56 protein-coding genes (1 of these 56 running past the window's edge) are annotated in these 55,163 nt (G+C 67.2%); 27 read left to right on the top strand and 29 right to left on the bottom strand.

The window, feature by feature from the left end; translation table 11 throughout:
- Positions 1-248, top strand: the 3' portion of a protein-coding gene (locus CAL25_RS05455; RefSeq protein WP_094798947.1) for a hypothetical protein. It extends 2,188 nt beyond the left edge of the window; 248 of the gene's 2,436 nt are visible here — the last part of the coding sequence; its start codon lies beyond the left edge, outside the window; it ends in the stop codon at positions 246-248.
- Positions 249-273: 25 nt separating this feature from the next.
- On the opposite strand, the gene CAL25_RS05450 is transcribed toward CAL25_RS05455, so the two are convergent.
- Both CAL25_RS05450 and CAL25_RS05445 read right to left on the bottom strand, forming a co-directional pair.
- Complete coding sequence (locus tag CAL25_RS05450; protein WP_094798946.1) at positions 274-1,242, bottom strand: Bug family tripartite tricarboxylate transporter substrate binding protein; 969 nt, start codon at positions 1,240-1,242, stop codon at positions 274-276.
- 16 nt (positions 1,243-1,258) lie between these two features.
- The gene (locus CAL25_RS05445) at positions 1,259-2,038 is read right to left on the bottom strand and encodes an alpha/beta fold hydrolase (RefSeq protein ID WP_170948393.1); all 780 of its coding nucleotides are present in this window, start codon (positions 2,036-2,038) and stop codon (positions 1,259-1,261) included.
- Positions 2,039-2,268: 230 nt separating this feature from the next.
- On the opposite strand from CAL25_RS05445, the gene CAL25_RS05440 reads away from it, so the two are divergent.
- The 5 genes from CAL25_RS05440 (at position 2,269) to CAL25_RS05420 (ending at position 8,055) form a co-directional block, all read left to right on the top strand.
- Complete coding sequence (locus CAL25_RS05440) at positions 2,269-3,672, top strand: PLP-dependent aminotransferase family protein (RefSeq protein WP_094798944.1); 1,404 nt, start codon at positions 2,269-2,271, stop codon at positions 3,670-3,672.
- A gap of 159 nt (positions 3,673-3,831) precedes the next feature.
- The gene (locus tag CAL25_RS05435; RefSeq protein ID WP_094798943.1) at positions 3,832-4,863 is read left to right on the top strand and encodes a 2-keto-3-deoxygluconate permease; all 1,032 of its coding nucleotides are present in this window, start codon (positions 3,832-3,834) and stop codon (positions 4,861-4,863) included.
- The gene (dtnK, locus tag CAL25_RS05430; RefSeq protein WP_094798942.1) at positions 4,860-6,074 is read left to right on the top strand and encodes a D-threonate kinase; all 1,215 of its coding nucleotides are present in this window, start codon (positions 4,860-4,862) and stop codon (positions 6,072-6,074) included. The genes CAL25_RS05435 and dtnK overlap by 4 nt, the downstream gene beginning before the upstream one ends.
- On the top strand, positions 6,071-7,123 hold the full coding sequence (pdxA, locus tag CAL25_RS05425; RefSeq protein WP_094798941.1) for a 4-hydroxythreonine-4-phosphate dehydrogenase PdxA: 1,053 nt from the start codon (positions 6,071-6,073) through the stop codon (positions 7,121-7,123). Before dtnK ends, pdxA begins: the two co-directional genes overlap by 4 nt.
- A 5-nt stretch (positions 7,124-7,128) precedes the next feature.
- Entirely contained in the window at positions 7,129-8,055 is a 927-nt protein-coding gene (locus CAL25_RS05420; RefSeq protein ID WP_094798940.1) for a GntR family transcriptional regulator, read from the top strand.
- 44 nt (positions 8,056-8,099) lie between these two features.
- On the opposite strand, the gene CAL25_RS05415 is transcribed toward CAL25_RS05420, so the two are convergent.
- The 3 genes from CAL25_RS05415 to CAL25_RS05405 all read right to left on the bottom strand — a co-directional run bounded on the left by CAL25_RS05415 (position 8,100) and on the right by CAL25_RS05405 (position 12,277).
- A complete protein-coding gene (locus CAL25_RS05415) occupies positions 8,100-10,610 on the bottom strand; it encodes a TonB-dependent siderophore receptor (RefSeq protein ID WP_094798939.1) in 2,511 nt (836 codons plus the stop codon).
- 132 nt (positions 10,611-10,742) lie between these two features.
- A complete protein-coding gene (locus CAL25_RS05410) occupies positions 10,743-11,762 on the bottom strand; it encodes a FecR domain-containing protein (RefSeq protein ID WP_094798938.1) in 1,020 nt (339 codons plus the stop codon).
- Positions 11,759-12,277, bottom strand: coding sequence for a sigma-70 family RNA polymerase sigma factor (locus CAL25_RS05405; protein WP_094798937.1), 519 nt, complete (start codon positions 12,275-12,277; stop codon positions 11,759-11,761). The genes CAL25_RS05410 and CAL25_RS05405 overlap by 4 nt, the downstream gene beginning before the upstream one ends.
- A gap of 189 nt (positions 12,278-12,466) precedes the next feature.
- On the opposite strand from CAL25_RS05405, the gene CAL25_RS05400 reads away from it, so the two are divergent.
- From CAL25_RS05400 to CAL25_RS05390, 3 genes are read left to right on the top strand one after another with little or no spacing between them, the layout of a single operon-like run.
- On the top strand, positions 12,467-12,985 hold the full coding sequence (locus CAL25_RS05400) for a sigma-70 family RNA polymerase sigma factor (protein ID WP_094798936.1): 519 nt from the start codon (positions 12,467-12,469) through the stop codon (positions 12,983-12,985).
- On the top strand, positions 12,982-13,932 hold the full coding sequence (locus tag CAL25_RS05395) for a FecR domain-containing protein (protein ID WP_094798935.1): 951 nt from the start codon (positions 12,982-12,984) through the stop codon (positions 13,930-13,932). The genes CAL25_RS05400 and CAL25_RS05395 overlap by 4 nt, the downstream gene beginning before the upstream one ends.
- 59 nt (positions 13,933-13,991) lie before the next feature.
- Positions 13,992-16,361 carry a TonB-dependent siderophore receptor gene (locus tag CAL25_RS05390; RefSeq protein WP_094798934.1) on the top strand — a complete coding sequence of 790 codons (2,370 nt, stop codon included), beginning with the start codon at positions 13,992-13,994 and terminating at the stop codon, positions 16,359-16,361.
- 33 nt (positions 16,362-16,394) lie between these two features.
- On the opposite strand, the gene CAL25_RS05385 is transcribed toward CAL25_RS05390, so the two are convergent.
- Positions 16,395-16,844 (bottom strand): DUF6389 family protein, encoded by a 450-nt coding sequence (locus tag CAL25_RS05385; RefSeq protein WP_094798933.1) that lies wholly within the window; start codon positions 16,842-16,844, stop codon positions 16,395-16,397.
- Positions 16,845-17,048: 204 nt separating this feature from the next.
- Here CAL25_RS05385 and CAL25_RS05380 point away from each other — a divergent pair, with 204 nt between their 5' ends.
- Positions 17,049-17,921, top strand: coding sequence for a hypothetical protein (locus CAL25_RS05380; RefSeq protein WP_249278962.1), 873 nt, complete (start codon positions 17,049-17,051; stop codon positions 17,919-17,921).
- A 69-nt stretch (positions 17,922-17,990) separates the two neighbouring features.
- Here CAL25_RS05380 and CAL25_RS05375 read toward each other — a convergent pair whose 3' ends face one another.
- Both CAL25_RS05375 and CAL25_RS05370 read right to left on the bottom strand, forming a co-directional pair.
- Positions 17,991-18,554, bottom strand: a complete 564-nt coding sequence (locus tag CAL25_RS05375) for a DUF3304 domain-containing protein (RefSeq protein ID WP_094798931.1) — start codon at positions 18,552-18,554, stop codon at positions 17,991-17,993.
- Between the two features lie 25 nt (positions 18,555-18,579).
- Positions 18,580-19,134 carry a hypothetical protein gene (locus CAL25_RS05370; RefSeq protein WP_094798930.1) on the bottom strand — a complete coding sequence of 185 codons (555 nt, stop codon included), beginning with the start codon at positions 19,132-19,134 and terminating at the stop codon, positions 18,580-18,582.
- 387 nt (positions 19,135-19,521) lie between these two features.
- On the opposite strand from CAL25_RS05370, the gene CAL25_RS05365 reads away from it, so the two are divergent.
- Positions 19,522-20,355 (top strand): DUF4189 domain-containing protein, encoded by an 834-nt coding sequence (locus CAL25_RS05365; RefSeq protein ID WP_249278961.1) that lies wholly within the window; start codon positions 19,522-19,524, stop codon positions 20,353-20,355.
- 82 nt (positions 20,356-20,437) lie between these two features.
- On the opposite strand, the gene CAL25_RS05360 is transcribed toward CAL25_RS05365, so the two are convergent.
- Positions 20,438-21,511 (bottom strand): LLM class flavin-dependent oxidoreductase, encoded by a 1,074-nt coding sequence (locus CAL25_RS05360; protein WP_094798928.1) that lies wholly within the window; start codon positions 21,509-21,511, stop codon positions 20,438-20,440.
- Between the two features lie 268 nt (positions 21,512-21,779).
- On the opposite strand from CAL25_RS05360, the gene CAL25_RS05355 reads away from it, so the two are divergent.
- Entirely contained in the window at positions 21,780-22,226 is a 447-nt protein-coding gene (locus CAL25_RS05355) for an SRPBCC family protein (RefSeq protein ID WP_094798927.1), read from the top strand.
- Positions 22,227-22,334: 108 nt separating this feature from the next.
- On the opposite strand, the gene CAL25_RS05350 is transcribed toward CAL25_RS05355, so the two are convergent.
- On the bottom strand, positions 22,335-23,543 hold the full coding sequence (locus tag CAL25_RS05350; RefSeq protein WP_094798926.1) for an MFS transporter: 1,209 nt from the start codon (positions 23,541-23,543) through the stop codon (positions 22,335-22,337).
- A gap of 231 nt (positions 23,544-23,774) precedes the next feature.
- Positions 23,775-24,662 (bottom strand): LysR family transcriptional regulator, encoded by an 888-nt coding sequence (locus CAL25_RS05345; protein ID WP_094798925.1) that lies wholly within the window; start codon positions 24,660-24,662, stop codon positions 23,775-23,777.
- Between the two features lie 101 nt (positions 24,663-24,763).
- Between CAL25_RS05345 and CAL25_RS05340 the strand changes: the two genes are divergently transcribed.
- A complete protein-coding gene (locus tag CAL25_RS05340; protein ID WP_094798924.1) occupies positions 24,764-25,189 on the top strand; it encodes a PACE efflux transporter in 426 nt (141 codons plus the stop codon).
- A gap of 89 nt (positions 25,190-25,278) precedes the next feature.
- Here CAL25_RS05340 and CAL25_RS05335 read toward each other — a convergent pair whose 3' ends face one another.
- Positions 25,279-26,043 (bottom strand): MipA/OmpV family protein, encoded by a 765-nt coding sequence (locus tag CAL25_RS05335; RefSeq protein WP_094798923.1) that lies wholly within the window; start codon positions 26,041-26,043, stop codon positions 25,279-25,281.
- 279 nt (positions 26,044-26,322) lie between these two features.
- Here CAL25_RS05335 and CAL25_RS05330 point away from each other — a divergent pair, with 279 nt between their 5' ends.
- Both CAL25_RS05330 and CAL25_RS05325 read left to right on the top strand, forming a co-directional pair.
- The gene (locus CAL25_RS05330; RefSeq protein ID WP_094798922.1) at positions 26,323-26,988 is read left to right on the top strand and encodes a response regulator transcription factor; all 666 of its coding nucleotides are present in this window, start codon (positions 26,323-26,325) and stop codon (positions 26,986-26,988) included.
- The gene (locus CAL25_RS05325; RefSeq protein WP_094798921.1) at positions 26,985-28,391 is read left to right on the top strand and encodes an ATP-binding protein; all 1,407 of its coding nucleotides are present in this window, start codon (positions 26,985-26,987) and stop codon (positions 28,389-28,391) included. Before CAL25_RS05330 ends, CAL25_RS05325 begins: the two co-directional genes overlap by 4 nt.
- On the opposite strand, the gene CAL25_RS05320 is transcribed toward CAL25_RS05325, so the two are convergent.
- Positions 28,363-29,355 (bottom strand): LacI family DNA-binding transcriptional regulator, encoded by a 993-nt coding sequence (locus CAL25_RS05320; RefSeq protein WP_094798920.1) that lies wholly within the window; start codon positions 29,353-29,355, stop codon positions 28,363-28,365. The two genes, CAL25_RS05325 and CAL25_RS05320, sit on opposite strands and share 29 nt — an antisense overlap.
- Before the next feature lie 422 nt (positions 29,356-29,777).
- Here CAL25_RS05320 and CAL25_RS05315 point away from each other — a divergent pair, with 422 nt between their 5' ends.
- The 3 genes from CAL25_RS05315 to CAL25_RS05305 all read left to right on the top strand — a co-directional run bounded on the left by CAL25_RS05315 (position 29,778) and on the right by CAL25_RS05305 (position 33,339).
- The gene (locus CAL25_RS05315; RefSeq protein WP_094798919.1) at positions 29,778-30,920 is read left to right on the top strand and encodes an L-talarate/galactarate dehydratase; all 1,143 of its coding nucleotides are present in this window, start codon (positions 29,778-29,780) and stop codon (positions 30,918-30,920) included.
- A 123-nt stretch (positions 30,921-31,043) separates the two neighbouring features.
- Positions 31,044-32,012 carry a Bug family tripartite tricarboxylate transporter substrate binding protein gene (locus CAL25_RS05310; protein ID WP_094798918.1) on the top strand — a complete coding sequence of 323 codons (969 nt, stop codon included), beginning with the start codon at positions 31,044-31,046 and terminating at the stop codon, positions 32,010-32,012.
- A gap of 301 nt (positions 32,013-32,313) precedes the next feature.
- Entirely contained in the window at positions 32,314-33,339 is a 1,026-nt protein-coding gene (locus CAL25_RS05305) for an alpha/beta fold hydrolase (protein WP_094798917.1), read from the top strand.
- A gap of 115 nt (positions 33,340-33,454) precedes the next feature.
- Here CAL25_RS05305 and CAL25_RS05300 read toward each other — a convergent pair whose 3' ends face one another.
- The 6 genes from CAL25_RS05300 to CAL25_RS05275 form a co-directional block, all read right to left on the bottom strand.
- Positions 33,455-33,994, bottom strand: coding sequence for an amidohydrolase family protein (locus CAL25_RS05300; RefSeq protein WP_094798916.1), 540 nt, complete (start codon positions 33,992-33,994; stop codon positions 33,455-33,457).
- 40 nt (positions 33,995-34,034) lie between these two features.
- On the bottom strand, positions 34,035-34,859 hold the full coding sequence (locus CAL25_RS05295) for an amidohydrolase family protein (protein WP_094798915.1): 825 nt from the start codon (positions 34,857-34,859) through the stop codon (positions 34,035-34,037).
- Between the two features lie 205 nt (positions 34,860-35,064).
- The gene (locus CAL25_RS05290; protein WP_094798914.1) at positions 35,065-36,048 is read right to left on the bottom strand and encodes a Bug family tripartite tricarboxylate transporter substrate binding protein; all 984 of its coding nucleotides are present in this window, start codon (positions 36,046-36,048) and stop codon (positions 35,065-35,067) included.
- A gap of 37 nt (positions 36,049-36,085) precedes the next feature.
- Positions 36,086-37,108, bottom strand: a complete 1,023-nt coding sequence (locus CAL25_RS05285) for a phosphoglycerate dehydrogenase (RefSeq protein WP_094798913.1) — start codon at positions 37,106-37,108, stop codon at positions 36,086-36,088.
- Between the two features lie 56 nt (positions 37,109-37,164).
- Positions 37,165-38,007, bottom strand: coding sequence for an HpcH/HpaI aldolase/citrate lyase family protein (locus tag CAL25_RS05280; protein WP_094798912.1), 843 nt, complete (start codon positions 38,005-38,007; stop codon positions 37,165-37,167).
- A complete protein-coding gene (locus CAL25_RS05275; RefSeq protein WP_094798911.1) occupies positions 37,998-39,221 on the bottom strand; it encodes a CaiB/BaiF CoA transferase family protein in 1,224 nt (407 codons plus the stop codon). Before CAL25_RS05275 ends, CAL25_RS05280 begins: the two co-directional genes overlap by 10 nt.
- Before the next feature lie 297 nt (positions 39,222-39,518).
- On the opposite strand from CAL25_RS05275, the gene CAL25_RS05270 reads away from it, so the two are divergent.
- Positions 39,519-40,058: a MarR family winged helix-turn-helix transcriptional regulator gene (locus CAL25_RS05270; protein ID WP_094798910.1), complete on the top strand. Its 540-nt coding sequence runs from the start codon at positions 39,519-39,521 to the stop codon at positions 40,056-40,058.
- Between the two features lie 268 nt (positions 40,059-40,326).
- Here the strand turns inward: CAL25_RS05270 and CAL25_RS05265 are convergent, their stop codons facing one another.
- The 3 genes from CAL25_RS05265 to CAL25_RS05255 all read right to left on the bottom strand — a co-directional run bounded on the left by CAL25_RS05265 (position 40,327) and on the right by CAL25_RS05255 (position 41,994).
- Positions 40,327-40,761: a hypothetical protein gene (locus CAL25_RS05265; protein ID WP_094798909.1), complete on the bottom strand. Its 435-nt coding sequence runs from the start codon at positions 40,759-40,761 to the stop codon at positions 40,327-40,329.
- A gap of 6 nt (positions 40,762-40,767) precedes the next feature.
- Complete coding sequence (locus CAL25_RS05260; protein ID WP_094798908.1) at positions 40,768-41,247, bottom strand: hypothetical protein; 480 nt, start codon at positions 41,245-41,247, stop codon at positions 40,768-40,770.
- Between the two features lie 189 nt (positions 41,248-41,436).
- On the bottom strand, positions 41,437-41,994 hold the full coding sequence (locus tag CAL25_RS05255; RefSeq protein WP_094798907.1) for an isochorismatase family protein: 558 nt from the start codon (positions 41,992-41,994) through the stop codon (positions 41,437-41,439).
- Positions 41,995-42,180: 186 nt separating this feature from the next.
- Here CAL25_RS05255 and CAL25_RS05250 point away from each other — a divergent pair, with 186 nt between their 5' ends.
- Positions 42,181-42,567, top strand: coding sequence for a VOC family protein (locus CAL25_RS05250; protein WP_094798906.1), 387 nt, complete (start codon positions 42,181-42,183; stop codon positions 42,565-42,567).
- A 146-nt stretch (positions 42,568-42,713) separates the two neighbouring features.
- Here the strand turns inward: CAL25_RS05250 and CAL25_RS05245 are convergent, their stop codons facing one another.
- On the bottom strand, positions 42,714-43,004 hold the full coding sequence (locus CAL25_RS05245; protein ID WP_094798905.1) for a hypothetical protein: 291 nt from the start codon (positions 43,002-43,004) through the stop codon (positions 42,714-42,716).
- A gap of 105 nt (positions 43,005-43,109) precedes the next feature.
- Positions 43,110-44,096, bottom strand: a complete 987-nt coding sequence (gene ftrA / locus CAL25_RS05240; protein ID WP_094798904.1) for a transcriptional regulator FtrA — start codon at positions 44,094-44,096, stop codon at positions 43,110-43,112.
- Between the two features lie 123 nt (positions 44,097-44,219).
- Here ftrA and CAL25_RS05235 point away from each other — a divergent pair, with 123 nt between their 5' ends.
- The 4 genes from CAL25_RS05235 to CAL25_RS24345 all read left to right on the top strand — a co-directional run bounded on the left by CAL25_RS05235 (position 44,220) and on the right by CAL25_RS24345 (position 47,972).
- A complete protein-coding gene (locus CAL25_RS05235; protein WP_094798903.1) occupies positions 44,220-44,663 on the top strand; it encodes a rhodanese-like domain-containing protein in 444 nt (147 codons plus the stop codon).
- Positions 44,664-44,950: 287 nt separating this feature from the next.
- A complete protein-coding gene (locus tag CAL25_RS05230; protein ID WP_094798902.1) occupies positions 44,951-45,376 on the top strand; it encodes an N-acetyltransferase in 426 nt (141 codons plus the stop codon).
- A 419-nt stretch (positions 45,377-45,795) separates the two neighbouring features.
- Entirely contained in the window at positions 45,796-46,386 is a 591-nt protein-coding gene (locus CAL25_RS23985) for a hypothetical protein (RefSeq protein WP_141217890.1), read from the top strand.
- Positions 46,387-46,688: 302 nt separating this feature from the next.
- A complete protein-coding gene (locus CAL25_RS24345; RefSeq protein WP_249278960.1) occupies positions 46,689-47,972 on the top strand; it encodes a hypothetical protein in 1,284 nt (427 codons plus the stop codon).
- Between the two features lie 73 nt (positions 47,973-48,045).
- Here the strand turns inward: CAL25_RS24345 and CAL25_RS05215 are convergent, their stop codons facing one another.
- Together CAL25_RS05215 and CAL25_RS05210 are read right to left on the bottom strand one after the other, a co-directional pair.
- Positions 48,046-48,735, bottom strand: a complete 690-nt coding sequence (locus CAL25_RS05215; RefSeq protein ID WP_094798901.1) for an endonuclease NucS domain-containing protein — start codon at positions 48,733-48,735, stop codon at positions 48,046-48,048.
- 193 nt (positions 48,736-48,928) lie between these two features.
- Positions 48,929-49,813, bottom strand: coding sequence for a LysR family transcriptional regulator (locus tag CAL25_RS05210; protein ID WP_249278959.1), 885 nt, complete (start codon positions 49,811-49,813; stop codon positions 48,929-48,931).
- 163 nt (positions 49,814-49,976) lie between these two features.
- Between CAL25_RS05210 and CAL25_RS05205 the strand changes: the two genes are divergently transcribed.
- Positions 49,977-50,627, top strand: a complete 651-nt coding sequence (locus CAL25_RS05205; protein ID WP_094798899.1) for a hydrolase — start codon at positions 49,977-49,979, stop codon at positions 50,625-50,627.
- 332 nt (positions 50,628-50,959) lie between these two features.
- Positions 50,960-51,604, top strand: a complete 645-nt coding sequence (locus tag CAL25_RS05200) for a hypothetical protein (protein ID WP_094798898.1) — start codon at positions 50,960-50,962, stop codon at positions 51,602-51,604.
- A gap of 26 nt (positions 51,605-51,630) precedes the next feature.
- Here the strand turns inward: CAL25_RS05200 and CAL25_RS05195 are convergent, their stop codons facing one another.
- Together CAL25_RS05195 and CAL25_RS05190 are read right to left on the bottom strand one after the other, a co-directional pair.
- Positions 51,631-52,209 (bottom strand): peroxiredoxin family protein, encoded by a 579-nt coding sequence (locus tag CAL25_RS05195; protein WP_094798897.1) that lies wholly within the window; start codon positions 52,207-52,209, stop codon positions 51,631-51,633.
- A 69-nt stretch (positions 52,210-52,278) separates the two neighbouring features.
- On the bottom strand, positions 52,279-52,824 hold the full coding sequence (locus CAL25_RS05190) for a carboxymuconolactone decarboxylase family protein (protein ID WP_094798896.1): 546 nt from the start codon (positions 52,822-52,824) through the stop codon (positions 52,279-52,281).
- Positions 52,825-53,004: 180 nt separating this feature from the next.
- Between CAL25_RS05190 and CAL25_RS05185 the strand changes: the two genes are divergently transcribed.
- A complete protein-coding gene (locus CAL25_RS05185; RefSeq protein WP_094798895.1) occupies positions 53,005-53,883 on the top strand; it encodes an AraC family transcriptional regulator in 879 nt (292 codons plus the stop codon).
- 196 nt (positions 53,884-54,079) lie between these two features.
- On the opposite strand, the gene CAL25_RS05180 is transcribed toward CAL25_RS05185, so the two are convergent.
- Positions 54,080-55,163: autotransporter outer membrane beta-barrel domain-containing protein (locus CAL25_RS05180; protein WP_141217889.1), on the bottom strand; the 1,084-nt coding region annotated here is incomplete at its 5' end.

The following is a 55,163-nucleotide window of genomic DNA, read 5'->3' as shown; positions in this document are numbered from 1 at the left end:
GCGCGCGTGCCATCTACCAGCGCTACATCGACCATGGCGCCTACGTGCCGTTCGGCGCGACCTTCGGACGGGACTGCCCGCCGCCGGACTTCGACGCGGCCGCCACCTTCGTGTACCGCCAGGCCTGGGCTCGCGCGCAGGGCATCATGGCGCGGCATCCGTGGTTGCCGATGGGCGCGCTGGCGCTGGTGCTCGGTGTCGGCGCGGCCGCTGTCTGGCTGACACGGCGGGCGCGCCAGACGCGTTGACCGCCGCAGCGCGGAGCGCCTGACCTCAGGCGTGCTCCAGCGCTTTGAGGAAGGCCGGCATCGTGCTCACGTCCGAGCGCAGCTGGCGTTGGAACGCGGCCTGGCTGCTATCGGTGAGCTCGAAACCCAGCGCGGTGAGCCTGGCCTGGAAATCCGGCCGCGCCGCGACTGCCTGCAACCCGGTCGTGAGCCGGGCCACCACATCGGCCGGCGTACCGGCGGGCGCCAGCAGGCCGAACCATGACGGGCTGAACGGGATCTCGGTGCCGGCTTCGACCAGGCTGGGGACCTCCGGCGCAACGGCGCTGCGGCGCGCCTGCACGACCGCCAGCGCACGCAGCTTGCCGCTCGCGAGATGCGACATCACACCCGGCAGCGCCACGATGGCCGCGTCGGTTTCGCCGGCCAGCGCGCCCACCGTCGCGGGCGCCGCGCCCTTGTACGGGATCGAGCGCCATTGCCCGCCTTGCGCCCGGCCGATCTTGAGCAGCGCGAGGTGCGGCTCATTGCCGAAACCCGGCGTGCCCACGTTCACGCCATCCCCGCGTGCCTGCGCCACCAGATCGGCCAGCGTGCGTACGGGCGACTCGCCACGCACCACGATCACCAGCGGGCTCGTCGCGACCAGGCCGATCGGCGTGAAGCTCTCGATCGGATCGTAGTTGCCCATGCCGGGCATGAGCGTCATGTTCGCCACCAGCGCGCTGCCGCTCAAAAGCAGCGTGGCGCCATCGGCCGGCGCGCCCGCCACGTAGCCGTAGGCGATGTTGCCACCGGCGCCGGGCCGGTTCTCCACCACCAGCGAGGTCTGCCAGACCGGCGCCAGGACCTCGCCCAGGTAGCGGCCCAGGAGATCCATCGCCCCACCCGGCGCCAGCGGCACCACCAGGCGCGTGGCGCTGGCCGCGTGAACGAGCCGGCCCGAAAGCAAGGGCGCCGCGATGCCCGCGGCAAGGGTACGGACGAGAAAGCGGCGGCGGGAATACGTAGACATGACGGTGATACCAGGTTCAGAGGGCGTGGGCGGCCGCGCCGGCAGGCTGCCGGCTGTGGGCCGCGAAAAACTCGGTCAGGAGCGAGGCGTACGTGCCTGCGTTGGCGGGGCCATCCCACTCGGTGACCAGTGTCGCGTTGCGCGCGAGCGCATGGATCTCCTGCGAGATGGCGGCCGGGTGCGCAGCGTCGTGCCCCTGCAGGATCAGCAGCGGCGTGCTCACGCGCGCCACCTGTTCCCGCGTCACCGAGAAAATGAAGTCGCCCCCGAACATGCCCATCTGTTGCGCGCGCAACGTGTCGCGGCGCACGTCCGGGCGCCGCGCCAGCACGGCTTCGCCCCAGTTCCAGAACGAGGTGTCGAAGACCTTGCGGTTATGTGCGTCCAGGCCCGACGTGGCTTGCACCACGAACGACCGCACCCGCTGCGGTGCGCGCTCGATCAGCTTGAAGCCGAACGGGCCGCCGATGCAGGCCCCCAGCAGATGAAAGTCGGTCACGCCCAGACGGTCGAGGAGCCCGAGGTGATCATCGGCGTAGTCGTCCCAGGTGGCCGGCCGGTCGAGCGGCGCGACCGACCCGCCGGCATTGCGTTGATCGAACGCGATCACGCGGAAGTCGCGTGCAAGGATCGGCCGCGGATCCGGAAACGACCTCGCCTCGCCGCTGACCCGCACGCGCCAGAAACGCGCCTGGGACTCCAGCCCGCCCGGCGCCAGGGTGAGAATCACCGGCGCGTCTGTCGGCCCGTGCTCCTCGTAATGAATGATGCTGTGTTCCAGATGTACGACCGGCATATGCCCCTCGCCGTTGCGGCGTTCCTGCGCGGCCCGCGCCGGCCGGGCCCGCACGGCCCACCACGCATGCCGCTGATGACAAGGTCCATGGTGCGAGCCGTTGGGGGCGGGCGACAAATAGTCATTCCGGATAAGCATCTGCGGCGAACGCATAGGACTGCGCGCCGATCCATACATACAGGGGTTTGCATGGTAATTTTGCGTGGATTTATCGCGAAGCGCCCCTGGCCATGGACAAACCGACACCCTCCCGCAAGCTCAAGAAGCCCAACCGCACCTGGATTCGCGCCTTCCAGCCGGGCGCCGGCGCGCGGTATCTGCAGATCGCGCGCCAGATCACGGACGCGGTCAGCGACGGCGTGCTGCGGCCCGGCGACCGCCTGCCGCCGCAGCGGGAGCTCGCGCAGACGCTGGGAGTGGACCTCACCACCGTGACCCGCGCCTATACCGAGGTGCGGCAAGCCGGCCTGCTGGATGCCCACGGCGCGGGCGGCTCGTACATCGCCGCCGCCGCCGCGCCCGGCACCACGGTCGATCTCAGCATGAACATTCCGCCGCTGCTGGGCAGCGACCCGACCGCGCGGCTGTTTCAGGCCGGCATGGCACGGGTCCAGGCCGACCTCGCGGGCGGCGAGCTCTTGAGCTACCACGTGGGCGCGGGCGCGCGCGCCGACCGCGACGCCGCCGCGCGCTGGCTGCAACCGGCGCTGGGCCGCATCGATCCCGCCCACATCGTGATCTGCCCCGGCGCGCAGGCGGCCATCGCGGCGGTGCTGCTGGCACGCACCCAGCCCGGCGACCGCATCGTCACCGATGCCCTCACCTATCCGGGCACCCTGGCCGCCGCGCGCGTGCTGCAACGGGCCGTGGTGCCGGTCGAGTGCGATGACGACGGCATGCGGCCCGATCTGCTCGAGGCGGTCTGCCGCGAGCACACGCCCGCGCTCATCTACCTGACGCCCACGATCCAGAATCCCACCACGATCACGCAGCCCGCGGCGCGCCGCGAAGCCCTGCTGGCCGTGGCCGCGCGCCATCAAGTGCCGGTGCTCGAAGACGATCCGTATTGGCTGCTGGCCGGCGATGCCCCGCCGCCGCTGGCCGCGCACGGCCAGGGCCCGGTCTACTACGTGTCCACGCTCTCCAAGTGCCTCGCTCCCGGGCTGCGCACCGCGTATCTGGTCGTGCCGCCCGGCGAAGCCATCGAACCCGTGCTCGACGCGCTGCGTTCGATCTCGCTGATGGCGCCACAGTGCCTCGTCTCCATCGCCACGCACGCGATTCAGAGCGGACAGGCGCAGGACCTGCTCGCACGCATCCGCGCCGAACTTGGCCAGCGCCAGCAGCATGCCGCCCGCATCCTGCCCGGCCGCCCGCGCGCGCATCCGCACGGCCTGCATCTCTGGCTCGGTCTGCCGGCGCACCTGACGCCCTACCGGCTGATCCAGACCGCGCAGGAACACGGACTGGGCGTGACCGGCTCCGAGGTATTCAGCCTGCACGAGGCGCCCAGCGACGCGATCCGCATTTCGCTGGGCGGCGCGGCCGACCAGGCCAGCCTCGTCCGGGCGCTCGAAACGCTGGCGGGCATTCTCGACATGGCGCCCACGCCGCGGTTTTCGGCAGTCGTCTGACCCGCTGGCAGGGGCTGCGCGGCGTTCAGGCCACAGTCGCGGCATACCTGTACGTACCGCCAGTACGTACAGGTTGTACACTATCGTCTCAACCCATCCTGCGACGGGCGACGGAGATCGTCCGCACTTACCCACCAGTCCGCTACGGAGACTCCGATTGTGACGACCGCTTCCTCCCCCTCGCCCTTCCTGGGCACCATGCAGAAAATCCCCGGTGGCCTGATGCTCGTGCCGCTGGTGCTGGGCTCGCTGATCGGCACCTTCGCGCCCGACGCGCTCGCCATCGGCGGCTTCACGACCGCCCTGTTCAAGAACAGCGCGCTGCCGCTGATCGCCCTGTTGATCTTCGCGACCGGCACCCAGGTCAACACGCGCACCGGCGGTCCGATCCTGGCCACGGCCGGCACCATCCTGCTGACCAAGACCCTGATCCCGGCCACGCTCATCATCATTCTGGGCGCGTATGTGGGGCTGGACGGCGTGCTCGGGGTCTCGATTCTCGCCATGCTGGCCGCCTTCGACAACAGCAACGGCGGCCTCTGGCTCGCCTACACCGGCCAATACGGCGATGCGCGTGACCGCGGCGCCTACGTGGCCAGTGCCGTGAACGACGGCCCCTTCTTCAGCCTGCTGTTCCTCGGCGCCTCGGGCCTGGCCGACATTCCGCTGATCGCGCTCGTCGCCGCGCTGGTGCCCTTCCTGCTGGGTGTGCTGGTCGGCAATCTGGACCACAAGTGGCGCGACACGCTCAAGCCCGTGCCCAACATCGTGATCCCGTTCTTCGCCTTCGCGCTCGGCACCGGCATCAACCTCGGCGCCGTGGTGAGCGGCGGCATCAGCGGCCTGATCCTGGGCCTGCTCATCAGCCCGATCACCGGCGGCCTGGTCTACCTCGGCTATCGCCTCATCCTGCGTCGTGGCGGCAAGAGCGGCCTGGGCTTCGCGGCCGGCACCACCGCCGGTAACGCCATCGCCACGCCGGCCGTGGTCGCCGCCGCCGATCCCAACTTCCAGCAATACGTGGCGACCGCCACCGCGCAGGTCGCGGCCTGCGTGCTGATCAGCTCGATCCTGGCTCCGATCCTCGCCTCGTATTTCCTGAAGCGTGCCGGTGAACTCAAGCCCGCCGCCGACGTCGAAGACACCACGGCGACGCCGCCGCTGTCCAACGCACGCGGAGAGGCCCTGTGAGTCCCAAGATCGCCATCGTCGCCGATGACCTGACCGGCTCGGGCGACACCGCCGTGCAATTCGTGCGCGCCGGCTGGTCCACGCACCTGTCCATCGGCGACGCTGACGAGGCGCTGGGCAACGAAGCCGACTGCGCCGCCGAAGTGCTCGCCGTCACCACGCACAGCCGCGCGATGTCGGCCACCGACGCGGCCGCCGCCGTGCGCGCCAACGTGGCGCGCCTGCGCGAGGCCGGTGTCACCCGGCTGTACAAGAAGGTCGATTCCACGTTGCGCGGCGCGTTCAAGGCCGAGGTCGTGGCCGCGCGCGAAGCCTGGGTCGACGACGCCATCGCCATCGTGTGCCCCGCGTTCCCGGCCACCGGCCGCACCGTCAAGGACGGCGTGCTGTACGTGGGCGACAAACGCGTGACCGAGACCTCGGCCGCCACCGACCCGGTCACGCCGGTCACCGAAAGCCACATTCCCACCCTGCTCGGCTGCGCGCATGTGGCGCAGTCGGCCGGCGATACGGCGGCATCGCTCGCCGAGCGCATCGCCGCCGCGGGCGAGATCGTGGTGGTCGACGCGGCCGACGACGCCGAACTGGAGCGCCTGGCACACGCCTGCGGTCTGCTCGGCCAGCGCGCGCTGCCGATCGGCGCCGGTGGCCTGGCCACGCCGCTGGCCCGTGTCTGGGCCGGCGCCGACCAGACCACGCCCGTGGTCGTGGTGGTCACCTCGCAACACAGTGCGGCCCGTGCGCAAGCCACCGCGCTGGCCGGCGCGGGCGCCGCCTGCTGGCTGCCCACGCTCGAGCAACTGCGTGACGAGTCCGCGTGGCAGGCCTGGAGCGAGGCGCGTCTCGCCGAGGCCGCGCAGGCGGAACCCAACGGCACCCTCATGCTGCTGGCACCGCAAGGCCAGGCCGAAGGCCTGGACGCCGATACCGTGGCGCGCCGCCTGGGCGAACTCGCCGCGGCCATCGTGCTGAAGGCCGGCGCGTGCGGCGTGGTCGCCACCGGTGGCGACGGGGCGCGTGAAGTGCTGCGTGCGCTCGGCGCCGGCGGCATCGACCTCGCCGATGAAGTCATGGGCGGCGTGCCCCTCGGCACGCTGACCGGGGGCTCGGCCATCGGCCTGCCCATCGTGACCAAGGCCGGTGGCTTTGGCACGGAAGATGTATTGGTTCGCGCCGCGCGCGCGATCCGTGAACGGAGATTCAAGCGATGACACAAACCCCTACGACCCCCGTCCCCCTGCTGGCCGTTACCCTCGGCGACGTGGCCGGCATCGGCCCGGAAATCACGGCCAAGATGCTGATGGGTCACGACGCGCTGCGCCAGAAGGCGCGCCTGGTCGTGATCGGCGACGTGGCCGTGATGCAGAACGCCGTGCGCAGCCTGGGCGGCGACCCCGCCATCGTGCGTGAAGTGGCGCGTCCGGCCGACGCGACGAACACCCCCGGCACGATCGAAGTGCTGCAGGCCGGCCCTTCGCTGGCCCACGTCAAGCTGGGCGAGATCAGCGCCGATGCCGGCGACGGCTCGGTGCGTTTCGTGACCACGGCGTGTGCGCTGGCGCGTGCCGGCGAAGTCGACGGCATCGTGACCGCGCCGCTGAACAAGGCCGCCATGCACGCCGCCGGCCACAAATGGCCCGGCCACACCGAACTGCTGGCCCATGAGTTCGGCGTGAAGACCTTCTCGCTGGTGCTGTCGGCCGGCGATCTGTATGTGTTCCACGCCACCACCCACGTGTCGCTGCGTCAGGCCATCGAAGACGTGAACCCCACGCGCATGCGCGCGGTGCTGCGCCTCGCGGGCGCCTTCGCCAAGGCCCTGGGCCGCGGCGACAAGCCCGTGGCCGTGGCCGGCCTGAACCCGCACGCGGGCGAGAACGGCATCTTCGGCAGCGAAGACGCCGACATCCTGGCGCCGGCCGTGGCCGAAGCCAACGCCGCCGGCATCCTGGCCGCCGGTCCGATCCCGGCCGACGCGCTGTTCCCGCAGGCCGTGCGCGGCAAATGGGAGTTCGTGATCGCCTGCTATCACGACCAGGGCCACGCGCCCTTCAAGTCGGTCTATGGCGACGACGGCGTGAACATCACCGTGGGCCTGCCCGTGGTGCGCGTGTCCGTGGACCACGGCACGGCGTTCGACATCGCCGGCAAGGGCATCGCCCGCGAGGACAGCCTGATCCTGGCCGCCGAACGTGCCGCCAACCTCGCCCCGGGCTGGGGCCATGTGTGGGAAACTGCGCGGGCTCAGACTGGAGGTTGATTTCCATGGCGCCCGCCAAGGCCAAAGCCCGCACCACCCTCGATCGCTCCGGCGACGTTCCGCTGCACGCGCAGCTCGCCGCGTTCCTGCGCGCCGGCATCCGTGACGGCCGCACGCCGCCGGGCGCGGCGCTGCCGAGCGAGGCGGCGCTGTGCGAGCAGTACGGCGTCGCGCGCAGCGTGGTGCGGCAGGCTCTGGCGGCCCTGGCGGCCGATGGCCTGGTCCAGCGCGATGCGGGCCGCCCGGCCGTGGTGCTGGCGCCGCGCCAGCACCGGCGGCTGGTCCAGCGTTCCACCGGCCTGTATCAGCAGATGGCACAGACCGGCGTTGCCCTGGGCACGCGGGTACTGAGCCTCGAACCGGCCGAGGCGCCCGCCGACGTCGCCGCGTTCTTCGAGGGCGTGCCGCTGCTGCGGCTCGAACGGTTGCGTCATGTGGGTGGCGAGCCGCTCGCCTATGTGCGCACCTGGCTGCCCGCCGAACGCGTGGCCGGCCTGCAGGCCGAGCAGCTCACGGATGCCTCGCTGCACGGCGTGCTGATCCATCAGTTCGGCCTGCAGCCTGGCGCCGGCCGCAATCAGATCCGCGCGGTGGCCGCCGACAGGATCCAGGCGCGACTGCTCGACATCCGCGCGGGCGGGCCGCTCCTGATGCTCGAAGGCCAGGGCAACGACCAGCATGGTCGGCCGCTCGAGTGGTTCACCACCTGGCACCGCCCCGAACAGCTCGTGTTCGACGTGGACGTGAGCGAGGGCGGCGAACACGTGCAGACCCGTCTGCACGATGCGCGCCCCACCACCACGCGCGGCACGACGGCGGCCGCGGCCACTACTGCCGCGCCCGCCGCCAGCGGCCCCGACCCGCTCGCACGCGCCCAGGCGCTCGTGGCCGAGCTCTCCGCCGAACTCGAACGCCTGCGCGGCACGCGCTGACGCGATCGGCGCGCGCCACGCGACGCGCGCGTCTCCTTGCCGTATCAATACTGCGCGGTCAGCGTCAGCATCACGCTGCGCGGCTCGCCATACCAGTTGCTGCCGTTCAGGCTGCCCACCGTGCGGTAGTACTTCTTGTCGAAGATGTTGTTCACGTTGAGCGCGGCCTGCAGGTTGCGATTGATGCGATAACCGATGCGGCCATCCCAGATCGCGTAGCCGCCCTGTTCGAGTCGTAGGGCGTTCACGGTCTTGTAATTGGCGCTCTGCAGGCGCACGCCGCCCCCCACCTCGATGGCATTCCAGTCGCCCGGCAGACGATAGTTGCTCCACACGCGGAAGATATGGCGCGGCGTGAACGTGCTGTAGGTGCCGCCCTCGTTGGCGCTCGCGGCGCCGGTGGCCGTGCGGTCGCGCAGGTACTTGGTGGTGTTGAACGTATAGCCCGCGATCACGTTCCAGCTCGGCGTGATGCTGCCCGTCAGCTCGAGCTCGAAGCCCTGGCTGCGCACCTTGCCGTCGTTCACGAAGCACGCGCCGCCCGTGGGCGAGCCCAGGCACGGCGCGGGTGCGTTCGGGTCGCTCTGCGAGCGGCCGTCCTCGATGGTGCGAAACAGCGCCACCGAGCCATTGAGCCGGCCGTCCAGCATCGTGCCCTTGAGGCCGATCTCGTAGTTCTCGCCGGTGGCCGGATCCAGCGGCGAGCCGTCCGACTTATAACTCGTGGCCTGCGAGCGGAAGATTTCCGTATAGCTCACATAGGTGGTCCAGTCGGGCGTGATGTCATACGACAGCGCGCCATACGGGGTGAACTCGCCGCTGTCCTTGGCGCGCGTGGTCACGCCCGTGACCCGGTTCTGCGACGAGCTCCGGTAGTTGCTCAGGCGTCCGCCCAGGGTGAGCTTGAGCGGATCGGCCAGCGACAGACGCAGCGAGCCATAGAGTCCGCCCTGCTCCGTCACGGCATTGCTGCGCGACGGCGTACGCGCCAGCCGCGTCGGGAAGTCGCTGTAGTCGCGCGGATCGAAGTCGTAGACGTTCACGCGCGGATTGTCCGGCGTGTACAGCGCCGAGGTGCTGTCGTAGTCGCGCTCCCAGTAGTTGGCGCCCAGCAGCACATCGTGGCGCTGGCCCAGCGCATGGAAGCTGCCTTCGATCGAGGCGTCGATGGCGTGCTGCACCGAGCTGCCGGTCTGGTCGAACGCCGAGAGCGTGGCGCCCAGTCCGGTGGCCCGGTTCACCGTGCCGAAGGCCGAGCCCGAGTAGTCCTGGCTGCGTTCGTGCGCGCGCGTGGCCGCCAGCCGCAGGCGCCAGTCGTCGTTGAAGCGATGGCTCAGGTCCGCGAAGACGGTGGTGCGCTCGAAGCGCGCGCGCGACCAGGCGGCATTGAAGAACGTGTCGCGGGGCAGACCGATGTCGCCGCCATCGGAGAAACGCGGCAGGCCGCCATAAAACGGCGTCATGCGGTTGCGCTCGTAGCTCAGGCCCGCGCTGGCCACGGTGTCCGGCGTGATGTCGGCTTCGACGATGCCATAGAACACCGAGCGCTGCGTGTTCGAGATGTCGTAGAACTCGTCCTTGTCCTGGTAGGCCGCCACCATGCGGCCGCGCACGGACCCGCTCTGGTTCAGCGGCCCGCCCACGTCGAACTCGCCGCGATAGTTGTTCCATGAGCCCGCGCTCACCTTGCCCGACACCGCGAATTCCGGGGTCGGGCGCTTGCGCACCAGATTCACGGTGCCGCCGGGTTCGCCCGCGCCGTTGTACAGGCCGGCGGGGCCCCGCAGCACTTCCACATGATCGTAGATCGCCATGTCGGGCTGCGTCAGAAAGCCGCTGCCCGACTGCGTGGGCACGCCGTCGAACTGGATGTTCTCGATCTTGTAGCCGCGCGAGTAGTAGGCGCGCTCGTAGCTGTTGGTGTCCTGCACCGTGATGCCCGGCGTGATCTCCATCGCCTCGCCCAGGCTCGTGATGGCGCGGTCATCGAGCAGCTGGCGCGTGACCACGCTCACCGACTGCGGGATCTCCTGCAGGCTTTGCGTGCGCTTGCCCAGCATGATCGCCGGCGTGCCGTAGCTGCGGTCGCCCTCCGTCACCACCTGGTCGGCATGACGGCCACTCACGGTCAGTGTGGGCATCACGGCAACGCCGCCCTGCCCGGGGTCGGGCCGCAGGCGATATTTGCCCGGCCCCTCGGCCACGGCCAGCAGGCCCGTGCCCTGAAGCACGCGCGCCAGGCCCTGCTCGACCGAATGACGGCCTTCCAGGCCCGCGCTGCGCTTGCCCTGCGTCAGCGCCGGATCGATCGCGATCAGCACATTGGCGGTGGTGCCGAACTGCCCCAGCACCTGATCCAGCGTCCCCGCGCCGATATGAAACTCGCGCGCGGCCGGGGCGGCCTGCTGCGCGCTCACCGGCGCCACCAGCGCGCCGAACGCGGGCCCCGCCAGCAGGGCCGCCAATACGGTGGGGCGGAACAGACGATGAAAGGAAGACGACGAGCGCGTCGCCGGGCTCGCGCCGCGGCGGCGGGTGTTGATATCGTGGGGCATGAGGGAACCGGCGGGCCGGGATGAGGACACGCCGAGGTCGCGTCCGGGTTATCTGGCGCACCGATCGCGGTGCGGCTCACCTTGTATGAAACGCGAGCGGCGGCGATCTGCCTGGCTGTTACAAAAAAGGCCTCAGGCCGCGGCGAGCGTCACCCAGTAGCGGCTGCGGTACACCAGGCGCAGGCGCAGCACCTGCGCAATCATCTGCAGCGCCTCGTCGGTGCGGTCGAGCGGAAAGGTGCCGGAGATCGGCAGATCCGCCACCTCGGGGTCGCAGCGCGTGAGCCCCGGCCGATAACGCGCCAGCTCGGCCACCAGCTCGCCCAACGGCATGCGTTCGGCAGCCACCACGCCCTGCGCCCAGCTATCGGCCATGGGCGACAGCTGCCGCAGCGCATCGACGCCGTTGCTCCAGAGCTCGGTCATCTCGCCGCCGCGCACACGTCTCGCGCCCGCGCCCTGCGCCGGCTGGAGCCAGATCTCGCCGCGCCCCACCGCCACGCGGCTCTGTCCGGCCCAGGTGTCGCGCACGCCGAACCGCGCATCGGCGGCGTCGATACGGCCCGCCTGCGTCATGAGCGTGAACGGCGATTGCGCGTGCACCATCACTTCGCCGCCCAGCAGCAGCGCACGCGGACGCGCGCCCTCCGGATAGAGCAGCAAGTCCGTACGCGTGTTGAGCAGCAGCGTCACGCCTTCGGGCAGCGCGAGCGTGCGTTGAGCTCCGGTACCGGTATGAATGCGTTGTGCCAATGCCGGCCGGCTGCCGGTGAGACCGCCCAATCCCAGCGCCCCGGCGAACGTGGCGAGGCCGAGCAGCTCGCGCCGGCGATTGCGTGCGCGCCGCGCGCTGTCGTCCAGCGCCACGCGCACGCTCGGCCCGTGCAGCAGATTGGCGCCGGGCAGACGCATGAGCCCGCACACGCGCACCCAGGCGGTTTCGTGATCGGGGTGCATCGCGCGCCAATCGCCGCACTCCCGCATCAGCGGCGCATCCCGTTCCGGCTCGGATTGCAGCATCACGAAGTAGGTCGCGGCCTGCTCGATCACCGCCGCCGCAATGCGGGGCGTGGGGCTCGCGGCCGCCGCGGCATGGGCCGCCCCGGCACCGGCCGCCGCGGCATGGGCCGCCCTTCTCCCCACCCCGCTCATTCGTAGAGCGCCGCGTGGCAGTGCGCGATGGCTTTCACCATATCTTTCTGCACCATATTGAGCGTGATCCCGAGCATCTCCGCGATGTCGCGATAAGCCATGCCGTCGAGCTGCGCATACAGGAACACGTTGCGCACGCGCACGGGCAGTCCGTCGAGCACGCGCGAGATGCGGGCCAGCGCCTCGGCCACCAGCGCGCGATCTTCTTCCGAGGGTTGATACGCCTGCGGCACCACGGCCAGCGCTTCGAGATAGGCCCGCTCCAGCGCGACACGGCGATAGAAGTTGGCCATGAGGCGAGTCGCCACGGTGGCGAGGTAGGCGCGAGGCTCGCGCAACACGCCGCTCGTGCCCGCGCGCATCAGGCGCTCGAACGTGTCCTGCGCCAGATCGGCGGCGTGTTCGGTGTCGCCTCCCAGGCGCCGCCGCAGCATCTCGATCAGCCAGCGGTGATGATCCTGGTAGAGCCGCCCCACGTCGGCGCGTGCGTCGGAATGGGACGTGGCGGGAACCATAGCTGCAGGCTTATAATGATAATGAGAATAGCTATTAGTATAGAGACGCCAGCCCGGCGCAGCCAAGCCGCCGGGCGTAATTCGCCTGCAAGCGTCGGCTCTACACCACAGTTCCACTGAACGGCACGGCCTGCCCTGGCGTGCGGTTTCCTTGAATCTCCTATCGGCCCGGCGCAACCGGCGGCACGCATGTCCCTACCTCCTACCGAGCAGTCCGCCGTCGCCTCCCTCTACACCGCGCACCAGCCCTGGTTGCAACGCTGGCTGAGCCGCCGGCTCGGCTGCGCCCACGATGCGGCGGACCTCACGCAGGACACGTTCATCCGGTTGATGAACGGCCGCCAGGCGCAGGCGCTGCGCGAGCCGCGCGCCTTCCTCACCACGCTGGCACAGCGCGTCCTGGTGGATTTCTGGCGCCGGCGCGAGCTCGAGCGCGCCTACCTCGACAGCCTCGCGGCCCTGCCGGAAGCGCATGCGCCCTCCGAAGAGTCGCGCGCACTCGTGCTCGAAGCCCTCACCCAGATCGATCGCATGCTCGCCCGCCTGCCGGCCAAGGCCCGCGCCGCGTTTCTGCTCAGCCAGCTCGACGGCCTGAGCTATCCGCAGATCGCGCGGCAGCTCGGCGTGGCCGAGATCAGCGTGCGGCGCTACATGAAACAGGCGATCGCCGCCTGCGTGGCCGCGCAGACCGGCGCCGGCGCGGCATGAGCGCGGTGCCAGCCTCTCCCGACGCGCTCGAGCGCGCAATCGACTGGATGGTGCTGCTGGAGTCGGGCGCTGCAAGCGCGGCCGACCGCGCGCGCTTCTCGGCCTGGTTGGCCGACCCGGCGCACGCACAAGCCTGGCAGACGGTGTGCGGCGCCGTCAGCGGCGCGCTCGCCCCCGTGCGCGGCCCGCAGGCCGGTGCGGCCAGCGCAGCCCTGCGCCAGCCGGTCTCACGACGCAAATGGATCATCGGCGCGGGGCTGCTGCTGGCGGGCGGCGGCCCGGCGGCCTGGGTACTGGATCGCCACACGCCCCTCATGACGCTGACCGCCGACCTGCGCACGGGCACCGCCGAACGCAGGCGCTATCCCCTGCCCGATGGCTCGGTGCTCACGCTCAACGCCCGCTCCGCCGCCGACCTGGCTTACGACGACAGCGAGCGGCGCGTGGTGCTGCGGGCGGGCGCGCTGTGCGCCGAGGTGGCCGCCGACGCCCGCCCCTTCGTGGTCGCGACCGCGCATTGCGAAGTGCACGCGCGCCAGGGCCAGTTCGCCGTGGTGCAGGGCGAGGGGCAGAGCGAAGTCACCGCGCTGCGCGACACGGTCGAGGTCTGGAGCCAGGGTGCGCGCACCACGCTGGACGCAGGCGCCAGCCTGCGCGTGGACGCCGGCGGGCCCGGCGAGATCGTGCCGGGCAGTGCCTGGCGCGCCGCCTGGCCGAGCGGCATGCTGGTCGTGCGCGACGAGCCGCTCGCGCGGGTCGTCGACGCGTTGCGCCCCTACCGGCGCGGCTGGATCCGGCTGGCGCCCGAGGCAGCCCGTCTCCGGGTCGTGGGGACCTTCCCGCTGGACGACACCGACGCCGCCCTAGACGCGCTCGCCCAGACCCTGCCGATCACGCTGCGCCGCCACGCCGGCTGGCTCGTCACACTCGAAACGCGCGCAGCATGATCGGATTTGCCGGGCTCATCCGACAACCCTGCTGAGACCTCACTCACAGGAGAATCCGCATGACCCCGCGTTTACGCGCCACCGCTCTTGCCGGAGCGCTGGCCAGCCTGACCCTCACCCCACCCGCCCTGCACGCCCAGGCCGCCAGTCAGGTCTATGACCTGCCGGCCGCGCCGCTGGCCGACACCCTCACCGAGCTGGCGCGCGCCAATGGCCGCACGCTGTCGGTCGATCCCGCGCTGGTGGCGGGCCGCCGGGCGGCGCCCGTGCGCGGCCGCTACGACGCCGAGCAGGCGCTGCGCCAGGCGCTCGCCGGCACCGGGCTCGAGCTGACGACCACCGCCAACGGCACGCTGAGCGTGCGCCCCGCGCGCACCGGCCAGACCAGCACGCTGGAGCCCGTGCGCGTGATCGGCGTGCAGGAGTCCGCGCTGGGCCCCGTCGACGGCTATGTGGCGCGCCGCAGTTCGGCCGGCATGAAAACCGACACCGCCCTCGTCGAAACCCCGCAGGCGGTCTCGATCGTGACGAGCGACCAGATCCGCGACGTGAAGGCCAGCTCGCTCGCCGACGTGCTCGACTACACGCCGGGCTTCGCCGCGCAGGCGCCGTCGTTCAGCCGCATGGTCGACGACTTCATGCTGCGCGGCTTCAACGTGGCCACCGGCAACAGCGGCATGCTGCGCGACGGGCTCAAGCTGCAATCCAGCGTGTACGACGGGGGCCAGGAGCCCTACGGCCTGGAGCGCGTCGAGGTGATGCGCGGCGCGGCCTCCGTGCTGTATGGCCAGCTGAGCCCCGGCGGCGTGGTCAACGCCGTGAGCAAGCGGCCGTCCGGCGAGCGCCTGCGCGAACTCAATGTGGAGTACGGCTCGTACGATCGCCGCCAGATCTCCGGCGACTTCACCGGCCCGCTCTCCGAGGATGGCGTCTGGACCTATCGCCTGACCGGGCTGGCGCGCGAGGCCAACAACTGGATGCGCCACACGCCCGACGACCGCACCTATCTCGCGCCGTCGTTGCGCTGGCAACCCTCGGCCGCCACCTCGCTCACGCTGATGGCCACCTACCAGCGCATCCGCACCAACTTCGCCGCGCCGCTGCCCGCGTCGGCCACGCTCAACGGCAAGCTGCCGCGCGACTTCTTCGTGGGCGAACCGGATTTCGACCGCTACGACATGGACAGCGGCACGGTGGGCTACGCCTTCGAGCACGCATTCAACGACCGGCTCAAGCTGCGGCAGAACACGCGTTACTACACGGCTGAGGGCAACTGGGATTACGTGTCGTTCGGCGCCCTGCTGCCCAACGACTCGGTCCGGCGCGGCGTCGTCAGCCGCGACGAGCGCTCCAGCGGCATCACGACCGACACCTCGCTCGAGTGGCGCGTCGATACCGGCCCGGTCGAACACACCCTGCTCGCCGGCCTGGACTACTACCGCAGCCGCTACGACTCGCACCGTTATGGCGGCACCGTGGCGCCGCTGGACAACATCTACGACCCGACCTACGGCGCGACGCCGGTGGTGAACCGCGCGGCCGACAACGGCTTCGTCACCCGCGGCGAATCGATGGGCCTGTATCTGCAAGACCAGATGCGCATCGCCGACAAGTGGGTGATGGTGCTGGGCCAACGCCAGGACTGGGCGCGCAGCACGCAGCGCACCTTCGCCAACGACCGTACGGTGCGCTCGAACGACAGCGCCAACACCGGCCGCGCCGGGTTGGTCTATCTGGCCGACAACGGCCTCGCGCCCTACCTGAGCGCGAGCCAGTCGTTTGCCCCGTCACTGGGCGCGAGCCGCGACAACACGCCGTTCAAACCCACCAAAGGCACGCAGTACGAGCTTGGCCTGCGCTACGAGCCGCCGGGCACGCGGATGCTGTTCTCGGCCGCCGTCTACGACCTCACGCAGCGCAACTCGCTCACCGTGGATCCGGTCAACCCCACCTTTTCGGTGCAGACGGGCAAGGTGCGTTCGCGCGGCCTCGAGCTCGAGGCGCGCGCGCAGTTCGGCGCGACCGGCCTGACCGCCAGCTACGCCTACACCGATGCCCGCACCACGCGCAGCAACGACCCGCTGCTGCAGGATCAGCGCGTGGCGCTGGTGCCGTTGCACAGCGCGTCGTTGTGGGCCGACCATGACTTCACCGCGCTGGGCGCGGCCGGCCTGACGCTGGGCGTGGGTGCGCGCTATGCCAGCAGCAGCAACATCCCGGGTTACGACCGCGATGCGCCGGGCTATCTGCTGTTCGACGGCATGGCGCGCTACGACTTCGGCGCGCTCTCTCCCACCATGAAGGGCCTGAGCGTGACGGTGAACGCGCGCAACCTGTTCAACCGGGGGTATATGTCGTGCTCGGCCGCGAGCGGCTGCCGCTATGGCGCGCCGCGCCTGCTGTACGCGACCATGAGCTATCGCTGGTAAGAACGGGCCCTGCCGGGAAGGCAGGGCCTCGCCCTACGCGGCCAGCGCGATCGGCTCGCGCTGGCCGTACCCTTCTTCGCCGTACACCAGCCCCGGCAACGGGCTATGTCCGCGCGCGCAACGATTCCAGAGGGTCTCGACCCATCCCATCGCGGTGTCGACGATGACGTCCTGCACGTCGAACGCCGTCTGGTGCGATGCGAAGGTGGGCACCTCGGGTTCGAGCCCGGTCTCCGTGTACACCACCTCGAACAGATTGCGATGCGGTTCGATCGCGCGGTTGAGCACGTAGAGGTCCGGCCCGTCGAGGCTGGCCACGATCGAAAACGTGCCGGTGCCGTCCTGATCGGGGAAGATGGCGATATGGATCTCGCGCGCCTTGGGCGGCAGCGCCGCGATCAAAGCCCGCAGCTTCTCGCCGGCGGCATCGGCGTGTTGATCCAGGATGCGCAGCAGCGCTTGTTCGTAGTCGTGGCGAGTCATGCGCGCACGGTAGCGCAATGCCGCGCCCCCGCACCCCACAACTTGTAAGCCCATGCAAAACCCCGCAACACCTTGCGTGAAAGCCCGCGCAAGCGGCTTGCTAACATCAGCGCACTTTTCCTTCCCTACCCCTCCGCCATGACGCCCCGTTCCGTAAGCAAGGCCCTTTGCGCAGTGCTCCTCGCGACCTCGCCCGCTCTCCTGATGGCTCAGACCACGGTGCGATCGCTGGATGAAGCGCGCGACGCGCTTCGCACACAGGAAGGCCGGGATCTGCGCGACAGCCAGATGTCGGGCGCGCCGCAACCCGACGGCCTGGGCACCGCCCTGCCCGCCGGCTTTACCAAAGAATTTCTGCTGCGCGAACTCGCGCCCGCCGCCGATCCGGCCACGCTGGTGCTCGCCGGCGCCAAACCCTGGGCCGCGCGGCCCAACAGCTACGTGGCGATGGTGTGCCTGGCGCGCACCGCCAAGGCCGCGGCACGCGCGGTCAAGTCGAGCCGCACCGATTGCAGCAACGTGCTGGGCCAGGGCGACGAACGCGACGTCATGCTGGGCGTCTTCGAAGCCGCGCCCGGCGCCGCGCCACGCCGCATCGCGCGCACGCCGGACCCGGTCGACACGCCCACCAACTGGTACGACAGCAACATCGACATGCCAATGGATCTCAGCCTGCAGGAGGGCGAAGGCGCGCCGCTGGCGGAGCCCCAAGGATGGCGCCGCTGGGATCTGGCGCGGTACGAGATCCGCCCGGGCGACGTGGCCCTGGGCCTGCGCGCGACCTGGACCGAAGGCTATTCGGGTGGCGGCGCGGTGTTCGAAGCGCTCTACCTCTTCCGCATCGACGGCGACGCACTGCGCCCCGTCTTCGCGCGTCCGATGGCATTCACCAAGGACATCGCGGGCGACTGGAATGCCGATGGCACGCGCCAGCACGACGTGAGCGATGCCAGCAACGTGCTGGTGATGCTGCCCCGGAAGACCGACGGCTACTTCGACATCAAGCTCAGCCAGAAAGGCGGCGGCGACTTCGGCCGCGTCTTCACGTACTCCCGCGACAGCGGCATGTACGAGTAAAGCGTTCGGCGTATGGCCGCGCGGGATGCGCGGAGAGGGCCGCCTGGCCCATGCCCCGGCGGCGCGCGCTCAGCGCTGGTCCAGCCCCTTGGCCGAATCGGGCCAGCGCCGCGCGTACTCATGCTCGGGCGGCATCGAGATGCGGCGCCGATCGAACTGGTTGACCGATCTGTCGACCAGCTCGCCCTCGACGCGGCCGTCCGGATAGAAGTGCAGCAGAAGCAGCGCCGGATTGGGCGGGAACGGTTTGGGAATCGCCACCTCGGCCAGCGCCTCGCGAGGCACGGGCTTCTGCCCGTCGGAGATATAGCGGTTGGTCTTGAGGTCGTAGCGGCTGCCCTCGCGCCAGCGCACCACCACGTGCCGCGTGGCGCCGAAGCGAAAATCGCTTTCCTTCCAGACCGGCGGCCCCATGGCCAGGCCCCCGGTGGTGTAGGCCCCCGCGTTCCCCATCCAGATTTTGTCGACCGTGACGTCGAGGAGGCTGCGATCGGTGTAGTTGAAGGCGGCAAGCGTCAGGTACTTTCGCTTCGGCTTGCCCTGCGAGGCGGAGTTCGCGCCGCTGCCCGCGCAGCCGGTCATGAGCACGGCAAGCGCGCAGACCAGCGCGGTGAACCTTCGACGTCCAGCCATCCGCTCGTGCTCCCCGACGCGCGCGTCAGTTCATATAGTCTTTGGCTTCTTTCTCGGCGGCCCACGTTCGCAGCGCGCCGATGAATTCAGGGCACACATTGCCCTCGACCGTCGACTCGATGATGACGCTGTCTCGCATGCGCATGATCACCGCGCATTCGTAGACGCGGGTGCGGTTCTGCATATAGCCATGATTCGTGGTCTGCATCACCGGCGTCGGCGCCGAGTTGCGCGAGCCCGGGATCATGCCCACGACCTGCTGGCTCGATCCCGTGTTGACCCACTCGGTGTAGGGCGCGGTCTGGTAGTCGGTCCATTCCAGCTGCATGACGCCATTGCCCATGTTCTTGGTCCGCGACGGTTCGCCGAGGGCGGCGATCGCATCGTTCACGGAGCGGCCCTTCATGTTGCGGGCCACGTTCACGCTGGGCGAAAACGAAAACCCGTTGGAGAAGGACGGCAGCACGGAGCTTCCGCCCGTGGCCATGGGCGCGCAGCCCGACAACGTGACGAGCGCGGCGGCGGCCAGCAGCAGCGGCCAGCGCAGCGCGGCGGCGCGAGAGAGTTGCGGTGTCTTCATGGCGCTATTCCGGTTCGGGATCTGGTGAATCGCGCGCCATGATGCCGGGACAAGCGGCAAGGCTTCAACGTGTTTTGTTTCGCTTCGTGACATTAGGCGGTGCCCGGGCCCGCGCACCGCACCGGCTCGTTGCGCCTGCAACCACACTGGGCGCCTGCCTCCGCGCCCGTTTTGCGGGCGACACGCCGCCGCTCAGCCACGTCAGACGAGTCTGATTTTTTGTTACTCAATACGTCCCTCACAGCGTTTGGCGGTGCGCCGGTGGCACCGGTCCAGTTGCTAAGATCGTGCCGCTTCTCCCTCCGGCATGCCGTCCGCACGACGCGCATGACGCCCCGCGCGGCCGATTGCCGCGCCGCGATTCACCTCTTAGACGCATACACGATGATGCCCGCACGCCTTCTGCTCACGCTACGTACGGTAATGACCGCCCTGGTGCTCTTCGTGGGGCTGGGCACGGCCCAGGCCCAGGGCGTGGGCAAGACCTACGGCGGCACCGCCACCGACGAGAAGAACAGCAAGGTCTACTGGGTCATGCCCGTCACGTCCGGCAAGCAGGCCGAAGTCAACGCGGTGGCGCAATGCCGCGCGCAGGGCGGCAAGGGCTGCCTCAAGCTCGGCTGGTTCGCCGACAGCTGCATGGTGTACGCACGCAACTCGATCGACACGATTTACTCGGGCAACAGCGTCTCGCCCGAGATCGCGGCCAAGATGGCGATTCGCCGCTGCACGGCCGGCAGCCCCGACGGCGGATGCAAGCTGACGACCCTGCCCGTGTGCGTGGGCGCCGGCTATGCGGCCGAACACCGCGAAGCCGCCCTCAAGGCCAAGCCGGCCGAACTCGAAGCCGTGTCGGCGAAGTACGACAAGCGTGGCTACTGGGGCTCGATCGCCGAATCCGAAACGGGCGATCTGCTCTACGCGGATCAGTATCCGACCGAGAAAGAAGCCGTCGAGAAGCTGCTGGGCTGGGAGGACTGCAAAGGCTGCAAGAAGCTGCTCACCTACGAAAACAGCTGCGTCGGCCTGGCCTGGCAAAAAGGCGTGAAGGGCCGCGGCAACAGCTTCACCGCGCTGAACCCGGATCCCGACACGGCGCGCAATCAATCGCGCGCGGCCTGCACGGCCAAGACCGGCAATCCCGGCTGCGTGGCCATGGTGCGCTGCTCGGGCCGCCAGTACAAGAACGGCTACAAGGGCGAAGACGAAAAGGCGAGCTGAGGCGAGTGAACGCCGCCCGACATGACAATGGCCACCGCGAGGTGGCCATTTTTCATTGCGCAGCGAGTCCCCCCTGCCCGGCTCAGGCGTCGCGCAACAGCGGCAGCAGCTGTCGCCCCTGCCGTTCGATCTCGCGCTGATACGGCGTGTCGGACAGCACGAAATGGGTGATGCCCAGATCGCGATACTTGCGCAGCGAGCGCGCCACGTCCTGCGCCGATCCCACCAGCCAGGTCGTGCCGGCGCCGCCGCCACCGTGTTTGCCCGGCGCGGTGTAGAGATTGTCGTCGAGCACCTCGCCACGCGCGTGCAGGTCGAACAGGCGCTGTTGCCCCACGGCCACCGGACCGCGGTGGTCCTGCCAGCCCGCGCCGTTGTTCTCGGCCATTTTGGCGACCTTGGCCTGCGCCTGCGCCCACGCCTCTTCGGTGGTGTCGCGCACGAGCGTGGTGACGCGCAGACCGAACTCGAGCGGCGCGTGCTCGCGACCGAGCTCGGCGCCGAGCGCGCGCAGCCGCTCGATGCGCCGGGCCACGTCCGCCAGCGGCTCGCCCCAGAAGAGTTGCACGTCGGCCTCGGTGGCCGCCACGCGCTCGGCGGCTTCGGAGGCGCCGCCAAAATAGAGCTTGGGATGACGCCGCTCGCCGCGAGGCACGATGCGCGGCTGGGCGGTGGAGTCGCTGACCTGGAAATACTCGCCGCGGTAGTCCACGTGCTCCTCGGTCCAGAGCTTGCGCACCAGCTGCATGAATTCACGCGTGCGGGCGTAGCGCTGCACCTGATCGCCCTCGCGGTCGCCATAGGCCGCCACGCTGTCCTGGCCCGACACGATATTCACGCGCACCCGGCCGCCGCTCAGCTGATCGAGCGTGGCGGCCGCCGATGCGAAATGGGCCGGCTGCCAGTAGCCGGGCCGCACGGCGATCAGCGGCTCGAAGCTGCGCGTGCGGGCCGCCAGCGCGGCCGCCACCGTAAACGTGTCGGGGCGGCCCCAGCCGGCGCCCAGCAGCGCGCCCCGCCAGCCGTTGCGCTCGAGCGCCTCGGCCTGCGCGGCCAGGGTATCGAGACTGTTGTGATCCGACGCGGCGACGTCGCCACGATGCCCCGCCTCGACCTGATTGGGGATGTACCAGAGGAATTCGGAGGTGCTGCTCATGCGATGGGCCTGCCCTGTGAGGTGGAAACACCGAACGCCAGCATGCCCCAGGCGCGTCCTCAGGTCGAAGAACTATGGCGCGAATCCATATGTCTTGCGGCAATAAGAAACGCGCGCGACGCGACTGCGAGTACAGTGAAAACGGCCGGTCTGCCGCCGGATGGGCTCACGCCTGGCCCGAGGGTTTCCCCTAGGGCCATCGATGTCGATCTGGCCCGCGCCCGCACGTCGTGTCTGTACGTACCCCTCATTCATGGAGACTTCCATCATGGCTACCGGCACCGTCACCCTGCACCGCGTCCTGCGCGCTCCGGCCGAGCGCATCTACCGCGCCTTCATCGATCCCCACGCCGTCGCGCGCTGGCTGCCGCCCTACGGCTATGTCTGCGAGGTCGAAACGCTCGACGCCCGCGTGGGCGGTCAGCATCGCATGGCGTTCCGCAATTTCGGCACCGGCCACGCGCACCAGTTCGGCGGCACCTATCTCGAACTCGTGCCGGGCGAAAAAATCCGCTATTCGGATGCATTCGACGACAGCAACCTGCCGGGGCAGATGAGCACGACGGTCACGCTGCGCGCCGTGTCGTGCGGCACCGAGATCCACATCGTGCAGGAGGGCATCCCCGAGGCGATCCCCACCGAGATGTGCTATCTCGGCTGGCAGGAATCGCTGGCGCAGCTCGCGCGGCTGGTGGAACCCGAGATCCCCGACTGAACGGGGCCCGCGCGTCGGGAGCTGCCGGAGCGTGGCCGCGCGTGCACCCCGGCGCGGTCCGATTGCTCGAACGCTTAGGATTGCGCGCGAGTACGGTTCGTCGCGCGCTCACGCGACCGCGTCGGAGGCCGGCGCGGATGCGGGACGCGTCTCGGGCAACAGCAGCAGCACGGCGCACGCCAGCGCGGCCACGGCGGCCAGCGTGATGAACGCCATGTCGTAGCCGCCATACCGCACGACCGTGCCGGCCAGCCCGTTGCTCAGGGCCGCGCCAACCCCGAAGACGGTCGTCACGGCGCTCAGGCTCGCGTTATAGCGGCCCGAGCCTTGCGTGAGGTCCAGCACCATCAGCGGCAAGGCGGCGCCGAAGATGCCCGCGCCGACACCATCGAGCAATTGCACCGCCACCAGCCATGCGGTGTCGTCCGACAGCGTGTAGAGCACCCCGCGCAGCGGCAGAATCAGAAAGCCGATCAGCAGAAGCGGCTTGCGCCCCCAGCGATCCGCGTAGCGGCCGACCGCCAGGGCCGCCGGGATCATCACGAACTGGGCCGCCACGATGCAGGCGGCGGTGAGCGGCGTGGCGAGCTTCTCGTTCGCCAGGGCCAGCTTCTGGCCCACCAGCGGCAGCATGGCGGCGTTGGCCAGATGGAACAGCGCGCAGCTGCCGGCCAGCACGAGCAGGCTGCGCTGTTGCAGCAGCGCGCGCAGCGGCAGCGGTGCCGCGTCGTGATCGCTCAGCCCGCGGGCGCGCTCGGGATCGATATCGGCGGGCAGCCGCCACGCGGCCACGATGCTGGCTAGCGCCATCACCGCCATCAGATAAAACACGGCGACGGGCCCCCAGACATACGCGAAGCCGCCCGCAAGCAGCGCCGCGACCGCGTTGCCGGCGTGATTGAAGGATTCGTTGCGCGCGATACGGCGCGCGAACAGGCGCGAACCGGTCAGGCCCAGCGTCACCCCCGCGATGGCCGGCGCGAAGACCGACGAGGCCACCCCGGCGAGCGACTGCGTCACGCTCACCCAGGCGAAGCCCGCATCGAACAGGATCGCCAGGCAGGCCAGCGTGATGAGCAGGGCGGCGCCGATCAGCAGCAGGCGCTTGTCCGGCACACGATCCACGAGCGCGCCCGCGGGCGTCTGCGCCACCAGCGCGGCGATGCCGGCCAGGGTCATGACCCACCCGATGCTGTCGGGCGGCCAGTGATGGACCGACAAGAGATAGATCGCGAGATAAGGCCCAAGTCCGTCGCGCACGTCGGCGACGAAGAAGTTGAGCGCGTCCAGTGGACGCGATGCGGATGACGAACTCACGCTGATCCCGATAAGGTCGCCGCTTGAAGGTGGCGGCCGGCTAGGTGCGGCCGGCTAGGTGCGGCTGGCTAAGTGCGGCTGGCTAAGTGCGGCCGGCTAAGCGCGGCCGGCTAGGCGCGGCCGGCCAGGCGCGGCTGGCTAAGTGCGGCCCGCGAAGCCGTGACACGCGGCGACAGTAGCACGGCCCGGGGGTCGCCGTGCATCCCCCTTTTGGCGTCTCCGCGGCCACGCTCAGCCGAGTTCGCGGGCCTCCGCGCGCAGCCCCTCTGCCAGCTCGGCGGCCGCCTTGCCCAGCCCGGTATGGCGCGGCAGGCGCAGATACACCGGCAGGTTCAGACCGTTGCGCGTATTCGAGAAGCGCAGCGCGACCAGCGATTTGCGCGCCAGCGCCTCGCGCACGCTCCCGCGCGGCAGATTGGCCCAGCCGTGGCCCGCCTCCACCAGCGCGAGCGCCCCCGCCGTGTTGTCGACCTGCCAGACGCGGCTGCTGATCACGGGCCGCGCATCGCTCATGGGCACCTCCGGGTTCGCCACCACGACCTGCCGGTGCAGGGCCAGGGTTTCGATCGGCCAGGCCTTGCGTGCCCCCAGCGCATGGGCGGGCGCGGCCACCGCCATCAGCGTCTCGGTCCAGAGCGCGTGGATCGATTCCTGCGCGTGCAGCTCGAGCCCGCCGTAGGCCACGCACAGATCGACGGCAGACCGGTGCAGGGCGTCCACGATCTCGTCCTGCGGCGCGCGCCGCACCTGGATCTCGAGCGCGGGATAGCGCTGCGCGATCGCGGACAGCGCACGCATGACCGGCGCATCATCGAGCTCGGCGGCCACGCCGATCCTCAGACGCGCTTCGACGCCTGACGACAGATGCAAGGCATGCGCGCGCAACGCGCTCAGTTGCTCGTCGATCAGACGCGCCCCCGGCAACAGTGCCGCCATCGCGGGCGTGGGCACGGGCTCGCGCCGGCTGCGGTCGAACAGCACCAGACCCAGCTCGGCCTCGAGGTTGGCCACCGCCATGCTCACCGCCGACGGCGTGCGCCGCAACGCGCGCGCCGCCGCCGAGAACGAACCCGTATCCACGATACGCAGCAGTGTCTCGATGTGATCGCTCGTGAGCATGGCCGCCTTCCTATAAGCAAAACTGACAGTATCCAGCTTTTATGGACATATCCTCTGATGATAGCCTTGCGCCCTTTCCAACGATAGGCAAGAGAGAAACCATGCAGGGCTGGCGCAGGCGCGTGACGTATGTGGTGTTGTTCGAGGCGCTGGGCATCCTCATCGCGGCCACCTGGCTGAGCCTGCTGTCGGGCGCCGGCGCGGTGCAGAGCGGAATGCTGTCCCTCATGATCACCACCACCGGCATGACCGTGAATTTCTTCTACAACCTGGGCTTCGAGGCCTGGGAGCGGCGTCAGCGCGAGCGCACCCGGTCGTTTGCGCGCCGGGTCGGCCATGCGCTCGGATTTCAGGTGGTGCTGGTGTCGTTCCTGATCCCGCTGATCGCGTGGTGGCTCGACGTCAGCCTGTGGCAGGCCTTTTTGTACGACGCCGCGCTGATCGTGTTTTTCCCGATCTTCACGTTCTTCTACAACTGGACCTTCGACACGGTGTTCGGCCTGCCCGACGCCGTGAGCGCGGGCTGAGCGGTTGCGGCCGGCGAGGTGCGGCCGGCGAGGTGCGGCGGGCACATTCGCCGTGCCCTCTGCCTGCAGGCCGCCCCGGCCCGCCCGCGTCAGAAGCGGTAGGCCACGCCCACGCTGCCGAACACATTGGCCTTGCGCTCGTTGAGCGGGCTGTCGCGCGCATCGCCGAGCACCGTGTTCACGCCCACCGTGCTCATCAGGTTCCAATCCTTGGTCAGGCTGTAGTTCCAGCTCGCGGCCACCGCGGCCGACTTGAAGCCCGACGAGGCCGAGTACTGCGGCAGGCCTTCGCGGCTGCGCGCGGCATCGCGGGCGCTCACGCCGAACCAGGTCTGCATGGCATCGCTGTTGGCCCAATGCGTGCTCACGCCCAGGCGCAATTGCTGCCGCTCGGTCTGCAGCACGGCATACGAGGCGCGCAGTTCGAGCGTGCCGCCGTAGCCGCTCTTGGCGGCCTGGCGATACGCGGCGCCCAGCGAGTAGCGGCCCGGCGTCCATTCGATGTAAGCGCCGTACGACGCATGAAAATCGATGTCGCGCATGCCCTTGGTCCGGTCGGCGTCATCCGAGTCGCGGCCCAGATCCATGCCCAGGAAGATCCCGCCTTCGAGATCGGTGGCGAGATTGGTGCGCAGCCCCAGCGCCGGCAGACCCGCGCGCGGCGAAATGAAGAACGGGCCCGACGAATAATTGATCAGCGGCCGCGGCACGGCGCGATACTCGCGCGAGCCCTCGTACACCGGCACGACGCCCACGCCGAGGCCGATGAAGTTATTACTTTGGGCCTGCGCCCCGGCTGCGCCGGCGAGCAACGCCAGCCCGGCCGCACCGCGCGACCACATTGATCCAAGCATGATGGCTCCTGTCGATTCCCACGGCGGCGCGTCCGGCCACCGTATCTGGCCGTTATGATGGCGAACGGCGTTTAGGAATTCTTTAAAGACAGCCCCACTCTCGGGAGGCCAGCGGCTGCGCCGTGGTCAGGCGGTGCCCGGGCCGCTGCGGCGCCACTGGCCAGCGAATATGGCTGCGGTGGCTGCTCAGGCTGCGGCCGCCCCCGATTAAAAAATTTTTAAAGCGCGGCGCCGCATACTCCGGCGCTTGCCCGCCCTTCCCCTCAAGGCCCCCTCACCATGCGAATTCTGCTCGTCGAAGACGACGCCATGCTGGCCGATGCGCTGGCCGTGGCGCTGCGGCGCGATGGTGCCCGCGTCACGCTCGCACGCGATGCCGGCGCGGCGCAGCTCGCCCTGATCGACCACGACTTCGAACTCGTGCTGCTCGATCTGGGCCTGCCGGGCGGCTCGGGCATGGGCGTGCTGGCTCAGCTCCGGTCCCGCTACGACGTCACGCCCGTCATCATCATGACCGCCCGCGACCGGCTCAGCGAACGCATCGCCGGACTCGACGCGGGCGCCGACGACTACCTCGTCAAGCCCTTTCAGATCGACGAGCTCCTGGCGCGGCTGCGCGCGGTGCTTCGCCGCAGCACCGGCCGGGTCGCGCCGCTGCTGCAATGCGGCGCGATCGTGATGGACCCGGCCAACCACCAGGTCACGCTCGACGGCGAGCCCGTCGCGCTCAGCACGCTCGAATACCGCACGCTGCAGGCTTTGATGGAACGCGCCGGCAAGTCGCTCTCGCGCGCCGCGCTCGAGCTCGCCGTGTATGGCGACAGCGCCGCCACCGGCAGCAACACCGTCGCCGTCTACGTGCATCAGCTGCGCAGAAAGCTCGGCGAAGACTGCATCGAAACCGTGCACGGCTACGGCTACCGCATCCGGACCGCCGCGGCATGAGGGGCGGCTCTTCGCACCGCTCGTTGCGATTGCGCCTGCAGGCCGGCATCCTGGCCGTGCTGCTGCTTTTCTGCGTGGCGATGCTGGCCTGGTATCGCGCGGAGATGACGCGCGAACGCACCGGCGAATGGGACTACAACCTCCAGAGCGTGGGCCAGACCGCCCTGCTCTCGCTGCCGCGCGGACTCGAGCTCACCGGCCTGCCGGAGGGCTACACGCTTTCGGATCAACTGCGTCTGGCGCCCGACCAGACCGACGTGGCGATCCAGGCCTACGCGCTCGACGACGGCCGCCGTCTGCTCGCCTCGCCCAACTCGCCCAGGTCGCCGCTGGTGCCCTCGCGCAAAGACGGGCTGGCCTCCACCGTCGTCGAAGGCACGGAGTGGCGCACCTACGCGATCAGCGATGCCGAAGGCCGCATCCAGGTGCAGGTCGGCAAAGCCACCTGGCAGTTGCGCAACGAGCTGCGCGAGCGCCTGCGCACCGCCCTGGCGCTCATGAGCGTGCTGTTCGTACTGCTCGCCGCCGTGTCGTGGGCCATCACCTACGCCACGTTCGCGCCCGTGCTGCGGCTCTCCACCGCGCTGCGCAATCGCCAGCCGCTCGACCTCGAGCCGCTGCCCGACGCCGACATGCCCGACGAGATCCAGCCGCTGGTCGGCGCGCTGAACCAGCAGCTGGCGCGCGCCGAGGCTTCCATCGAAAACGAACGCCGCTTCCTGCAGGATGCCGCGCACGAGCTGCGCACGCCGCTCGCCGTGCTCTCCGTGCAGGCAGAGAACGCCCTGCGCAGCGACGATCTCGACGAGATTCGCGCCAACGTGCGCCAGATTTTCGAGGCCACGCAGCGCAGCGCCCGCATGTCTGAGCAGTTGCTGGATATGGCGCGCATGGAGTCGGCCGGTCTGCTCGACGCCGCCGTGCGCATCGACCTCGCCGCGGTCGGCGCCGCGGTCGCACGCGATTACGAAGCGCGCGCCGAGCAGCGCGGCCAGATTCTGCAAACCGAACTCGACCCAGGCCTCGTGCGCGGGCACCTCGACAGCCTCGGCATCCTGCTGCGCAACCTGCTCGACAACGCCGTGCGCTACAGCGGCCCGGGCGGACGCATCGTGCTCCGTTGCGACCACGACGACATGTCGAACGACGTGGTGCTCGCCGTGCTGGACGACGGCCCCGGCGTACCCGAAGCCTCACGGCCTCGCATTCTCGACCGCTTCTACCGCGCCCCCGACGCCGTCGGCCATGGCAGCGGCATCGGCCTGTCGCTCGTCGCACGCATCGCGCGTCTGCACGGCGCCACGGTCGAGGTCGGCGCCGGGCTCGATGGCAAAGGGCTGGGCGTGACGGTGCGCTTTCCGGCGGCCAACGACGTCAGCCGCCCGTCGACGCCCGCTCGATGATCTGAAAGCCCACGTCGATCACCGGATCGTCCACCGTTTCGCCGCGGCAACGCGCCATCAGGATGCGCGCCGCCTGCTTGCCGATCCAGGCGCCGTCCACTTGCACCGTCGTGAGCGCCGGCGCCAGATGCGCCGCGAAATCCGCCCCGCCGAAGCCACAGACGGCCAGGTCTTCGGGCACGCGCAGGCCACGCACGCGCGCCTCGGTCAACACGCCCTCGGCCATCGCATCGGCGCTGCAGAAAATCGCCCGGATCGACGGATCCTGCTGCAACAGCTCGGCACAGGCGCGCCGGCCCGATGCCACGTTGCTGGGCGCCGGCACGACCGCCTTGGGCATGTCGTGCCCCCCCCATGCGGCCAAAAAGCCGTCGCTACGTATCCGGGCGCGCCGGTCGTCGGCCGTCGCGACACCCACGCGCTGCCAGCCCTTGGCCCTGAAGTAGTCCGCCACCGTGCGGCCCACCTCCTGATGCGAAAAGCCCACCAGCATATCGAGCGGCTGCTCGCTGAACTCCCACGTCTCGACCACCGGAATCCCGATCTCACGAATCCGCTTCGCCGCCGCCGTGTCGTTCAGCAGGCCCGCCACCACGATCCCGTCCACGCGTCGTCCCGCCATGGCGTTCAGCAGCCCGACCTCGCGCGCGTGGTCGTAGCCCGTCTGCCCCAGAATCAGCTGATAGCCCTCGCGGTCCAGCTCCATCGTCAGCGCCTCGATCGTGGGCAGGAACTGCGGCACCGAAATGATCGGCACCAGCGCCGCCACCGTGCGGCTGCGGCGCGACTTCAACCCGCCGGCCAGCAGGTTCGGGATATAGCCCACCGCGGCCGCGGCCGCCTGCACCCGCTCGAGCGTGGCCTGCGACACGCGCCCCGGATTCCCCAATGCCCGCGACGCGGTGATCAGGGAAACGCCCGCTTCCCGGGCGACGTCATGCAGCGTGATGGACTTGGGTTTCATTGATACCGGTGTGTAGACGCGAGCGTCGAGGCAGAGCGTGAGCGGCGGACGCCGCGATTCGAAGCCGTGCGCGCAGTGTAGGCGTTCGGTCTCGATCCGTCCCGGCCGGCGGGCCCGTGCGGTGGCCGGACGCCCCCGGCGAACCCCGGGTCCGACGCGGCGCGGTCGCACGCCCGGTCGCGAAATCCTTGCCGCCGATTTGCGGGTTTTCGAGCATTCCGCCTGTCTTGCGACAGGCAATGGACAACGTTATCATTCTTTCACCGATCCAGGTCTTCGCAGACCGGCTCGGCCCGCACTGACCCCGCGCACCGGTACGCCGGCAGGGTGACTCGGTGCTTTTTATTTCCCCAAAATGATAACGTTGTCCATCCTCGGGACTCGTTCCCGGCGGTGGGCCACGGAGACTACCGGAACCCGTCATGACCACTTCCTCTTCCGCCGACCGCATCGCGTGGCTGCGCATCTCGTCGTGCTACCTGCCCCTGGCCACCCCGATCAGCGACGCCAAAGTCCTGACCGGCCGCCAAAAGCCCATGACCGAAGTGGCCATGCTGTTCGTCGAAGTGCAGACCGAGAACGGTGACCACGGACTGGGCCTGAGCTACTCCAAGCGCGCCGGCGGCCCCGGCCAGTTTGCCCACGCCAAAGAGATCGCCCCGGTCCTGATCGGCGAAGACCCGAGCGACATCGGCCGCCTCTGGACCAAGCTGTGCTGGGCCGGCGCGTCGGTCGGCCGCAGCGGCCTCTCGACCCAGGCCATCGCCGCGTTCGACGTCGCGCTCTACGACCTCAAGGCCCGCCGCGCCGGCCTGCCGCTCGCCAAGCTGCTCGGCGCCTACCGCGACTCGGTGGCTTGCTACAACACCTCGGGCGGCTTCCTGCACACCCCGCTGGAGCAACTGCTGGTGAACGCCAGCGCCTCGCGCGAACGCGGCATCGGCGGCATCAAGCTCAAGGTCGGCCAGCCCGACCGCCAGCTCGATATCCGCCGCGTCGAAGCCGTGCGCAAGCACCTGGGCGACGACGTGCCGCTGATGGTCGACGCCAACCAGCAATGGGACCGCCCCACCGCCCAGCGCATGTGCCGCATCTTCGAGCAATACAACCTGGTATGGATCGAAGAGCCGCTTGACGCCTACGACCACGAAGGCCACGCCGCGCTCGCCGCCAATTTCGACACCCCCATCGCCACCGGCGAAATGCTGACCAGCGCCGCCGAACACGGCGATCTGATCCGCCATCGCGGCGCCGACTACATCCAGCCCGACGCGCCGCGCGTGGGCGGCATCACGCCGTTCCTGAAGATCCTGGGCCAGGCCGAACAGGCCGGCGTCATGCTCGCGCCCCACTTCGCCATGGAACTGCATGTGCACCTGGCCGCCGCCTATCCGACCGAGCCCTGGGTCGAACACTTCGACTGGCTCGAGCCGCTGTTCAACGAGCGCCTCGAAATCCGCGACGGCCGCATGCTCGTGCCCCACCGCCCCGGCCTCGGCCTTTCGCTGAGCGATCAGGCCCGCGCCTGGACGCGCGAGCAGACCGAAGTGGGCAAGCGGCCTTAACGCGCACGATCCAGACCCGCACGATCCAGACCCGCGCGGCACAACCGCGCGGGAGCCACCGGGACACCAGATCCCGCCGCTGCAGCATCCCTGGCGCACAGACGCCGTAATGAGGAGACATCGATGAAGAAACTGTTGTGCACGTTCGCGCTCGGCCTGGCCGTGGTCGCACCCACCCTGGCCCACGCCGACACGTGGCCGTCCAAGCCCGTCACGCTGCTGGTCCCCTTCCCGCCGGGCGGCTCCACCGACCTGATCGCGCGCACCGTGGGCGCCAAGCTGCAGGCCAAGTTCGGCGCGAGCTTCGTCACGGAAAACCGCCCCGGCGCCGGCGGCACCGTGGGCACCGCGCAGGCCAAGCGCGCCGCGCCCGACGGCAACACGATCCTCGTCTCCTCGCTCGGCCCCTTCGTGATCGGCCCGCACCTGGTCAAGGAAGCCGGCTACGACCCGCTCAAGGATTTCGACTACATCACCGTGGCCGTGCAGGCGCCCAACGTGCTGGTCGTGAACGCGAATTCGAAGTTCCGCAGCGTGCAGGAAGTGCTCGACTACCAGAAGGCCAACCCGGGCAAGATGACCTACGCCTCGGCGGGCAACGGCACCTCCGACCACCTCACCGCCGAGCTGTTCTGGCAAGAGACCGGCACCCAGGCCACCCATGTCCCCTACAAGGGCGGCGCGCCCGCCATCGTCGACCTGCTCGGCGGCCAGGTGGACGCGAGCTTCAGCAACATCAACACCTGCCTCACGCACGTGCAGTCCGGCAAGCTGCGCGCGCTCGCCGTCACCGGCCCGCAGCGCTCGCCGCTGCTGCCCGACGTGCCCACCATGGCCGAACTCGGCTTCAAGGGCGTGACCGTCACCTCCTGGCAGGCCTTCGCCGCGCCCAAGGGCATCCCCACCGACATCCGCGACAAACTCCGCGGCGCCATCGTCGACGCACTGAACGACCCCACCGTCAAACCCAAGCTCCTCGAACTCGGCTTCGAAGTCGTGGGCAACACCCCCGAAGAATTCACCAAGTTCCAGGCCAACGAATTCGCCCGCTGGAAGAAAGTGATCGAAGTCGGCAAGATCTCCGCCAACTGAGCAAGCCGTTCTGCACGAGCAAAGCGCGCCCCGCGGGGCGCGCTTTGCTTTTGGGTGGCGCGGAGGTGGGGGTGGATCTGGGGAAAGGAATCAGACTGGGAAAGGAGTCAGACTGCATTTTCCCCGCCTCGCCTTGATCAGGTGTCAGACTGCATTTTCCGTGCGCAAGCAGGAAGCACAGGCCGGAATATCCCCCGCCAACGCTCAACATTGGACATCCTCGCGGAACCCGGGCCTCGTTTTTGCTGTCCCTCCCTTACAGCGCCGGCAGCGGGCCGGCGTCATAACAGGAGTCACATGCATGACACGATCCCGACATCTCCGGCTGGGCGCGCTCTGCGCCGGCATCGCGCTCGCCGGCGGCGCCATTGCCGCGGACGCGCCCAAGGTGCCTGACTACGGTCCCAACCTGGAGCGCTTCGAGTATCCCCACGAGGTCAAGCGCTTCGCGCTCGACACGCAGGGCCAGAAGCTCTCCATGGCCTACATGGACGTCGCCCCCGCCAAGCCCAACGGCAAGACCGTCGTGCTCATGCATGGCAAGAATTTCTGCGGCGCGACCTGGGATGCCAGTATCACCGCGCTGAGCCAGGCCGGCTACCGGGTCGTCGTGCCCGACCAGATCGGCTTCTGCAAGTCCGACAAACCGCAGGCCTACCAGTTTTCGTTTCACCAGCTGGCCGCCAACACGCACGCGCTGCTCGACCACCTGAAGATCGAACGCGCCAGCATCGTCGGCCACTCCATGGGCGGCATGCTCGCCGCGCGCTACGCGCTCATGCACGGCCCGCAGACCGAAGCCCTGGTGCTCGTGAATCCGATCGGCCTCGAAGACTGGAAGCAGGAAGGCGTGCCCTACCGCAGCATCGACGACTGGTATCAGCGCGAGCTCAAGGCCAACTTCGAAGGCATGAAGAAATACCAGCTCGGCACCTACTACGCCGGCCAATGGCGCGAAGACTACGACAAGTGGGTGCTCATGGCCGCCGGCATGCTCCAGGGCGAAGGCCGCGAACGCGTCGCCTGGAACCAGGCGCTGACCTACGACATGCTCTACACCCAGCCGGTGGTGCACGAATTCGGCCAGATCGCCATGCCCACCACCCTGCTCATCGGCGAAAAAGACAACACCGCGCCCGGCAAAGACGCCGCGGCGCCCGAGGTGGCCAAGCGTCTGGGCAACTACCCGGAGCTCGGCCCGAAGGCAGCCAAGGCCATCCCGAACGCCAAGCTCGTCACGTGGCCCGAGCTCGGCCACTCGCCGCAAGTGCAGGATCCCAAGCGGTTCAACGAGGCACTGTTGAAGGCGCTGCCGGCGCAGGGATGATGAGGGAAGCGTACGAACGCTGATGATGATTCGGCTATCGCAGCCTCGACGGTGTTCGTACCGGGCTGCGGCAATCATTCACGACGCCGCAGCCCGCCCAAAGCGTAAGAGCCCCTCAACCAGCAATCCCGCCAAATCCGAACAGACGCGCCGGATTGTCGACCAGCACCGCGCGTGCGATGCCACGCGCATCGAGTTGCCGCCACGCCCAATCGCGCAACGCGGCTTCGTCCAACGGCGGATGGCCCTGCGCGTGCCAGCCGGGGTGAGGCCAGTCCGAGCCCCAGAGCAGACGCTGCGGCGCGGTCTCCAGCAGCATCTCCGTCACGGGCGCGAGCGCGCGATAGCCGGGCACGCCACCGGGATCGAGCAGGTAGGGCGCGGACAGCTTGCCCCAGATGTGCGGTTCGGCAAGCAATGCGCGCAGCGTTTGCCAAGGCGGGCTGTCTGGCGCATGCGCCGGATTCAAGCGCCCCATGTGGTCCAGCACTACGGGCACCGGCAACGCGCGAAGCCAGGGCGAGAGCGCCACCAACGCCGCGCCGTCCACATGCAGCTGCACGTGCCAACCCAACGGCGCAATACGCCGGGCCAGGGCCCCGGTGGCTTCCGTATCCAGCGATGCCCGCGATGGCCAGGCCCACGACGCCGGCACCGATCACGACGCAATCGATATGCTCCATGGCGCCCTCTGCTCAGGCGAAGCCATAGAGCCGCGCCGGATTGTCCACCAGCGCGCGCTGGCGCAGCGCGGCGTCGGGCAGCCAATCGTGCAGGGCGGCAACGGTGGCGCGCGTATCCGGCGGGGACGGCATTTCGGTCGGGTGCGGCCAGTCGGAGCCCCACAACACGCGTTCGGGCGCCAGCGCCGCCAGTCGAACCGCCGTGGCGCGCGCGGTGGCGGCATCGCGCGCAAGATAGTGGCCGGAAAGCTTGACCCAGGTGTCGCCGGACCGCAGCAGCGATTCGACGATGTCCCAGGCCGGGTGGTCCGCGTCCGTGTCGGCGAGCCGCGCCATGTGGTCGAACACAATCGCGCACGGCAGCGCCGTCAGCAGGTCGCGATGCTCGACGATCTGCGCGGGCGTCATGTGCAACTGCGCATGCCAGCCGAGCGCGGCGAGCCGTGGCGCCAGGCGCGGCAGGGTCACGATCCGTGTCACCGCCGTTTTGGGAATCGCGATGGTGTAGCGCACGCCGCGGATCCCGCCCGCATTCAGACGCTGGAGGTCGGCGTCGGTCACGTCCGGGAACACAACGGCGATCCCCCGCGTATCGTTCGCGCCCAGGGCCTGAATGGCGTTCAGCGTGACGCGGTTGTCGTCGACATGCGGCGCGGGCGTCACGACGACGGCGCGACGCAGGCCCAATGCCTCGCGCAGCGTCCGGTAGCGGCGGGCATCGCAATCGGCCAAGGGATTGGGATGTGCAGGCGCAGCGATCAGCGCTGAATCGTACAGGTGTAGGTGCGCGTCACAGGCATTCGCCGGCGACGGCGGGAGTGGGCTCGTCTCTTTCATTATTTTCTGTCTCGCACTGCCTCGCAGCGTTCTGTGTCGCGTATCGAGAAAAAATCGTATCCCAGAAAAAAGAAAGCATTGCTGAGTCTTTGACGTTCGATAACGGAGTTTTTCTTGTGAATCAGCACAGGCTCGCAGGGACGGCCGGAGCGTCCACGTAAAAAGAGCCGCGTACGCGGCTCTTCTCATCCCCGTTTGAACGACCTCAATCGACCTTGGCGCCCGATTGACGCACGAGGTCGCCAGCGATCGGCATTTGCTGCTTCACAAACGCCCAGAACTCGTCCGGCGTGGTCGCCTTGCCGGGGAACGCGCCCTGCTCGATGAACTGCTTCTGCATCTCGGGCTTGGTGATCGCCTTGTTCAGCGCGGCGTTCAAGGTCTCCAGCACCGGCCTGGGCGTGCCCGCCGGGGCGACCAGGCCGTACCAGTTGTCCGTGTAGAGCTTCATGCCCTGCTCCTCGAACGTGGGCACGTCGGGCATGGCGGGATGACGTTGCCGGGCGGCCACCGCCAGCGCGCGCAGCTTGCCCGCGCGCACGTACGGCACGGGCCCCGTGGTAATGGTGAAGTCCATCCGCTCTGCCATCAGATCGACCAGCATCGGGCCGGAACCTTTGAACGGGATATGCGTGATGTCCACGTTGGCGAGCTTGATGAACTGCGCCGCCGCAAGATGCTGAGACGAGCCAGAGCCGCCCGAGCCGTAGTTCAGCTTGCCTGGCTGTGCCTTGGCCGCATCGACGATGTCCTGGACCGACTTGAAGGGAGAGTTGTTCGGAACGAGCAGTGTGCCCGGCGACGTGTTGATCTCTCCGATCGGGGCGAAATCCTCGATGGGCCGGTAGGGCAGTTTCGAGAACAGCGCCGAATTGAATCCATGCGACGCGGAGGTGGCCAGCATGATCGTGTATCCGTCGGGCTTGGCGTCCGCAACGAGCTTCGAGGCGATGTTGCTGCCTGCGCCCGGGCGATTGTCGACGATCACCGGCTGCTTCAACGTCGTCGCCATCTCCGCGGCGACCAGCCGCGCGAGAACGTCGGCGGATCCGCCCGCCGACCAGCCGACGACCAAGGTGATGGGGCGTTCCGGAAATGCCGCTTGCGCGAGGGCCGGGAGGTTCACGCCCGCCACGCTCGCCAGTGCCAGGCAAAGCAGGCGCCGGCGCGCGAATGCTGAAGTCTTCATGGTTTGTCTCCTGATGTTTTTTATAAAGTGGTATGCGCTAACGCTCGTGCGCTCTTCCGTCGGCAACGATGGAACCTTGCGGCAGAGGCAGACCCTGCAGTGCGGAGATCACGCACTGCGCCGCATGCATGTTGGCGCGGGCGAGCCCTTCGCGGCTCGACCCGCCTGTGTGTTGTGTGCAAATCGCGGTCGGCAGCGCGAGTAGCTCGCGTGTCACCGCGTCTCGGGATGCATCGCGTTCCGAGCTGAGCACGTCCAGCCCCGCGCCGGCGAGCTTTCCGTCCTTGAGCGCGGCCAGCAGCGCAGCGTCGTCGACGAGCTCTCCCCGCGCCGTGTTGATGAGGATGGCGCCGCGCTTCATGCGGGCGAGCGTCCGCGCGTTGATCAGATGCCGCGTGGCATCGGTCAGCGGGGCATGCAAGCTCACGAAATCGCTTGTTTCCAGCACCGCCTCGAGGGACGCCATCTCCACCCCACGCACGGCCACGTGCGCGGAAAGATGAGGGTCATAAGCCATGATGCGCACGCCGAAGCCCTCGAGCCTGCGGGCCACCAATTGCGCGATCCGGCCCAGGCCGATCAGGCCGACCGTCTTGCCGGACAGCTCGGTGCCCACCAACACGCCCTGCTCGCCCGCTTGCATGCGTCGATGCGATTCGAAGAAGCGCCGTGCAACAGCCAGCATGAGCCCGACCGCATGGTCAGCGACGGTGGCTTCGTTGCTGCCTGGCGTAATGGTGAGCACCCGGCCGTGCGCTTTCACTGCCGCCACATCGATGGTGTCGTACCCCACGCCGCGCCGCGCAAGCACGCGCAGCCGGGGGTAACGTGCGAGCAGGTCCGATGAGACGGGCGGGATACCCATGATCCACGCGCTGCATCGCGCAAGGGCACGATGCATGCCATCGGTGATCTCCGAGTCGACCGCGTCGTAGGCGACGCCTCCGCTGAGCACTTCGAGCCCGGCATTGCGCAGCGCGTCGCTCGCGCTATCGTCGAAATAGCGGGCGGTCACGAGCACACAGGCATCGGCAGGGATGGGTTCGAGCGCTGAAGACATGGGATTCTGAATAGTAGGAACGCCTGGGAAACGATCGACAAGACAGGCTTGATGCATCAAGACCGAAGCCAGCGCCGCGCGCGCTCGACGATCGGGCGATCAATCATTCGCCCGTCCAGGGTCACGACCCCACGCCCATCCGCTTGGGCCGCTACGTCCGCCACAAGCACCCTGCGGGCCCAGCCGAGTTCTGCGTCGGTCGGGCCAAACCCGGCATTCGCCACCGTCACCTGACGAGGATGTATGCAGGGCGTCCCGCTGAAGCCCGCGTGGCGCGCTTGCCGGACCAGGCCGGCGAACGCCGTCATATCGTTGATCTCGGCGATGCTTCCAGGCAGGCCCCAGCACGCCAGACCATAGGCCCGCGCGCAGCATGTGATGGCCTGAGCTGCCCACATCAGCGACTGCGGCTCGGCGGGCACGCCCATTTCGGTGGCGTAGTCTTCCGCGCCGAATCCCAGGGCCTTCACAGAGGGGTGTGCCGTGGCGATGTGCCGCGCTTCCATCACGCCCAGCGGCGTCTCGATGAGGGCCGCGATGGCAAGGGCGGGCGACGCGGCGGCTTGGTGGCCGGCGATGCACGCGGCCAGCTTTCGCACTTCGTCGGCCGACTCGACCTTGGGCAGCAGCACGCCCTGCAAGCGATCCAGTGGCAATGCCGCGATATCGAGCGCAAACAGCGCCTCGGGCGCGTTGATGCGCACAAAAACCGGCGTGGCGTCCGCCAGCAGCTCGATCGCTTCCCGGGCCATCACGCGTGCCTGCGCCTTCCTGTCCGCGGGCACGCCGTCTTCCAGGTCGACGATGACCGCATCGGCGCCGCGCTCCGCCGCCTTGCCCCAAAGATGCTGCGATGTCGCAGGAACGAACAGCAGGGAACGAAGGTCATTCAGATGCATTTGATCGCTCCACGCGCCGCCATCTCGCCGATCTGCGCGTCGTCGACGCCGGCTTCCCGCAGCACTTGCGCGCTGTGCTGCCCCAGCAAGGGGGCAGCCTCCCGGATCAGGCCGGGCGTGTTGCTGAGCCGCGGCATCACGTTCTGCATCAGCGTGCCGCCCGCCTGCGCCGGGGCGACATAACAGGCGCGCTCCCTCACATGGCGATCGGCCGCGAGCTCGGCGGCGTTATAGATCGGACCCGCGGTCACGCCCTTCGCACGCAGATGGGCGAGGCAGGCGTCCTGGTCCATCTGGCCAATCGCCTCGGCAAGAATGGCCTCGAGCTCGGCATCGTTCGCGAGCCGCGCCGCATTCGTCGCAAACCGAGGCTCGTCCGCCAGCTCACCGCGACCGATGGCCTCCAGCACCCGGCGCGCCATGGTGTCGGTAGACCCGGACAACGCGACCCAGCCGCCGTCCTTGCATCGATAGACGCCGCGCGGCGAAGCAATCTTCACGGACGGCCCGGCCACCCGGCCCGTGGCCGCATAGGCCGTCACGTCCGGGCCCATGATGGCCAGCATCGGCTCCAGCAAGGAGAGATCGATCACCTGCCCCTGCCCTCCTCTCGCTTCGACTTCGCGGACCGCGGCCACGGTGGCGAACGCGCCCGCCAGGCCAGCGACCATGTCGGCCAGCGCCAGATTCGGCAGCCGAGGAACATCGTCGACCGCGTGCTTGTACGCGAAGCCGCAAAAGCCTTCCAGCAGACTGCCGAACCCCGGCAGATCGCGGTAGGGCCCGGTCTGCCCCCAGCCGGATATGCGCACGATGACGAGCCGCGGATTGAACGCGTGCAGCGCAGCAGGCGCGAGGCCCATGGACTCCAGCGTTCCGGGCCTGAAACTCTCGATGAGCACCTGCGCCCCAGCCAGAATCTTGCGCAGAATCCCGATGGCATCGCGATCGCGCAGATCCAGGGCCAGGCTTTTCTTGTTGCGGCCATACACCTGCCACCAGGCATCCAGCGAACCGCCGTCGTCCAGGTCTTCACGCCAATGACGCAGCGTGTCGCCCTCGCGCGCCGACTCGACCTTGATCACATCGGCCCCGAAGTCGGCCAACTGCATCGACAACATGTTCCCCGCCACGAGCCGTGAAAGATCCACGACACGCAGCCCGGAGAGCGGGCCCGAGGCATCACCCGATGCGGCAGAAGAACAGCTTTCCATGAGATCAGACCGAGTTGAGTGATGGGAGGGACGTCGAGCGGTTCTTGAGGCGTTGCCCGCTTGCTCGTGCTCGCGACATGCGCCTCGGGCGGCTCCTGACGCACTTCCCGCGTGCTCACGCTCGCGAAATGCGCCTCGGGCGGCTCCTGAGGCACTTCCCGCGTGCTCACGCTCGCGATATGCGCCTCGGGCCATCCCTGAGGCACTTCCCGCTTGCTCACGCACGCAACATGCACCTGGACCTTAGAATGGAGCAACCGTTCTTCGATGAACAAATACTAACGTCCAATATGTGCTATGGCAAATAATGATATAGCAAGGAAAACCCTACCCACCGGCCGACAGAAGCGCAAACGCGCCACCGCCGCGCAGGTCGACGCTCACCGCCCGGAAACGCTGATCACCTATCGCGTGTCGGTCCTTGCGCAGGTTCTGTCGCGCCTGGTCGATGCCTCCGTGCGCGCAAACCTGGATCTCACCAGCCGCCAATGGCGCGTCCTGGTCGTCCTGAGCCGGCTCGGCGGAACCTCATCCTCAGGCGCGATCGCGCGCACGGCCAGCTTCGACCACAGTCAGGTAAGCCGGGTGACAATGGAGCTTTCGGACAAGGGCTTGCTCAAAATGTCCAGCGATCCCGAAGATCGCCGCAAACAGATTCTCACCTTGACGCCCGAAGGCACCGAGCTATTGCGCCAGGGCTTGCCACATTCCATGGAACGAGAGGAACGGCTGCGGGGCCGCCTGACGGAGAGCGAGTACGCCAGCTTCATCAAGGTGATCGGCCTGCTCGAGGACGAGGCGGATAAGCTTTTGGAGGATGTGCGGAAGGGAGAGTGATCTTGGCGTCGGTGCAATATGCGCGACTGCGGGGTGGACCGGATGGACACCAGCATCGGCTCTTCCACCCGGGACGGCGGTGGGTATGGACGAAAATTGGCGAAAATTGGAGTCAGACTGCAATTTCCGCGCGGCGCCTGACAGTGGAAAATTGGAGTCAGACTGCAATTTCCACGCAGCGCCTGCCAAAGGCGCCCCGCCGCGAGCGGCTTACCGGTCTGCATACGCCGGAATGGCCGGAGCAGCCCGGTCGCTTTAACAGCCTGGATCAGGATTCGCAGACCCAGGCTATGGGAGCGTCGTCTGCGCCGAACTTAACGGAGGGCCAATAGCCATCCATGAACCACGTCGCGTCGTGCGGCGTCAGGTGCAGCACGTAACCGCCGTCGGCAGAGACGACCAGATCCGATGGAAGGAAGTGTTCGAGGAACGCCGTGGGAGGATCTTCAGGCTCACCGCTGTCGCGCTCGGCGCGCCAGAGGAAATGCAGCGCCGCGCTGCGGTGCACGGCCAGACCTCGGACGATCGAGCGGGCTCGCGCCAGCAACGGCGCCGCCGCCTGCGGATCGGCCGCAAGCAACACCACGCGCAGCCGCCCCTGGTCTGCGGTGGCACAGTCCAGCCACGTTTCCTGCGCTGGAATATCGTCGTGCGTATACGCCTTCAGGTCCGGCGGAATATGAGGCTGCGTAGGCTGCTGCATACAACGTTAAGTCAGTAGCGCCGACGCGGCACGACCCGCCATCATATCGTCGAACAGCGCGGCAAGATTCGGGGCGACATCGCGGGTGTCCTCGAATTCAGGCTCGATGCCGTGCACGATGCGGCCCGAGTCGCGTGCGATCGCCAGGAACTCATAATCGCCAGCCACGCTCATGTAGATGGGCGTGTGCTGTTGCCAGAAATCGAGAACGGCCTGCCGGCCGGCGTCGTCCAGCGCGGCATCCAGACTGATATCGCGCATGGCATGCCACGGAAAGGCACTATCCGCCGTGCCGTCATGGTCTGCGGCGCTCAGGAACCAGCGTGTCTGATCCGCATTGTGCAACTCGGTGAACGCCGCCAGGAAAGCGCCATAGCCGTACGCGTCGCCCGCGGCGGCCACTGGCGCCGAGGCGGACGTGGTCCGCTGCACCGTCCAGCCAAGCGTGGCGAGATGATTCAGGAAGCGCTCTGGCTGTGATGTCATGTCGGTCTCTTCGGACGGGGTACCTGGGATATTGCAGTCTGACTCGTTATCTCGTGATGCCGCAGTCTGACTCGATATCTCGGGACGAGGTGCCTGCGGTATTGCAGTCTGACACCTTATCTTCGATATTGCAGTCTGACACCTTATTCCGGCCCGAGATGTCTGCGCCATTGCACTCTGCCACGTAGTTCAGGTGCGAGAAAAATCGACGTCCTTCGCGGCGACGACTCCACCCACGCGGCCTGGTGCCCTTTGAGTGCTCCAGTACATATTGGTATGGCTGATCACTGCGTCCGGTGGCGGCGCCCCTTGCTGCGTCATGTCCACGGTCGTGTGCGCGTCGCCGACAAGCGTCGTGTCATAACCGCGCGCGAGGGCGCCATGAAGCGTGGACCGGACGCACATGTCCGTCTGCGCACCGGCCACAACGAGCTTGCCAATGCCGAGCGTCGACAACACTTGCTCCAGCTCGGTATCTTCAAACGCGTCCCGATAACGCTTCTCGACAATCGCCTCACCTGCCTTTGGAGAAAGCTCGGCAACGATCTGCCAAGCGTCGCTGCCTGCCTTGAGGTCATCGTCAGTATGCTGGACCCAGATAACCGGCACCTGCGCACTGCGCGCACGTTCAATGAGTGTTTGGACGGCGCGGAGGACTTCATCACGACGATAAGCCGTTGCGACGACGTCGGTTTGAAGATCTATAACGACCAGTGCGGTATTAGGACGATCAATTAGCATAGTCATGAGCAGACGGCGTTGGCTTTGGAAGTGGCGGCTTTACAGGTGTCGGAATACATTTTCCCAAGGCCTGACGAGACGCGTGGGCAAAAATGCAGTCTGACACCTAATCATGCACCGCAACAGTATTCGACTGGAAGCGGGCGACATCGACGCACTAGAATCAACTCCCCGTGAAACGAGGCTGCCGACATGAGCGAGCTCAACTCCAATCTGCGTCCATTCTCTTTTGTGCTTGCCGTCCCCGACCTTGAGCGAAGCGCCTCATACTTTCGAGACGTGCTCGGCTTTCGGCTCGAATGGCCCGAAGGCACCGGCTGGCAACTCGCCTCGCGAGGTGGTGTGCGCATCATGATGGGCCATTGCCCAGACGCAATGGCGCCATCCGAAACCGGCGACCACAGCTACTTTGGTTATCTCAACGTCGACGACGTGGATGCACTACACGATGAGTTTCTCAATCGCGGAGCCCTTATCCTTCAGCCTCCGATCGACAGACCGCACGGCATGCGCGAGTTCGTCATAGGCACCCCAGACGGGCATCGATTCATGGTCGGCCAGGAGTTAGCTGGGCTTTAATGGTGTCAGACTACCTTTTCGCGATATTTTGCGGACCAAAATGTAGTCTGACACCTAATCAAGGCAATGCACGGCGGCGCCAGCCTTCGCCGGCAACCGTGATCCCGCGACCGGGCCAGACCGATCGCTCCCCCGCCCCAAAACCCTCAGGCAGCCAAAAAGCGCAGGACTTCGGCCCAGTCGTTCGTCGAGAGTGCCACGTCTTCGTAATCGCCCTCTTCTTCGTCGAAGCGCGAGACGCAGAATCGCTGGCTGCGGCCGGATTCGCGGTCGGCGTAGTTGGCGTAGTCGACGAACACTTTCAAGCCGCGTTCCTCGTTTTCGAACGACGGAGCGGCATCGATGTAGCTCGAGGCGTCGACGTAGCCTTCGGGCAGCGGAGGCAGGGTCGAGATGTCGTAATTGGGGAATTCGCGGCGCAGTCGGTCGAGGTTCATAAGAGCAGCAGGTAGAAGCTAAAGGCCGATATTTTACGTCCCCCTGGCGTTTGACGCCGCGGCGGCCCTGCGCCGGGGTGAACGAGTCAGCCTGGCCGCCTGCTCTCAAGCCGCGGAGCCGCGCTTTTGCGCCACCGCGCTATTGCCGAACTTTTCGCGGTACGCCGCAGGGCTGGTCAGGACGATACGGCGGAAATGCCGACGCATCGACTCCTCGGAGCCGAAGCCCGCCAACTCGGCGATGCGGCTGATGGGCAACGTGGATCGCGCTTCGAGCATGTCCCGCGCCGCCGCTACGCGTTCGCGCAGGAGCCATTCGTATGGCGACATGCCAGTGGCGTCGTGAAACTGCCGTTGCAGTGTCCGCGTGCTCATCGCCGCGCGGTCGGCGAGCGAACGCAACGTGTGCGACTTCGCGGAATGCCGGCGCATCCAGTCCATCAGTTTGGTGAGACGCCCGGCCTCGTCTTGCAGCATGGGACGCGGCACGAACTGCGCCTGCCCGCCCTCTCGATGCGGCGCCACCACCAGCCGCTGCGCGACCCGGTTGGCCACCGCGCCACCGTGATCGCGTCGCACCAGATGCAGCAGCATATCGAGCCCCGCGGCAGAGCCGGCCGAGGTGATGATCTGGCCTTGGTCGACATACAGCGCGTCCGGCTCGACGACCAGTTGCGGATAGCGCTGCTGCAGTTTTGCCGCGTACCGCCAGTGAGTCGTCACGGTCTTCCCGTCGAGCACGCCTGCCGCCGCCAGCACGAACACGCCCGAGCAGATGGAGCAGAGCCGCGCGCCGCGCTGGTGCGCCTTGCGCAGCTTCTTCAATAGCGGCTCGGGTGGCAACTCGTCGGCATCGCGCCAGCCCGGCACGATGATCGTGTCCGCACGGTCGAGCAGTTTGAGGGAATACGGCGCGGCCACCGTGATTCCGCCCGCGGCGCGCAGCGGTCCGGGCTCGCTTGCGCACACGTCGAAGCGATACCAATCGACGCCGAGCTCCGGACGCTCGAGCGCGAAGAGTTCGGTCACGCAGCCGAACTCGAATGTACACAGCCGGTCGTAGGCCAGCGCGACGACGAGATGATTTCGCATGGCGTGATGTTACCGGACATTGTCATTTTCGCCACTTATCGCCGCAGTGCCTGGGCGCCAGAATGTGGCTCCCGGATTCGCTTTCCGGGATTGTCTCCCCGCCCCGATCATTCAGAGGTCAACATGTCGACATCCAACGCCGTCACCGCCATCCCTGCCGCCGACTCCGCCGCCGCATCTGCTCATTTTCACGCAGCGCTGCGATTCGAAACCGACTGCTCCGATGTGTCGGGCGCGCTCGCCAGCGGAGCGCCCGGCTTCGTGCTGCTGGATGTACGGAGTCCCGCTCTGTTCGCGCAGGGCCACGTGCCTGGCGCGGTGAACCTGCCTCACGGCAAGCTCGTCGAGTCGAAACTTGTGGACTATCCCCTCGATACGCTGTTCGTGACGTACTGCGCCGGCCCACACTGCAACGGCGCGACGCGCGCCGCGCTGCGTCTGGCCCAAATGGGCCGGCCCGTGAAGGTCATGATCGGCGGGATTACGGGTTGGCTCGATGAGGGGTTCGAGCTCGCCGCGAGCGACAAGGGCCGTCAACAGGCCACTCGGGAAGTCGCAACGTCGTGAAACCCGCAGTCTTCGCCTTGCGTCACGGGGGATTGGCAAGCCAGCGGTCTTCGGCCCGCTCGCAGCGGCCGCGATCCGCAACAGCAACAGTACGTCCGCCGCCGAATGGCCGTCGGCTGACACCGACGCACCGTCAGCGGCTGAACGCACACGGCCTCAATTAACGACGAACCGTCGGAAATTGGTGCGACGTGAAGCCAGCAATTCAGGCCGTGCGTGCGCCAGCACGGCCCGGCGTGCGTGCTACGCTCGGCGACCCCGTAACGCAAGCGCCCTATTTGCCCCCCATGATCCGAGCCTTTCGCGAAACAGACATGGAAGCCGTACTGGAGATATGGCTGTCCGCCTCCATCGAGGCGCATCACTTCGTGGCGCCCGCATTCTGGCGTTCACAGGTGGACAGCATGCGCACGACGTACCTGCCGGGATCGGAGGTGTGGGTGTACGAAGCCGATGAAACGGTCGTCGGCTTCTTCGCCTTGCTGGGCGACAGACTCGCGGCGATTTTTGTCTCGCCGGATTTCCAGGGATCCGGCATCGGAAGCGCGCTGCTTGCCCACGCGAAGCGCCTGCGCAGCGATCTCAGCCTGACGGTTTACCAAGCCAACGCGGCAAGCGTGGCGTTCTATCGCTCACAGGGTTTTGCGGTCGTGGAGGAAAGCCTGGATTCCACCACGGGCCAGGCGGAGCTTGTCATGAGCTGGGCGCGCTAGGCGCCACGCTACTCCACGCCCGCCAGCCCCACCCGATACGGCGAGTTGTCGCAGGTCTCGATCAACAGCTCCGTCAGCACGCGAATATTCCTTGATGGGTGTTGTCCCGGCGGACGGACGACATACGCGCCTGCCGCTGGCGGCCTACGCGGATCGCACAGTCCACGGAAAAATAGAGGAGCTGGGACCTTCCGCGCATACAGGACATGAAACGTCACTCTATGCGACGAGGCGCTGACGCCTGCATGTGATCCATTCCGTACGGAGACAACACGTGACGCGGTAGGCTTCGGGGCGGACGCTGGCTTCGCAGCGGAGGACCATTCCCACACTCCGCGCGACACCGTGACGCGACTCGCGAGGGCGCATGGCCATTGGATGGATAGGTTTTTTGACGATAGCCGTGCCAAAATCCGACCATGATGCCAAAATATCCATTCTCGCCCCGCTCGAGTCCCGATGGAACATTTAAGCCGGAGAGCGACGAGGGTTTCCGCGAAAGAGCGATTGCCTATCTCAAGCGTAAGGACGCGGGCAGCCGATCCGATCGTGCTAATCGACTTCGTTGGATTTCGGAACAGCACATCAATGTTGGCTACCTTGGACGAGCAGAGACGGCTGCAATATTCGAGGAAGCCCGTAGCAGCTATGTGCATGGCAACTTCATTGCGACGCTCATACTTGCGCTGGCTTACGCCGAGCACGTGATTAACGACGCGCTACCGCCTCGGCCCTCCCACGAACGAAGCCCTACACTAGCTAGTGCCGTCAACAAGGCTCGCGCAGCCAAACTATTTCCAGATGATCTACTTGACGAAATTGCCGTGATGAACGATTTCCGAAATCCTTTTGTTCACCGCCGAAGCGCGAGCGATCCAGACACAATCGGTCAACGAGTTTCCAGTCGAAAATCTCATCCGGCAACGATACTTGAACAGGATGCACGCGACGCTTTGCTGATCATGTATTCGTTTTTCCGACACTCATTCACTCCCACACTGTCGCCTTGAGGCAGGTTGCAAGTTTATAAGAGGTCAATGCGTTGATCGGGTCGGCTTCGGCAGACTCGTTCATGACGGCGTATCAACCTGCCATCCTAGACTGCGTGACGAACCCGACCCACGCTATGGGTTTTCACATGCCAGGAGCCGGGGGTGGGTAACAAACACTAGAGACAAAAATCCCGGTTCTGGGCTAATCATCTCGCTTGAGTGACCTTTTTTTTTGGCATCACGGCTCACAGGCAGAAGAGCGCCAATGCCGCACAATCAAAATCACCGCCCCTAGATTCGGTGGGCGCTTCGAATTGCTGATGACCTCCAGACAATCGCTACATTGCATACCAACGGACGTTCAATGCGCCATCCTTGAGATCGGGATGGCGAAAGATCCACTCCAGGCGTTGCGTTCATTCCAGCGCAACCTAAGTCTGCTCAAGGATTGGAGGATCATCTATGCCTCAGATGACGGCAACGGCCCGTTCAAGCTAAGACGCCATAGCTTCTGCACCAGCGGTTTTGTATCGACAGTGTTCCGCGGAAAATCTCTCTGGGTGATCGACTATGAGGCCGCAACTTCCGATACGATAAATATTCTCATGGGCACTGCGACCTTTGTCGACTCCAATGCAGCGAGCTTCGTTCGGCGGTTGGCGTACCGGGCCGATCCTGCGGCGCCATTGCTCCAGTTCTGCAAGGCAATGTCCGACCATTTTCCTCTTGAAGAACTATCACGAGTCAATCCCTATCTTTACCTTTGGGAAGCCCAGCGAGATAAAGCGGAGAAAACCGTTATGGGAGTGCGTCAAACCATGGCCGCGCTGCACGCCATCGGTTTGATTCAAGAGCCCTTCGATGCGCAATGGGGACAAAAGTTCCGCTCTCAATTTAGAGAGCAAGCGGAAGCCTATGCAGACGATTTTTTAACAGACTTCTATCGAACTATGGATTACACCGCACCACACATAGAGGGCCAGGTGGATTTGATGGAGGCAATGCTCGTAAGAACAAAGATCATTGAATACTCGTCAGCAAAGGGAGCAGCCTCCAAAATGGAGGAACTCGTGCTTTTTATGCACGAAGAAATGTCTACGGTTATGCTCCGCGAGCTGATTGTCTGTGCTGACATATTGTGTAGAGGCGGACTGTCGCAACTATCCCAAAAGTTGCATTCATTGCACGACAAACCGGCACCGTTGTCCACTCTCCGCAACTGCGCTTGGGACCTCCATCTATTACGATCGATGGACAGAATGTCGAATACCTCAAACGACCGAAGCATGGGGGAATTTTATGTAGCAAACTTGATTACATATGACAGAGACCTAGCGGACATCCTGCGGTTGGCTGAATTGCGGGCGGGCGCCCTGCATCGATCCTCCTGCATGTTCTTCCCTCTTTACGATACAAATTTCGATTCGTGGATGGAAGAGCGCGTTGGTAGAAAACGGATGCCTGGACTTAGCAGCATTTTTTCGCCTGAAGGTGCCGTGGACCGCGCGAGCAGACGGTCCCCCAGCTATGTACGACAGCTCCTCGAAGAGGATAGACGGACTCTGATGGCTCTTCTAGCTCGCAATAAATCTACCCGCGCCTAGTTCTGTCGCATTCGAACCTGCGTCTCATTGCCCCCGTCTAAAATTTTGGAGAAACACGTAACCGGCACCATGGCTACACTTCGGACACAGTGGCTTCCTCGAAACTGAACTGAACGCGATACGTAACGAGCTTCAGCCCAGGAATCGCCTGCGCAGCCCACCTGAGCGGTTCAGAAAATCCTGAAGCGACCAGAATCGCTCTCGGTGGTGTGCCTTCCTTTTTTGCATACCAGCCTATGTATCGGGCGATCTGTCCGATGGACGAGTCTTTCGCCTCGCCCGCCTTCAACTCAATGATGACCGTGCGACCCTGAGCGTCCCGCGCAAGCAGGTCGAGCCGTCCCACACCACTAGATTCTTGCCGTGAGACAAGCGTCAGGCCAGGCTCTAGTACATCGAGGTGACTTAGTATCTGCTCCTCAAGGTCTCGCTCGAGACTTAGGCTGCTCTCAACATACTCAGTCAACGCTTGGGGGGTTGCCTCCACAACCACAGCGGCTGCTAACTCATCCGTATCCACGGAGGAGTCCAAAGTGAACACCGCTCTATTCGATTTGAATTGGGGCGTGGCGCGGCGCCCTGCGTCGAGCCAGTATTTCGCATGAGGCTGACTCGCTGCGCTGTTTGCCCACCACGTTGGGTACTGTCTCGCAGAGGCGGGTAAGCCACCGGGCACGATCTTATCTAACTCATCGAAGCTCAGAGTCACCTGAGCGTCGGGACGGGAAAGTAAGAAGTCTTTCAACGGCGCGTAACGCGACATGTGGGTCTATCCTCAAGTTAATTTAATGAGCATGAAGGTAAGGAAAGTGCATCCCCTGTGCTAACCGCTTTCAACTTGACCTTGGCGAAGAAGATCATGTTTACGCGTAGACTGCGGTCCACATGCTTTGAGACGCCGGCCCACATTCTGGGGTCGCCAGTCCCCCGCGATAATCCCTGGACCAGTCTTGACGCTACTCCACGCCCGCCAGCCCCACCCGATACGGCGAGTTGTCGCAGGTCTCGATCAACAGCTCCGTCAGCACGCGAATATTTCTTGATGGGTGTTGTCCCGGCGGACGGACGACATACGCGCCTGCCGCCGGTGGCGGGTAGCGCGTCATGATGGGCACCAGCGCTCCGGCTTCCACGTATTCGTCGGTGACCCAGTCGGGCAGGTAGGCGATGCCGACGCCGGCCACGGCCGCCGCGGCTAGCGCCGTGCCGTTATCCGCCTTGAAGCGCCCGTGCGGCCGCACGTTGATGACCTCGTCGTCGTCCATGAACTTCCAGGACTCGGTGCCCTGCATCAGGCACTGATGCGAGGCGAGGTCTTGCAGGGTGTCGGGCGCGCCGTGGGCCTCGATGTATGCCGGGCTCGCGACGAGCTTGCCGTAGATGCGGCCGATGCGTCGTGCGACCAGATTGGAGTCCGGCAGGTAGCCCACGCGGATGGCGCAGTCGTAGCCCTCTGCGATGAGGTCGACGAAGCGGTCGCTGTAACACGTCTGGATATGCAGCTCGGGATGGCGGCGCGCCATCTCGGCGAGCACCGGCGCGAAATGCGAGGGGCCGAAGGTGAGCGGCGCGGAGATGCGCATCCGGCCACGCAGGTTGCCCGACGGCAGGATCATGTCGCGGGCGAGGTCGATCTCGCCGCACACTCTGGCGGCGTAGTCCCGAAAGGTGGCGCCCGCTTCGGTGAGCGCCGCGCCACGCGTGGATCGCGCCAGCAATTGCACGCCGAGCTCCGCTTCGAGGCGGGCAAGCCGGCGGCTGACGATGGATTTGGACAAGCCCAGCCGCAGCGCGGCGGGCGACACGCCTCCCGCATCAGCGACTTCAACGAATGTCCGCAAGTCTTCCGTATCCACTTTGGCGTTCCCCGTTTGGCGACACAGCTTTCGGAAAATGGTACTACCTCGACGGATAGTGGAACAGCAGAATGAGCATCCTGTCCTGCGCCGCACCGGGCGCAAGAACAGCGAAGCCACTTAGCTCACCCACACAAAGGAAGCCTGAATGACTTTTCGCAACGGCCTTGATTCGCTTCTCCGCCCCGAGGATTCGGTACTCGTTCTGATCGATCACCAGCCTTACCAACTCGCGAACGTGAACAGCCACGAACCGCAGATGGTGATCAACAACACGGCAGGTCTGGCCAAGTCGGCAAGGGCCTTCGGCGTGCCCACCATTCTCACGACGGTGATCGCCGAACGAGGCGGGCTGCTCTTTCCGCAGATCACCGATGTGTTTCCCGGTCAGGAGGTGATCGACCGCACGCTCATCAATACCTGGCAGGATCAGAAAGTGGTGGACGCGGTGAAGGCCACCGGCCGCAAGCAGCTGATCATCGCGGGCCTGTGGACCGAGGTGTGCGTCGCGATGCCGGCCATCCAGGCGCTGGGTGAAGGCTGGGACGTGACCGTGGTGACCGACGCATCCGGCGGCGTTTCCGTCGAAGCGCATCAGGTCGCGATCCAGCGCATGATCGCCGCCGGCGCCAACATGATGACGTGGCTCGCCGTCGCCGCCGAATGGCAGCGCGACTGGGCCCGCGCCGAGCAGGCCGCCGAGATCACGAAGGTGATCGTGGAGCACGCGGGCGGCAGTGGTATCGCGTACTTGTGGGAGCAGCAGCTGCTGAACACGCCGGTGCCGAAGAACGGCTAAGGCGGCGTAGTGACCGGGTTCGCGAGCCCATTGCGCGACAGAACGACAACTCGCAGAACCCGGTCATCGATCTCACGCGTGAGGGTTGGGCTGAGACGCGGCTGTTCTCGATCTCAGCCTGGCGATTTCACGCAAGAGGGCGCGACGATGCCAAGCGATGGCGCGCGATGCCGAGCCCGCCTCGCCGAGGCGGCGCTATCCGCGTTCATCAACTTCGACTCGCGCGGCGCAGACGGGGGAACTGGCAATACCAGTATCGGCAATGGTCTTGTTGCCCTCCGACGCGAGGCGAACAATCCGGATCGAACATGACTTCGCAAGGATTGAGCCCCATGAGCATCTCTTTTCTCCACACGATGGAAGGCAACGTCGCCCTCTTCGCGCATGCCGCCGAGCGCGCGGGATGGCCGCCGGAAGTAGTGCGTCACGAAGTGCGCGCCGATCTTCGGCAGGCCATCGCGGAGCAACAGGCAGACCCTGCAGCCGCGCACGATCGGGTCCACGCGGCCTTACGCAAGCTGGCGAGTGAGAGCGATGCCGTTGTCGTGACTTGCGCCACCTTGGGCGCCGCGGTCGATACGTTCGCGGCATCCGGCGTTGCCGTGATCCGGGCAGACGCGGCCCTGGCGGAGGCGGCGTCGCGTGCCGGCAAGAAGATCGCCGTGCTCTGTGCGGTCGAGTCCACCATCCCGGCCAACCGCGCGTTGTTCGAGCAATATGCGTCGGCCACCGGCGCTACCGTCGCGGTGCACCTGGTGCCCGTTGCGTGGTCGCTCTACCAGGAGGGCAGACACGAAGAGTGCATGGCGGCATGCGCACAAGCCTCAAAAGACGCGCGGGCGCAGGGCTTCGACGTCGTCGCGTACGCGCACCCGTGGATGGCGGCCGCGGCCGAGCTGGACGAGGAAAACTTCCGCCCCTTGCACAGTGTGCAGGCGTCTTTGGACGCGGCTCGAGCCTCTGCACGCGCACGCTGATAAGCGAGCGATGCCTCCCGCCGCACTCACGTCCGCACGGCACAGACGCCCTGCGCGCAGTCGCCCGGTGGCTCGAGGCTCGGGCGCTCTGCGTCATCCTGCCCGGCGGCAACGCTCGCCGGCTCGCTGAGCAACTGCCCTATCGCGGCACCGAGCACCAGGTCATCGAGGTGGCCGAAGTGATGCAGCCGCAGGCGTCCCGCGCGATCGATCAGGATCAGGCTCGGCGTGCCGCGCAGCGCGTACGTGCGCATCGTCAGCGGAATTCCGTCGCGGCCGTCCGGCTGATCGATGCCGATCGGAAAGCTCCAGCGGTATTCATGCACGAAAGCGTCCAGCGCCTGCGGCGTCATCACCGCATGGTGCTCGAACACGCTGTGCAGCCCGATCACGGCCACGTCCTGATTGCGAAACAGCCGGTGCACGCGCTCCGCCTGCGGCAGGCCCTGCATCACGCAGCCCGGACACAGCATCTGGAATGCGTGCAACACCACCACCTTGCCGCGCAATGCGGCGAGATCGATGGGGTGCGGCGTGTTGAGCCATTGCGTGGTCTGCAGCGGCGGCGCGGGCAGGGCCTGCCGGGGGTCGTATAAAGCCGTCATGGCGATACTCCTGTAAAGCCGGCGCGATGCGGCGAAGCGTCGCGCCGGGTGATACGACATCGCTTTGCCTCAGGCCGCCTTACGCAGCTTCACGCCCGGGAAGTCGACCGGGACGGCGAAGGCCACGTTCACGTAGTTCGTGAACAGGTTCAGCGCCACGTGCGCCAGGATTTCGACGATCTCCTCGTCGCTGAATCCGGCGGCGCGCACGGCCTGCACATCGGCGTCGGCGATCTGACCGCGCGACTCGACTACCTGGAGCGCAAAGCGCAGCGCGGCGGCGGTCTTGGGGTCGGTCGAGTTGCCGGCCTGCGCCGCGCTCATTTCGTCGGCGCTGGCGCCCGCCTTGCGGCCCAGCGCGGTGTGCGCGGCCAGGCAGTACTCGCACGCGTTGCGGTCGGCCACGGCCACCGCGATCTGCTCGCCCAGCTTCGGCGAGATCACGCCGCCGCCGAGCGCGCCGAACGAACCCCACATGCTCTTGAGCGCCGCCGTGGAGTTGGCCACCGCCTTGAACATATTGGGCGTGGCGCCGAACGCGCCATGGATCTCGTTGAGCAATGCCTGACGCTCGCCGGAGGAGGAAGAGGTATCGATAAGGGAAACACGGGACATGATGAACTCCAGTAGGTTGGGATCTGGCGCCTGCCTCGGATGAGTGCCGCGCTTGAAGCAAATACTACGTAGAACCCCTGTACTCCTGGCGTATATTCGTCCAGTAAACTTATCCTGTCGTCCAATTCTGAGCCGCCACACCTCCCAACTGGCGTCCAGCCCACCGTCGCATTCCCCGCCATGGCCGATCCCGCCCAACCCCCGCTAGACCGTCTGACGAGCCTGCTCGAGCGCTTCCGCGTGCGCGCCACGTTGTTCCACACGGGCGCCTTGTGCGGCGTGCAGACGTTCGAAGCCGCTCCGGGCCGCGGCTATCTGCACGTGCTGCGCAACGGCGACATGGAGCTGCGAGACCGCGTCGGCCAAGGCGCGCCTCGGCACCTTCATCTGACCGAACCCACCCTCCTGTTCTACCCGGGCTCGGTCCACCACGAATTCATCAACCCGCCCGACGGCAACGACTTCACCTGCGCCGCGCTGGACTTCGATGGCGGCGCGCGCAACCCCATCGTTCAGGCCCTGCCGCCGGCCATGCTGGTGCCGCTGCGCGAGGTTCCCGGCCTGGAGCCCGCGCTGGATCTGCTGTTCGGCGAAGCCGATCAGGTGCGCTGCGGCTCCCGGCTGTTGGCGGATCGCTTGTTCGAGGTGGTGTTGATTCAGCTGCTGCGCTGGATCATCGACCATCCCGCTCAGGCAGGCGTCGACAACGGTCTGGTGATGGGGCTGTCGGATGCGCGACTGGCGCGCGCATTGGTGGCCCTGCATCGGGAGCCCGGCGAAGACTGGACGCTCGAGCGCATGGCCGGCATCGCCGGCATGTCGCGCAGCGCGTTCGCGGCGGCCTTCAAGCAGGCGCTCGGGACCACGCCCGCGCAGTATCTGAGCGATTGGAGATTGACGCTGGCCGCGTCGATGCTGCGGGCGGGCAAGCCCGCCAAACTGATCGCGGCCGAGTTGGGCTTTGCGACGCAGGCCTCGCTGTCGAAAGCGTTCCGTCAAAAGATGGGCGCGTCGCCGCGAGAATGGCTGGCCCAGGCGGTCGCCGCGCGCCACGCCTGAACCCGCGACACGGAAGATCGGCAGTGCCGCCGGCGAGCGCGCCTCTTCGAAGCGAAGCGCCCTCGCATAAGCGAACAGGCCCCTTCACGACGAAGAGGCCCGCCAAGAGCAACCGGGCCTCCTCGATACGAAGCGCCCGCCCTCCCCCAAAAACAGGCAGACCTCCCCAACATCAGGGAGGCCTGCGTGCCTTCGGCTACTTGCCCAGCGGGATCGCCACGTTCAGGTTGAGCGAGTAGTCGCCGCGACCCGACTTGCCTGCGTAGTCCTGGCTGATGCGGATCTGCGACTTGCCCGGACCCTGCATCTCGTAGCCCAGACCGAAGCGCGTCACCACCTTGCCCGGCTGTGCCCCGTTCACCGCGAAGGACGTGCCTGCGGCGTCCTTGGCGTTGAGCCTGGGCTTTTTGGCCAGGATGTCGTAGCCCACACCGGCGTAGGCGGTGACGCTCTGATCATCCGCGAGCTGGTAGCGATACTTCATGCCCACCATCGGCGTGAGCGACTGCGCTTCCTGCTTGCCCACGCTCAGGTTGGACCACCCCGCGCCACGCTCCTGATGCGCACCCACGCCCGCGCGGCCATACTCGACCTCCAGCCACGGCGTGACCGTGTGTTTGCCGAGTTGGTGATCGCGTTCGTAGTTCAGCGACAGCACCGCCGTGCGCGCGTTCGGGTTCGACTTGGCTTGCGCCTCGTCGCCGATGGTGTCGCGCCGGCTTGCGCTGTTGCGATCCAGGCCCACCTTGCCGATCACCGACACGCGGCCTTGCTGGCCCAGGTCGTGGCTCAAGTAGCCCGCGACCTGATAGCTCGCGCCGCTGGCCCGATCTTCCGTCGCACTGTCGCGGCCCTTGATCGATGCACCCTGCACCAGCAGCGCCGCGCCGACCCGGGTCTTGTCGCCAAGCGCCCGGTCCGTGCCCACCGCCAGGCCACCGACCTTGCGATCGAAGCCCGGCGTGGCGGCGCCTTGCGAGCCCGTGGACCAGCCGCCGTAAGGCGTCATCCACACCGTGTTGGCGGCGTTGGTGCCCAGATATGCCGGGCCCGACATGCGGCCCATGCGATCGCGCACCACGCTCATGCTGGCCTGGGCCTGCTCGAGCGACATCTGCGCGAAGTTGCCCCCGAAGAGCGGCGTCGACAGCGTCGGGCCGCTCGCCCCGGTGACCACCAGATCGAGCTGGTTGCCGTTGCGCTCGACGCGGTAGTCCACGCCGCGATACGTACCGCCGCCGTAGGTGCCGTTCAGGCCACCGTTTGCGCGCAGGAAGCCG

Source organism: Bordetella genomosp. 5, assembly GCF_002261315.1.
GTDB lineage: Bacteria > Pseudomonadota > Gammaproteobacteria > Burkholderiales > Burkholderiaceae_B > Bordetella.
Note: the sequence above shows the minus strand (reverse complement) of the source record. Positions and strands in the feature narration are given on the sequence as shown.

Excerpts from the sequence above, each read along its gene's own strand:
- CAL25_RS05215 (WP_094798901.1), bottom strand. The coding sequence starts at position 48,735 with ATGTCGCGTTACGCGCCGTTGAAAGACTTCTTACTTTCCCGTCCCGAC.
- CAL25_RS05360 (WP_094798928.1), bottom strand. The coding sequence starts at position 21,511 with ATGAGCAGCACCTCCGAATTCCTCTGGTACATCCCCAATCAGGTCGAG.
- CAL25_RS05445 (WP_170948393.1), bottom strand. The coding sequence starts at position 2,038 with ATGCCGGTCGTACATCTGGAACACAGCATCATTCATTACGAGGAGCAC.
- CAL25_RS05345 (WP_094798925.1), bottom strand. The coding sequence starts at position 24,662 with ATGCTCACGAGCGATCACATCGAGACACTGCTGCGTATCGTGGATACG.
- CAL25_RS05420 (WP_094798940.1), top strand. The coding sequence starts at position 7,129 with ATGGCGCCCGCCAAGGCCAAAGCCCGCACCACCCTCGATCGCTCCGGC.
- CAL25_RS05285 (WP_094798913.1), bottom strand. The coding sequence starts at position 37,108 with ATGTCTTCAGCGCTCGAACCCATCCCTGCCGATGCCTGTGTGCTCGTG.
- CAL25_RS05320 (WP_094798920.1), bottom strand. The coding sequence starts at position 29,355 with ATGAAACCCAAGTCCATCACGCTGCATGACGTCGCCCGGGAAGCGGGC.
- CAL25_RS05310 (WP_094798918.1), top strand. The coding sequence starts at position 31,044 with ATGAAGAAACTGTTGTGCACGTTCGCGCTCGGCCTGGCCGTGGTCGCA.
- CAL25_RS05235 (WP_094798903.1), top strand. The coding sequence starts at position 44,220 with ATGTCGACATCCAACGCCGTCACCGCCATCCCTGCCGCCGACTCCGCC.
- CAL25_RS05325 (WP_094798921.1), top strand. The coding sequence starts at position 26,985 with ATGAGGGGCGGCTCTTCGCACCGCTCGTTGCGATTGCGCCTGCAGGCC.
- CAL25_RS05195 (WP_094798897.1), bottom strand. The coding sequence starts at position 52,209 with ATGACGGCTTTATACGACCCCCGGCAGGCCCTGCCCGCGCCGCCGCTG.
- CAL25_RS05260 (WP_094798908.1), bottom strand. The coding sequence starts at position 41,247 with ATGACATCACAGCCAGAGCGCTTCCTGAATCATCTCGCCACGCTTGGC.
- CAL25_RS05450 (WP_094798946.1), bottom strand. The coding sequence starts at position 1,242 with ATGTCTACGTATTCCCGCCGCCGCTTTCTCGTCCGTACCCTTGCCGCG.
- CAL25_RS05385 (WP_094798933.1), bottom strand. The coding sequence starts at position 16,844 with ATGACTCGCCACGACTACGAACAAGCGCTGCTGCGCATCCTGGATCAA.
- CAL25_RS05315 (WP_094798919.1), top strand. The coding sequence starts at position 29,778 with ATGACCACTTCCTCTTCCGCCGACCGCATCGCGTGGCTGCGCATCTCG.
- CAL25_RS05440 (WP_094798944.1), top strand. The coding sequence starts at position 2,269 with ATGGACAAACCGACACCCTCCCGCAAGCTCAAGAAGCCCAACCGCACC.
- CAL25_RS05365 (WP_249278961.1), top strand. The coding sequence starts at position 19,522 with ATGCCCGCACGCCTTCTGCTCACGCTACGTACGGTAATGACCGCCCTG.
- CAL25_RS05280 (WP_094798912.1), bottom strand. The coding sequence starts at position 38,007 with ATGCATCTGAATGACCTTCGTTCCCTGCTGTTCGTTCCTGCGACATCG.
- CAL25_RS05305 (WP_094798917.1), top strand. The coding sequence starts at position 32,314 with ATGACACGATCCCGACATCTCCGGCTGGGCGCGCTCTGCGCCGGCATC.
- CAL25_RS05375 (WP_094798931.1), bottom strand. The coding sequence starts at position 18,554 with ATGGCTGGACGTCGAAGGTTCACCGCGCTGGTCTGCGCGCTTGCCGTG.
- CAL25_RS05405 (WP_094798937.1), bottom strand. The coding sequence starts at position 12,277 with ATGGTTCCCGCCACGTCCCATTCCGACGCACGCGCCGACGTGGGGCGG.
- pdxA (WP_094798941.1), top strand. The coding sequence starts at position 6,071 with ATGACACAAACCCCTACGACCCCCGTCCCCCTGCTGGCCGTTACCCTC.
- CAL25_RS05370 (WP_094798930.1), bottom strand. The coding sequence starts at position 19,134 with ATGAAGACACCGCAACTCTCTCGCGCCGCCGCGCTGCGCTGGCCGCTG.
- CAL25_RS24345 (WP_249278960.1), top strand. The coding sequence starts at position 46,689 with ATGACCTCCAGACAATCGCTACATTGCATACCAACGGACGTTCAATGC.
- CAL25_RS05335 (WP_094798923.1), bottom strand. The coding sequence starts at position 26,043 with ATGCTTGGATCAATGTGGTCGCGCGGTGCGGCCGGGCTGGCGTTGCTC.
- CAL25_RS05295 (WP_094798915.1), bottom strand. The coding sequence starts at position 34,859 with ATGAAAGAGACGAGCCCACTCCCGCCGTCGCCGGCGAATGCCTGTGAC.
- CAL25_RS05200 (WP_094798898.1), top strand. The coding sequence starts at position 50,960 with ATGAGCATCTCTTTTCTCCACACGATGGAAGGCAACGTCGCCCTCTTC.
- CAL25_RS05190 (WP_094798896.1), bottom strand. The coding sequence starts at position 52,824 with ATGTCCCGTGTTTCCCTTATCGATACCTCTTCCTCCTCCGGCGAGCGT.
- CAL25_RS05205 (WP_094798899.1), top strand. The coding sequence starts at position 49,977 with ATGACTTTTCGCAACGGCCTTGATTCGCTTCTCCGCCCCGAGGATTCG.
- CAL25_RS05185 (WP_094798895.1), top strand. The coding sequence starts at position 53,005 with ATGGCCGATCCCGCCCAACCCCCGCTAGACCGTCTGACGAGCCTGCTC.
- CAL25_RS05290 (WP_094798914.1), bottom strand. The coding sequence starts at position 36,048 with ATGAAGACTTCAGCATTCGCGCGCCGGCGCCTGCTTTGCCTGGCACTG.
- CAL25_RS05245 (WP_094798905.1), bottom strand. The coding sequence starts at position 43,004 with ATGAACCTCGACCGACTGCGCCGCGAATTCCCCAATTACGACATCTCG.
- CAL25_RS05355 (WP_094798927.1), top strand. The coding sequence starts at position 21,780 with ATGGCTACCGGCACCGTCACCCTGCACCGCGTCCTGCGCGCTCCGGCC.
- CAL25_RS05410 (WP_094798938.1), bottom strand. The coding sequence starts at position 11,762 with ATGAGCGGGGTGGGGAGAAGGGCGGCCCATGCCGCGGCGGCCGGTGCC.
- CAL25_RS05230 (WP_094798902.1), top strand. The coding sequence starts at position 44,951 with ATGATCCGAGCCTTTCGCGAAACAGACATGGAAGCCGTACTGGAGATA.
- CAL25_RS05395 (WP_094798935.1), top strand. The coding sequence starts at position 12,982 with ATGAGCGCGGTGCCAGCCTCTCCCGACGCGCTCGAGCGCGCAATCGAC.
- CAL25_RS05330 (WP_094798922.1), top strand. The coding sequence starts at position 26,323 with ATGCGAATTCTGCTCGTCGAAGACGACGCCATGCTGGCCGATGCGCTG.
- CAL25_RS05380 (WP_249278962.1), top strand. The coding sequence starts at position 17,049 with ATGGCTCAGACCACGGTGCGATCGCTGGATGAAGCGCGCGACGCGCTT.
- CAL25_RS05400 (WP_094798936.1), top strand. The coding sequence starts at position 12,467 with ATGTCCCTACCTCCTACCGAGCAGTCCGCCGTCGCCTCCCTCTACACC.
- CAL25_RS05275 (WP_094798911.1), bottom strand. The coding sequence starts at position 39,221 with ATGGAAAGCTGTTCTTCTGCCGCATCGGGTGATGCCTCGGGCCCGCTC.
- CAL25_RS05255 (WP_094798907.1), bottom strand. The coding sequence starts at position 41,994 with ATGACTATGCTAATTGATCGTCCTAATACCGCACTGGTCGTTATAGAT.
- CAL25_RS05415 (WP_094798939.1), bottom strand. The coding sequence starts at position 10,610 with ATGCCCCACGATATCAACACCCGCCGCCGCGGCGCGAGCCCGGCGACG.
- CAL25_RS05340 (WP_094798924.1), top strand. The coding sequence starts at position 24,764 with ATGCAGGGCTGGCGCAGGCGCGTGACGTATGTGGTGTTGTTCGAGGCG.
- CAL25_RS23985 (WP_141217890.1), top strand. The coding sequence starts at position 45,796 with ATGATGCCAAAATATCCATTCTCGCCCCGCTCGAGTCCCGATGGAACA.
- CAL25_RS05250 (WP_094798906.1), top strand. The coding sequence starts at position 42,181 with ATGAGCGAGCTCAACTCCAATCTGCGTCCATTCTCTTTTGTGCTTGCC.
- CAL25_RS05390 (WP_094798934.1), top strand. The coding sequence starts at position 13,992 with ATGACCCCGCGTTTACGCGCCACCGCTCTTGCCGGAGCGCTGGCCAGC.
- CAL25_RS05270 (WP_094798910.1), top strand. The coding sequence starts at position 39,519 with ATGGCAAATAATGATATAGCAAGGAAAACCCTACCCACCGGCCGACAG.
- ftrA (WP_094798904.1), bottom strand. The coding sequence starts at position 44,096 with ATGCGAAATCATCTCGTCGTCGCGCTGGCCTACGACCGGCTGTGTACA.
- CAL25_RS05265 (WP_094798909.1), bottom strand. The coding sequence starts at position 40,761 with ATGCAGCAGCCTACGCAGCCTCATATTCCGCCGGACCTGAAGGCGTAT.